Source organism: Streptomyces sp. NPDC044063 (assembly GCF_056434285.1).
In genome coordinates, this window is record NZ_JBWKFM010000022.1 from 58,316 (window position 1) to 115,167 (window position 56,852).

Here is a 56,852-nt window from a genome sequence, read left to right on the forward strand (position 1 = left end):
CCCTCCCCACCACCCCCCCCCCCCCCCCCCCCCCCCCCCCCCCCCCCCCCCCCCCCCCCCCCCCCCCTCCACCCCCCCCCCCCCCCCCCCCCCCCCCCCCCCACCGGCGTCCGCGCCCCCACGCGTCCCGTCCTCCCCCGCACGGGAACCGAACAGCCATCCCACGCGTGAACACAGGCGAAGGCCGACACGGACACACCAGGAAGATCGCGGTCCGCACAAGATCGGTGCACGACCGGTGTGTTCGCCCGTCCCTGCGGCCATACTGCTGGCCGGGCACCCGTCCCCCACCGCTCACCGGGAGACGGGCGCCGACCGGCGACCGAGGGGGAGGTCACGTGTCACCACCGCAGCCCGATCCGGGCGGCGCCCGGCGCACCGCGTGGCGCGAGGGTCTGGACAGCCTGAAGGCCGCGGCCACGACGGAGCCCGGCAGACTCCGCATCATCGGCGCGGCGCTGGCGGCACTGCTGGTGGCCTTCGGCGCCGTCGCCTCCTGGCAGATCGCCGACCGGGTCGCGGCCGCGGACGCCGTCATCGGCCACAGCCAGCCGCTGAGCGCCGACGCCGCCGACATCTACCGCTCCCTGGCCGACGCCGACACCGCGGCGGCCGGCGGCTTCCTCGCCGGCGGCCGGGAGCCGCGCGCCGTCCGCGAGCGGTACGAGAAGGACATCGCGCTCGCCTCCGCGCTGCTGGTGAAGGCCGCCGCCAACACCGAGGCGTCGGACGACGCGGGCCGCCGGATCGCCCGCCTCAACGCCCAACTGCCGGTCTACACCGGCCTCGTCGAGTCGGCCCGCGCCAACAACCGCCAGGGACTGCCGCTCGGCGGCGCCTATCTGCGCCTCGCCGGCGACCGGATGCGCGAGGACCTGCTGCCCGCCGCCCGGGCGCTGTACGAGACCGAGACCGGCCGGCTCGGCGCGGACTACGACGACGCCGAGGACTGGCCCTGGGCGGCGCTGGCCACCGGGGTGGTCGCCCTGGGCGCCCTCGGCTGGGCGCAGCGCCGCGACTACCGGCGCACCCACCGCGTCTTCAACCGCGGCCTGGTCGCCGCGACCGCCGCCTGCGCGGTGGCGCTGCTGTGGCTGGTGACCGGGCACGCCCTGGCGCGGTCCGGCATGACGACCTCCTACGAGCACGGCGCCCGGTCCCTGCGCGTGCTCAACGAGGCCCGGATCGCCTCGCTCCAGGCCCGGGGCGACGAGAGCCTGACCCTCGTGGCGCGCGGCGCCGTGCTCACGCCCGAGGGCGGCGACGCCTACGAGGCCGGCTACCGCGCGGACATGGGCCGGCTCGTCGGGGCCGACGCCAAGGACACGCCCACCTCGGGCGACCCGGTGGCGGACAGCCTGCTGGGCCGGGCGCGCTCGCTCGCCGGCGGGGAGGGGGGCCGGGCCCCGGTCGACCGGGCGATCGAGGAGGTGCGCCGGTGGCAGCAGCGGCACCGCGACGCCCGCGCCGCCGACGAGGGCGGCTACTACGACCGGGCACTGCCGAAGGTCATCGGCGAGAAGGACAGCACGGGCGAATCGTTCGACCGGGTGGACCGGGAACTGGGCCGGGCGCTGGCCCACGAGCAGGGACGGTTCCGCACGGCGGCGGACGACGGCCGCGGGGCGCTGACGGGACTGACGGCCGGCGCGGCCGTGCTGGCCGTCCTGGGCGCCACGGCGGCCGTGCTCGGCGTCGGACGCAGGCTCTCGGAGTACCGGTGACAGGGGGAGGCCGGATCATGGGTGAGGGAGTCCGGGCGCGTGGGACGGGCCCTGGGGCCGGCCGGTGGTGGGCGGCCGTGACGGCGGCGGTCTGCGCGCTGGCGGCGACGGCCGCCGTGCCGCCGCGGCCCGCGGACCGGGACGCCGGTGGGGCGGGGCCGCCGCCGGTGGCCGGCGCGGACCGGCGGGCGGCCGCGCGGGCGCCCGCCACGTGCACCGACCCGGAGGCCGGCCTACGGCCCTCGACGGCCGACGGGCCGGCGGTGCGGCGCATCAGGGACCGCGGCCGGCTCATCGCCGGCGTGGACCAGAACAGCTACCGCTGGGGCTACCGCGACCCGGCCACGGGTGAGCTCAGCGGCTTCGACATCGACCTCGTACGGGCCGTGGCCAAGGCCATCCTCGGCGACCCCGACAAGGTCACCTTTCTGGCGATCCCCACCAACCAGCGCATACCCGCTCTGGAAAAGGGCAAGGTGGACATCATCGCGCGCACGATGACCATCAACTGCGAACGGATCCGGCAAGTCGCCTTCTCCACGGCCTACTTCGAGGCCGGCCAGCAGGTGCTGGCCCCCAAGGGGTCGCCGGTGACGGCGTTCGACGACAGCCTGAGGGGGCGGAAGGTCTGTACGGCCAAGGGATCCACGGGCGAGAGCGAGCTGCGGCACGAGTCCCACGGCGCCACGGTGCTCACCGTCCCCAACCAGCTCGACTGCCTGGTGCGGCTCCAGCTCGGTCAGGTCGACGCGGTGATCACCGACAGCGCGCTGGCCGCCGGACAGGCGGCCCAGGACCCGTCCGTGCGACTCGTCGGCAAACCGTTCACCACCGAGTCCTACGGCGTGGCGATGAACCTGAAGGACCAGGACCTGGTACGCCGGGTCAACGCGGTTCTGGAGGACTACCGCCGGGGCGGCGACGCGAGCCCGTGGATGGTCGCCTACCGACGGTGGCTGGCGGCCGACCTCAAGGGGATCACCGCCCCTCCGGAACCGAAGTACAAGGACTGACGGTCCGGCGGACCGCCGGACCGGCGGCCTGAAGGACACGGCCGGCGGACGGGACCGGCGGGCAGGACTCGGCGTTCGAGCGCGGCGCGGGCCGCGGACAGGAGAGGGGATCGATGGCGGTCGCGGGGCCCACCGGGCCGGCCTTGAGCCGCGAGGAGGTGGACCGTGCGCTGACGAGGCTCGGCGCGGAGCACGAGGCCGTCGAGTCCTCGCTGCTGGCCCTCCAGGACCATGCCGGACGCCGCCTGCTGGAAGGCGCGGAGCTGACGGGGGTGACCAAGGACCGCTGGGAGGTCACCGACGCGCTCGTCACCCAGCTGTGGGTGTACTTCGACGCCTACACCGACGCGCTGGAGGCGGCCCGCGAGCTGCGGGACCGCCGCCGCTGGCCCACCCAGGGCGAGCTGTCGGAGCTGACCGACCTGCTGTGCGGCAGCGGCATCACGCTGCCGGCCGGGCCGCCCGCGGCCACGGCCGTGCTGCTGGGCGCCGCCGCCAGACTCAGCGAGCGGCTCAGCCTCACCGAGCTGGTCGACCGGATGAACAGCTGGTACGCGCGCGCCCTGGACGTGGTCGTGGCCGCCGACGCCGTCTGGTCCGCGCTGCCGGCGCGCATCGACCTGCTCGCCGCGGAGCTGGAGCGCGTCCGCGCCCTGGCCCACTCGGTGGGCGTACGGCCCGGTGACCACCCGGCCGGCGACGACCTGGAGCGGATCGACGCGGAACTGGCCGCGCTGCGGGCCGCGGTGATATCGGATCCGCTCGCCTTCTGGACCGCGGCCCCGGCGGGGACCGCGCCCGGCGGGGGCCGCCCCGACACCGCGCGCTACGACCGCGCGGCGCTGGCGCTGGAGGAGGTGCGCCGGGAGATCGAGGCCGTCCTGGACGTCCGGCAGGACGCCGACCGGCGGCTGATGCGGGTGCGGGACGTCCTCTCGCGCGCCGACCGCACCCTGGGCGAGGCCCGCCGGGCCCGCGCCGAGGTGCTGTCGAAGATCGCCGCGTTCGAGGTGCCCGCCGTCTCCGGGCCGCCGACCGCCCTCTACGAGCGGCTGGAGGCCGCCGGCGAGCACCGCAGACACGCCCGCTGGCACCTCCTGTCGCCGCTCCTGGAGAACCTGGAGCGGCGCGCCGAGGAGGAGCTGCTGCGCGCCCGCGAGTCGCTGACGGAGGTGACCGCCCCGCTGGCCGTACGGGCGGAGCTGCGCGGGCGGCTGGACGCGTACCGGGCGAAGGCCGCCCGGCTGGGGCTGGCGGAGGACCGGATCGTCCTGGAGCGGTACGACGTCGCGCGACGCATGCTGTGGAGCGCGCCGTGCGACCTGCTCGCCGCCGAGGGGGCGGTGCTGCGCTTCCAGCAGGCCGTGGCGGAGGCGGCGGCCCCGCCCGCCCGGCCGGTCGTCGGCGGGGCCGCCGAGGCCAGGGGGGAATCATGACGGGCACCAGCTGCCAGCGACCGGACTGCGCGGGCGTCTACGAGGACGTCGGCGGCGGCGAGCTGTACTGCGGCGAGTGCGGGCTGGCGCCCGTGGTGTCGCCCAGCGGGCGGATCGCCTCGCCGCCGACGGGGGTCACCCGGGCGGGCGGCCGCGGGTCGGCGTCGTCCGGTTCGGCGGGGTCATCCGGTTCGGCGGGGTCCGGAGGGTCGGCCGGGTCGCCGGGGTCCGGCGGGTCCTCGTCGGGCTCCTCCTCCCGGTCCTCGTCGCGGTCATCGTCACGGTCCTCGTCCTCGCCCCGCTCGGTGCCCGGCCGGCTCTCGCGCTCGCTGTCCGGGGGGTCCGGCGGGTCCGGCGGGTCGGAGGGCCGGTCGGTCCCCTCGGTCTCGGTGCGCACGCGGCGGACGGGGGCTCCGGGCAGCGGGCGCAACCGGCTCGGCGCCGGCCTGGTCACCATGCCGGCCCTGCCGCGCCCCGATCCGCCCGCGGCCGTGCTGGAGCGGCCGGAGGTGCCCGAGCGCAAGCGCTTCTGCAGCCGGAGCGACTGCGGGGTCCCCGTGGGGCGTTCGCGCGGCGGGCGCCCCGGGCGCACGGAGGGCTTCTGCACCAAGTGCGGCCACCCGTACTCCTTCGTGCCGAAGCTGCGCCCGGGGGACGTCGTCCGCGGCCAGTACGAGGTCGCCGGGTGCCTGGCGCACGGCGGGCTGGGGTGGATCTACCTGGCCATCGACCGCGCGGTCTCCGACCGCTGGGTGGTCCTCAAGGGCCTGCTCGACACCGGCGACGAGGACGCGCTGGCCGCCGCGGTCTCCGAGCGGCGCTTCCTCGCGGAGATCGAGCACCCCAACATCGTCCGCATCTACAACTTCGTCGAACACCTCGACCAGCGCACCGGCAGCCTCGACGGCTACATCGTCATGGAGTACGTCGGCGGCACGTCCCTCAAGGAGATCGCCAACGAGCGGCGCCACCCCGACGGGCGGCGCGATCCACTGCCGGTGGAGCAGGCGTGCGCGTACGGCATCGAGGCGCTGGAGGCCCTGGCCCATCTCCACAGCCGCAATCTGCTCTACTGCGACTTCAAGGTCGACAACGCCATCCAGCAGCAGGACCGGCTCAAGCTGATCGACATGGGCGCGGTCCGCCGGATGGACGACCACGACAGCCCGATCTACGGCACGGTCGGCTACCAGGCCCCGGAGGTGGCCGAGCTGGGCGCCTCGGTGGCCTCCGACCTGTACACCGTGGCCCGTACGCTCGCCGTGCTCACCTTCGACTTCCAGGGCTACACCAACGTCTTCGCCGACCGCCTGCCCGAGCCCGGGAACATCGACGTCTTCACCCGCTACGAGTCCTTCTACCGGCTGCTCGTACGGGCCACCGACCCCGACCCGGCGCGGCGGTTCGCCTCCGCCGACGAGATGGCCGAACAGCTGACGGGCGTCCTGCGGGAGATCGTGGCCCTCCAGACGGGCCGGCCGCGGCCGGCGGTCTCCACGCTGTTCGGGCCGGAGCCGCGCGTGGTGGACACCCGGCTGTTCGTGCCGTGGACCGGGGCCGTCTCGGCGCTGGGCGAGCGCTCCCCGGAACGCCGGCGGGCCCCCGCGGCCGCCCCCGCCACGGTCACCGCCCCCGCCGGGCCCCCGGTGCCCGCCGTCGAGCCGGTGGACGCGCGGGCCACCGCCCTCGCCCTGCCGCTGCCCGTGGTCGACGGCTCCGACCCCAACGCGGGCTTCCTGGCCGGCCTGATCGCCTCCCAGCCCGCCGAGGTGTACGCGGCCCTGCGCGCGGCGCCGGGCGACTCGCCGGAGCTGCGGCTGCGCCGGGTACGGGCCCATCTGGAGCTCGGCGAGGACGGCCCGGCCGACCAGGCGCTCGCCGCCCTGGAGGCCGCGCACCCCGACGACTGGCGCACCGTCTGGTACCGCGGCGTGCACGCCCTGGCCACCGGTGACCACGGGAGGGCGGCGCTCTCCTTCGACGCCGTCTACGACGCCTTCCCCGGCGAACCCGCCCCCAAGCTGGCGCTGGGCGTGTGCGCCGAACTCCTCGGTCAGCTCGACAACGCCGCCGAGTACTACCGTTCGGTGTGGGTCACCGATCCGGGGTTCGTCGGCGCCGCCTTCGCGCTCGCCCGGGTGCGGCTGGCCGCCGGGGACCGGGCGGGCGCGGTGAGCGCCCTGGAATCGGTGCCGGAGGCCTCCGTCCACTCCACGGCGGCGCGGGTCGCCGCGGTCCGGGCGCGGCTGCGGCAGCGTCCGCCGCGGGACGCGCTGCTGGCGGACCTCGGCGCGGCCGCCGGCCAGGTCGAACGGCTGACGGACGCCGGGCTGGACGCGGTGCGGCGCGAGCGGCTGGTCACCGAGGTGCTGGGCACCGCGCTGGACTGGGTGCTGGCGGGCCGTCAGGGCGCCGCTCCCGCCGGTGGCGCGCCGCCGGGGCCGGAGCGGCTGCTCGGCGGCGGCCTCGACGAGGAGGGGCTGCGGTTCGGGCTGGAACGCTCGTACCGCGTGCTCGCCCGGCTGGCCCAGCGCGGTGAGGAACGGATCGAACTGGTGGAACGGGCCAACCGTTACCGCCCCAGGACATGGGTGTGATCGATGTCGCAACTGCCCCCACAGCTGACGGCGTGTCCCGTCTGCCACGAGCCGCTGGAGCCGGCCGACAACTTCTGCGGAGGATGCGGAGCCGACCTCTCCGCGGTGCCGCCCGCGACGGCCGAGACGCGCTCCGGCGTACGGCGGCGGCCGGGCGCGCCCGTGCTGCGGGGGGCCGACGACCACCTCCTCGCCCCGCCGCCCGGCGGGGTCCCCGCCCAGCCGGCGCACGGCGCGGGCCCCGGCGGGGCCTGTCCGGCCTGCCGGTCGGGCATGATCGACGAAGACGGGTACTGCGAACACTGCGGGCACGCACAACCGCGCGAACGGAATCACATGGAGCACGAGTCGGCAGGCGTCGCGGCGGTCACCGACCGCGGCCTGCGCCACCACCGCAACGAGGACGCGTACGCCGTGTCCACCACCGAGCTGGCCGGCGGCCCGACCGTCGTCGCGGTCGTCAGCGACGGCGTGTCGTCCGCCGCCCGCCCCGACGAGGCGTCGGCCACCGCCTGTGCCGCGGCGCACGTCGCCCTGGTGGAGGAGCTGGACCGGGGCGCGCCCCCCAAGGAGGCCACCCACCGGGCCGTCCTCGTGGCCGCCGAGGCCGTCGCCGCCCTGGCCGGCCCCGCCCACCGGCCGCGCGAGCACGAGCACTACCGCCAGGAGAACGCCCCCGCCTGCACCATCGTCAGCGCCGTCGTCACCGGCGACCTGCTGACCGTCGGCTGGGTCGGCGACAGCCGCGCCTACTGGGTCCCCGACGACCGCGCCACCCAGCCCGCCCGGCTGACCGAGGACGACTCCTGGGCGGCCCAGATGGTGTCGGCGGGCCTGATGTCGGAGGCCGAGGCGTACGCGGACGAGCGCGCCCACGCGATCACCGGCTGGCTGGGCGCCGACGCCTACGAGGTCGAGCCGCACACCGCCTCGTACCACCCCGACCGGCCGGGCGTGGTGATCGTCTGCACCGACGGCCTGTGGAACTACGCCGAGTCCGCCGAGCACATGGCGGCCGTGGTGCCGCCGGACGCCCGCACCCGGCCGCTGGAGTGCGCACGCCGTCTGCTGGCGCACGCCCTGGACGGAGGGGGCCACGACAACGTAACAGTGGCCGTCGTGCCGTTCCCGTCCCCCGGCGAGGGGGCAGGATCGGCCTGACGGCCCGCACGACCACGGGGGGATCGACACACGCGGCGCCGGTGCCCGGCGCCGCGCGGCTGTCCGCCCGCCGCACGTCCCATGTGACCACGTGGAGTACGAAGGAGCGGATCAGATGGCCAACCCGTCCCTGCCGAGCGTGCCGCGGTTCTCGGCCGAGGTGTACCAGAACGTCAACCTCCCCGAGGGGGGTCGCGAGGTCAACGCGATCGTCACCGTCACCGCCGTCGCGGAGGAGGGTCCACCACCCCGGGCCGGTCTGGCGCCCGGCTCGGTCGCGCTCGGCGGGGGCGCTCCCGACGCGGCGGTCGTCGTCATGGTCGACTGCTCGGGCTCGATGGACTATCCGCCCGCGAAGATGCGCAACGCCCGCGACGCCACGGCCGCCGCCGTCGACGCGCTGCGCGACGGCGTCGCCTTCGCCGTCGTCGCCGGCACCCACCAGGCGCGCGAGGTGTATCCCGGCGGCGGGCGGCTGGCGGTGGCCGACGCCACCACCCGCGGGCAGGCCAAGGAGGCGCTGCGCAAGCTGGGTCCGGGCGGCGGCACGGCCATCGGCACCTGGCTGCGTCTGGCCGACCGGCTGCTGTCCTCCTCGGACGCCTCCATACGCCACGGCATCCTGCTCACCGACGGCCGCAACGAGCACGAGGAGCCGGACGCGCTGCGGGCCTCGCTCGACGCCTGCGCGGGCCGGTTCACCTGCGACGCGCGCGGCGTGGGCACGGACTGGGAGGTCAAGGAGGTCACCGGCATCGCCTCCGCCCTGCTGGGCAGCGCCGACATCGTCGCGGACCCGGCAGCGCTGGCCGACGACTTCACGCGGATGATGGAGGCGGTCATGGGCAAGGAGGTCGGCGACGTCTCCCTGCGGCTGTGGACCCCCCAGGGCGCCGAGGTCGTCTTCGTGAAGCAGGTGGCGCCCACGGTCGAGGAGCTGACGGACCGCCGGGCCCCGGCCGGGCCGCGCGCGGGCGACTACCCCACCGGCTCCTGGGGCGACGAGTCGCGGGACTACCACGTGTGCGTGCGGGTGCCGAGCGCCCATGTGGGCCAGGAGATGCTGGCGGCCCGGGTCTCCCTGGTGCTGCCCACCCCGGACGGCGCCTCGCCGCACGTCCTCGCGCAGGGGCTGGTGCGGGCGGTGTGGACCGACGACCTGGCGGCGTCGACGTCCCTCAACCCCCAGGTCGCCCACTACACCGGCCAGGCGGAGCTCGCCCAGGCCATCCAGCAGGGCCTGGACCTGCGCAAGGCCGGGGACATCGACGGCGCGACGGCCCGGCTGGGCCGCGCGGTGCAACTGGCCAGCCGCTCCGGCCACGAGGACACCGCCAAACTGCTCGCCAAGGTGGTGGACGTCGTGGACGCGGCGAACGGTACTGTGCGGCTGAAGACGAAGGTCTCGGAGGAAGCGGAGATGACGCTGGAGACGCGCTCCACCAAGACCGTTCGCGTCAAGAAGTGACGAGGGGGAATCCACCGCCATGCCGACCTGCCCGAACGGCCACCCTTCGGGGGCCGACGACTGGTGCGAGGTGTGCGGCCACCGGATGCCGGAGGCCGGCGCGCCCGCACCCGTCGTTCCTCCGCCCCCGCCCGGCCCGCCGCCCGGTCCGCCGCCCGGCCCCGGCGGCTTCGGCTACGGGGGCGACGCCACCGTCCAGGCCGAGCTGTGCCCGCAGTGCCGTACGCCCCGCGAGGCGCAGGCGCCGTTCTGCGAGGAGTGCCGCTACAACTTCGCGACCCGCACGGCCAATCCCTACGCGTCGCCGCCCCCGCCCGTGCAGGGCTTCCAGTCGGCGCCGCCGCCCCCTCCGCAGCACGCCCCGCCGCCGCAGAGCTTCGAGTACCACGGTTCCCGCCCGTCCCGGGTGAACCGCCCGGCCGAACCGCTGGGGCCGCCGGAGCCGGCCGCTTTCGGGGAGCCCTTCCCGGCCGACGACGACTGGATGCTGTCCCCGCCGACCGCCGCGCCGGTCGCCGCGCCGCCCGCGCAGGGGGGCGGCTGGGTGGCCCTCGTGGCGCCCGACCGCGAGTACTTCCTGTCGATGATGCACCGCAGCGGGCCGGAGGCGGCGGGGCTGAACCTGCCCGCGTACGCGCCCGAGCTGCGGTTCCCGCTCGGCGGCCACCAGGTCACCATCGGGCGCCGCCGGCACAGCACGGGCGAGTCGCCGGACATCGACCTGTCCCGCCCGCCGGAGGACCCGGGCGTCTCCCACCAGCACGCCATGCTGGTGCAGCAGCCGGACGGCGGCTGGGCGGTCGTCGACCAGGACTCCACCAACGGCACCACGGTCAACGGCTCCGAGGAGCCGATCCAGCCCTACGTGCCGGTGCCCCTCGGCGACGGCGACCGGGTGCACGTGGGGGCGTGGACGACGATCACGGTCCGGCGGAGCTGAGCGCCCGGCCGGTCGCGGGGGACCGGGCGGGTCCGGGCGGGGCGGGGACGGGGCGGGTCCGGGCGGGGCGGGGGACGGGGCGGGTCCTGAGGCCCCGGTCCTCGGCCGGGTGGTCTGAGACCATGGAGGGGTGAATGAGATTCCGCGCGGCACGCTTCAGGAGCAGACCTTCTACGAGCAGGTCGGCGGCGAGGAGACCTTCCGGCGCCTGGTCCACCGCTTCTACCAGGGCGTGGCCGGGGATCCCCTGCTGCGGCCGATGTACCCGGAGGAGGACCTCGGCCCGGCCGAGGAGCGCCTGGTGCTCTTCCTGATGCAGTACTGGGGCGGCCCGCGCACCTACAGCGAGAACCGCGGTCACCCGCGGCTGCGGATGCGCCACGCGCCGTTCACGGTCGACCGCGCCGCCCACGACGCCTGGCTGCGGCACATGCGCGACGCGGTGGACGAGCTTCAGCTCGCGCCCGAGCTGGAACGGCAGCTGTGGGGCTATATGACCTACGCGGCCGCCTCCATGGTCAACACCCAGGGCTGACGCACGCCGGCCGCCGCCTGACGACGCCGTCGTCAGGCGGGCGTGACCGTCAGATCGCGCAGACCGCCGCCGGTGCGTACGGCGACGGAGCCGTAGGGCGTGCGCAGCCGCAGCCAGCCGCGCGCGGCGAAGAGGGCGAGCGGCTCGGGTGCCACGGCCGTCGCGCCGCCGGCCCGGGCCGCGGGAGCCGCCGCGCCGGCGCCGTTGGCCACGGCGTGCCCTGCCGGGGTCCGCTCCTCGCGGACAGGGCGCAGGAAGCCCAGCGACTGGGCGGCGTGCACGGCGCGCAGGGGCAGACCGGTGTCGCCCAGGGTGCGCGACCAGATCTCCCGGCCGATGCGGTCCCGCTCGGCGCGGGTGCGGCGCTGCTCGGGCAGCGCCTCGTCCCGGGCCCGGAACTCCGCGACGGCGGCCGCGACCGCGCCCCGGACGTCCGCGCCGGCGGGGAAGGGCTCGACACGCCGCCAGCCGCCGCGGGGCGGCAGGACGCCGGCCCAGGGCGGGCCGGTGACGGCCTCGGGGACGACGACCTCCAGGCCGCCGTCCGCCACCGGGACACCCGCGTCGAGGGCGTCCGCGAGCTGTCCGGCCGAGACGGTCGCGTCCAGCTCGGCGCCGGCCGCGAGGCGGGCCGTGCGGATGGCGAGGACCTCGAAGGACGGCGGGCGCCCGAAAACGCCGAGCACGCCGCCGCCGGCCTGGAGCCGGACGGCGGCGGCCCGGTCGTAGTGGATCAGCCGGGCCAGGAAGGCGGCCAGATCGGCCGCCTCCCCGGCGTCGGCGAAGCACAGCCGGTGCATCAGCCCCGGGTCAGCTTCTTGTAGGTGGCGCGGTGCGGACGGGCCGCGTCCGGGCCGAGCCGCTCGATCTTGTTCTTCTCGTACGACTCGAAGTTGCCCTCGAACCAGAACCACTTCGAGTTGCCCTCGTACGCCAGGATGTGCGTGGCCACTCGGTCCAGGAACCAGCGGTCGTGGGAGACGACCACCGCGGCGCCGGGGAAGTCCAGCAGCGCGTTCTCCAGGGAGGACAGGGTCTCGACGTCGAGGTCGTTGGTCGGCTCGTCGAGGAGCAGCAGGTTGCCGCCCTGCTTGAGGGTCAGCGCCAGGTTGAGGCGGTTGCGCTCACCACCGGAGAGCACACCGGCCGGCTTCTGCTGGTCCGGGCCCTTGAAGCCGAACGCGGACACATAGGCGCGCGAGGGCATCTCGACCTGGCCGACGTTGATGTAGTCCAGCTCGTCGGAGACGACGGCCCACAGCGTCTTCTTGGGGTCGATGTTGGCGCGGCTCTGGTCGACGTAGGAGATCTTGACGGTCTCGCCGACCTTGATGGTGCCGGAGTCCGGCTTCTCCAGGCCCTGGATCATCTTGAACAGCGTCGTCTTGCCGGCGCCGTTCGGGCCGATGACGCCGACGATGCCGTTGCGCGGCAGGGTGAAGGACAGGTCGTCGATGAGGACCTTGTCACCGAACGCCTTGGAGAGGTTGTTGACCTCGACGACGACGCTGCCCAGACGCGGGCCCGGCGGGATCTGGATCTCCTCGAAGTCCAGCTTCCGCATCTTGTCGGCCTCGGCCGCCATCTCCTCGTAGCGGGCGAGACGCGCCTTGGACTTGGCCTGCCGGCCCTTGGCGTTGGAGCGGACCCACTCCAGCTCTTCCTTGAGGCGCTTCTGGCGCTTGGCGTCCTTCTGGCCCTCGACCTTCAGACGGGCGGCCTTGTTCTCCAGGTAGGTGGAGTAGTTGCCCTCGTAGGGGATGGCGCGGCCGCGGTCCAGCTCCAGGATCCACTCGGCGACGTTGTCGAGGAAGTAGCGGTCGTGGGTGATCGCCACGACGGTGCCCGCGTACTTGGCCAGGTGCTGCTCCAGCCAGTTCACGGACTCGGCGTCGAGGTGGTTGGTGGGCTCGTCGAGGAGCAGCAGGTCGGGGGCCTCCAGCAGCAGCTTGCAGAGGGCGACGCGGCGCTTCTCACCACCGGAGAGGTTGACGACCGGCCAGTCGGCGGGCGGGCAGCCCAGCGCGTCCATGGCCTGCTCCAGCTGGGCGTCGAGGTCCCAGGCGTTGGAGTGGTCCAGCTCCTCCTGGAGCTTGCCCATCTCCTCCAGCAGCGCGTCGGAGTAGTCGGTCGCCATGAGCTCGGCGATCTCGTTGAACCGGTCGAGCTTGCCCTTGACCTCGGCGACGCCGTCCTGGACGTTCTCGAGCACCGTCTTGTTCTCGTCGAGCTCCGGCTCCTGCATGAGGATGCCGACGCTGTAGCCCGGGGAGAGGAAGGCGTCGCCGTTCGACGGCTGCTCCAGACCGGCCATGATCTTGAGGACGGTGGACTTACCGGCGCCGTTGGGGCCGACCACACCGATCTTCGCACCGGGCAGGAAGCTCAGCGTCACGTCATCGAGGATGACCTTGTCGCCGTGCGCCTTGCGCGTCTTGCGCATGGTGTAGATGTACTCAGCCAAGAGAAACCGTCCGGCAATCGAGAAGGGCCAATGTGCGGCTCCGCCGCGTGAGGGCAGATACACCCCATCTTGCCGTACCGGAAGCCCTGGACGGAAACGCGTTGCGGCGACGTGCCGGTGACCGTGGGAACTCCCCCGGTCACCGACCGTGCGCGAGGCCGCGGGCGGGCGTCGCCTCCCCGCCTCTCCCCCGTCGAGGCGCGCTCGCGGCGCAGCAGGAAGACGGCGGTGCCGCCGACCACGATGAGCGCGATGGCCACGCCCGCGATGACCGGGGTGGTGCCGCTGCCACCGGTGGTGGCGAGGTCGCCGCTGGTGGCGGACCCGGCGCCGCCCGTTCCGCCGGTGGTGGCCGGGGCGGCCTTCCCGGACACCGGGGTGGCGGCGGTCGCGGGGGTGCCGGCGCCGCCGGCGGAGCCGCCGGTGGAGCCGGTCTCGGCGGTCTTGCAGTCCAGGATTCCGGAGAACGTCTTGGTCAGACCGTTCGGCCCGGTGATCGTGAACTTGTACGCCCGGTCCTCGTCGACCTTCATCAGGACGGTCTCGGAGCCGCCCGGCGCCACGGTGTGCCGCCGTCCGTCGAGGGTGAAGGTGAAGGGCTGGTCGCCCGTGTTGCCGGCGGTGATCTCCACGCCGCCCTTCGCGCAGTCCTTGCGGGCGTCGAGGGCGGGTATCGCGCCCTTGCCCGCCCAGTTCGCGGTGGCGGTGGCGGAGACCGTGCTCTCGCTGGAGCCGGCCAGGATCATCGTCTGGGTGCGGGTGTGGTCACCGATGAAGGCCCGGCCGACCGGGACCTTGGTGGCGGCCGTGACCTTGAAGGCGGCGGACCCGTCCGGGGCGCCGGCCGGGACGTCGAACCAGAGCTCGCCGCCGTCGCCGGTCGAGGTGAGGGGCTTGCCCGCCTTGTCGACGACCTTCACGCCCTTGCCCGCCGCCTCGCCGGTGGGGGCGACGGTGGCGGTGCCCGCGTCGGTGCGGACGGTGACCGGGCCGACGCGCCGGCCGGGACGGCCCGAGACGGCGGGCGGGTCGAGCGTCAGGGAGGCCTTGGGCTCCCCGGTGCTCTCGGCGCTCTTCTGGAGGTAGTCCGCGAGCTTCTCGGCGGCCGGGTCGCGGGCCTCGACGTCGACGTGGTCGGAGTAGCGCCAGATGGCGACCTGGGTGCCGGCGGCGGCGGTGTTGGCGTCGAGGGTGCCGGCGCCGGAGTCCTTGGCGAGCGCGGCGAGGTCGTTGATCTGGGGATAGGAGTGCTGGAGTATCCAGCGGATCTTCCCCGCGTCGCGGTTGGCGTGCAGCGAGGACTCGCCCCAGCCGGTCTCCTTGTACTTCGCCCCGTCGACCGTGTTGGTGAGGATGTCGACGCAGTAGGTCTGGAGCGTGCCGCCGCCGTCGACCTTCATCTCGAACAGGCCCGCCATGACGGTCCCGGTCTTGCGCCGGTCGTGGACCACGGCCCCGCCGCCGGCCGTGAGACGGCCGAGGGTGGCGGTCACGCCGCCCTGGCTCTTCCGCCCCTCGTCGGCCGCTACCGCCCCGCTCCCGGCGGCCACGGTGCCGACCACCGCCAGACCTGTCGTCAGAATCGCCACGGCGAGACGCCTCACGCCCCGCCCCTTCACAGAGTTCATGGATTTCCTTTCGGGCGGGCGCGGCTCGCACGACGCTCGGTCCGGACCGTCGCGGGCGCGCCCCACCGGGCAACTCAAAACTCAGAAGCCCCCGTTGCTCTGCAGGGGATCTTATGGAGCGCACGGAAGGCACCCTTCCCGCACGCCTGCACAGGGCCGATCCGAATCGGAATCGTTATCGCATAGCCGTACCGGCCCTTGGATTATCGACAAATCGCCGGGACAAACCGCCCGTTTCAATGGGGCGGAGCGGCTGCCCGATGCGTCATCACCGCAGCCCCGGCCGGGTCCGGGGGTTCCGCGAGAGTCTCCGGTGGAGCCCCCGGACCCACGCACGCCATCCGCACCGGATCGACCGGAAGCGGAAGCACCTGCGAGGCCGGTGACGCTCTGCGGAACGCCGACGTACCGCGCGTGAGGTCATGACCGACCGACACGGCGTCGATGTCGGCCGACACCCAGCGCCGGCCCTCCCGCTCCTCGTCCACGACCCTCAACCGCCCGTGGACGACGACCGGTTCCCCCAGGCTCACCGAGCCCACCACGTTCACCGCGAGCGCGCGCCAGGCGCGCACCGTGTAGAAGCTGGTGTACGCGTCGGTCCACTCCTCGCGCTCGCGGTCCCAGCGGCGCACCGTCGCCGCCAGGCGGAAGCGCGAGAGCACCGAGCCGCTCGCCGTCTCCCGCAGATCGGGCTGCGTGGCCACGTTGCCCAGGACCGTCACCAGTGTCTCGTTCATGCGCGCGCCTCCCCCGTCACCGACCCGCGGCATCCGCCCGCGGTGTCGTCCCGGCCCTCATCGTGCCCGGGTCCGCCGGACGCCGCGCGGGCCTGTGGACGGCCGCCCGCATGTGGACAACCGCCTCACCCATGAGGGTGAACGACCTCCGGGGGCCCGCGTCCGGGTGCCTGCCTTCGCGCGCCTGCCTCCGGTTGCCTGCCTCCGGTTGCCTGCCTCCGGGGCCCTGCCTCCGGGGGCCTGCCTCCGGGGGCCTACGCCTCGCCCGCCGCGATCACGTACTGCGCCCGCACCTCCCGGTAGCGCAGGAGCTCGGCCGCCACCGGTTCCAGCACCCTGGCCCGCCCGCACCCCGCCGCCGCGCCGCGCAGCCGGTGCTCCGTCTCCAGCCCGTGGCCCCGCGCGGGCCCCCGCGCCGCGATCCGGCCGCACCACGCCAGGACCGGGCCGCCCAGGCTGCCGCCCGCCAGCAGCTCCGCCGGGAGCCACCACGGCCCGCCGAAGTCGCCGGTGACCGTGCCCACCAGCCAGACCGCGCCCAGCAGTTGCATCGCCAGCAGCACCCCCTGGCCCGCCGCGATCGCCGCCCACCAGCGGGGCCGCACCCCGCGCGCCGTGCCGCCCGCGCACGTCGCCGCGGTCTCGGCCGCCACCGCCGCCACCTCGTCCAGCGCCTCCGCCAGCCCCTCGGCGCCCCGGGCCGCGGCCTCGCGCACCGCCTGCGCCCAGGGGTCCGGCAGCCCGGCGGAGGCCTCGTAGGCCAGCGCCCGCACGGCCCGTTCGACCAGCGGCCGGGAGGCGGTCCGGCGCGGCGGCGCGAGGCAGCCGCCGGGCACGGTGTCGTCGTCGGTGCCCCGCGCCCGGGCGCCCAGGAACAGCCGGTCGTGCCAGCCGCGCACCCGCTTGAAGGCCGTGCCGCACGCCCGCTCGGCGTCCCGCCGCCAGGCCCGCTCCGCCGACAGCCCGGCGGCCTGGGCGCCCACCGCCTCCGCCAGGCGGTCCTCGAACTCCTGCCGGGCCCGTTCCGTCAGCCCCGGCCGCCCCTCGGCCACGTAGGCCGCGCGCAGCCGCGCCGACACCCCGTCCACGTCGGCGGTCAGCCGCAGCTCCGCCGCGCTCCGGCGGCTGGTGAACACGCCCAGGGCCTCGCGGAGTTCGCCGACCCCCTCCCCGGTGAGGGCGGACAGCGCCAGCACGGCGGCGCCGGGCTCGCCGTGCTCGCCCAGCGCGAGCCCGTCCTCGTCGAGCAGCCGCCGCAGGTCGTCCAGGACCTGGTCGGCCGCGTCCGCCGACAGCCGGTCCACCTGATTGAGGACGACGAACATGACCTCCGCGTAGCCGGCCAGAGGCCGTAGATAGCGCTCGTGCAGCACCGCGTCGGCGTACTTCTCCGGGTCCACCACCCAGATCACCGCGTCGACCAGCCCCAGCAGCCGCTCGACCTGCTCGCGGTGGCCGGGCGCCGCCGAGTCGTGGTCGGGGAGGTCCAGCAGCACCAGCCCGCCCAGCGCCGGGTCGTACGGCCGGACCGGCTGCCGGCGGGCCCGGGCGGGGATGCCGAGACGGTCCAGCAGCCCGTCCGCGCGGTCGGTCCAGGCGCACGAGACGGGCAGCGCGGTCGTCGGCCGGCGCACCCCGGCCTCCGACAGCTGGGCCCGTGCCAGGGCGTTGAAGAGGGACGACTTGCCGCTGCCGGTGGACCCGGCGATGGCCACCACCGTCAGGTCCAGCGCGTGCCGGTGGCGGGCCGCGGCCTCCTCCAGCACCCGGCCGGCCTCGGCGAGCGTGCGCCGGTCCAGGCGGGCCCGGGAGAGGCCCACCAGTTCGCGCAGCGCGTCCAGCCGGGGCCGCAGGGCCTGCCCGGCGGGCGAGGTGGTCGCCCGCGGGCCGGGGGGCGCCGGGGGGCGCGCGACCGGCACCGGGTGCTCGGCCTCGGCCACCGCCCGCGGGCCGGCGTCCGGCCGGCCGCGGCGTGCGATCAGACCGTCGTTCCAGAAGCGGCCCACCTCGTCTGCTGACGCCACGGCGGTCATCTCTCCTTCTGCAATAGGGACAGCACCGCGATGAGTTCGACCTGGTGATCGGGGGTCAGGTCGAGGGATTCGAGCGGGGCGGTCCTGCGCTCCCGCTCGCTCTCCAGGACCCGTTCGAGACAGTCGGACAGCAGCTCGCCGCCCCGGTCGCGCAGCCGCAGCGCGGCGGCCGCCCCGAGCGTCCGGGCCAGGGTGTCCCCGGCCGTGCTCGCCCGGCCGCCGCCGAGCAGCGCCGCCGCCAGCAGCGCGGCGGTCTTCTCCGCCTCGTTGCCGCGGTCGCGCTCGGCCGCCCGCACCTCCTCCTGGGCGATCTCCTCCAGACAGCGCCGCCACCGGCGCACCGCGACCCCGACCCTGCCTCCCGCCCCGTCCGGGTCGCGGGGCGCGAGGGCGGCGCCGGCCGCCGGGTCGCCGCCGAAGGCCGCCTCGACCTCCTCGTCCGCCGCGTCGGCCGCGCAGGTCAGCAGGGCGATGACGGAACCGGTGAGCGCGTTCAGCAGCTCGTCGGGGGTGCTGTCGTGCGGATGCCCGCGCCAGTGGGTCAGCGCGTCGCCGGCCAGCGCCTCCCCCGCGGCGATCTCGCGCCGGACGCGCTCGACCGCGCGCCCGTACGCCTCCTCCACGCACTGCGCCATCCGGACGGCCGCCGCGTGCTGCACCGCGGCGGCCCCGGCGAGCCCGGGCAACCGCGACCCCAGCGAGGACAGCACGCCCCGCGCGGTGCGCGCGGTCGCCACCGTCCGTGCCGCGGGGTCCTCGGCCCGCTGGGTGAGCCAGGCGCGCAGGCCCGCGACGGCGGTGGCCGGCAGCAGGCCGCTGCTGCCGTCGGCCGACTCCGGCAGCTCGGGGATGGTGAAGCGGGGCACGTCGCCCAGGCCGGCGCTCTCCAGCATGGCGTCGTACTGCCGGGAGACCTCGACCGCCACCTGGTGCGGCACCCGGTCCAGGACGGTGACCAGCGTGACGTCGTACTCCTTGGCCGTGCGCAGCAGGTGCCACGGCACCGCGTCGGCGTACCGGGTCGCGGTGGTGACGAGCACCCAGATGTCGGCGGCGCAGATCAGCGAGGCGGCGAGGTCGCGGTTGTGCTCGACCAGCGAGTCGATGTCCGGCGCGTCCAGCAGGGCCAGCCCGCGCGGCAGGGCGCGGTCGGTCTCGATGCGCAGGGCGAACGGCTCGTGCTCCAGCGCCTCCGCCGCCTCGTCGTCCAGCACCTCCGCCTCGTACGCCGCGGCCGCGCACTCCTGCATGGGCACCCACACGCGCTGGAGCCGGGGCAGCACCCGTGATCCGGCGAACCAGTGATGATCGTCCGGGTGGCAGACGAGGACGGGTGTACGGGTCGTCGGCCGCAGCACCCCCGCCTCGGTGACCCGGCGGCCCACCAGCGAGTTGACCAGGGTGGACTTCCCCGCACCGGTGGATCCCCCCACGACGGCCAGCAGTGGCGCCTCGGGGGCGCACAGGCGGGGCACCAGGTAGTCGTCGAGCTGCGCCAGGAGCTCGGCCCGGTTCCGGCGGGCGCGAGCCGCGCCGGGGAGGGGGAGCGGAAAGCGTGCGGCGTCCACGCGGTCACGCAGTGCGGACAGCGCGTCAAGCAGTCGGGGCCGTACGTCCAAGGTCGCCACACGTGCAGAATGCCCAATTCTGGTGTGTTTTTGAAGCGTATAACCCCTGGCGCGCGAGGCGTGGCGCAAGAGGCCCAGGCATAACGAGTGCACAACACCCGGCACCGAACGCGTCAAAAACGATGCGAAATTCGCACCTGCCTGCGATTATCAGGACCGCTTCACCGAACCTCCACATCGTGTCACGGAGGTGAAGCAACCGGGACGAGGTACGCGGAGCCCTATCCTTGTCCCCGGCAAGGTCACGGCACCACCGAGCCCGGGGCTTCAGCCGTCCGCGACCGCCACACACCGGCCCCCGTAGCTCAGTGGATAGAGCAGGCGCCTTCTAAGCGCTTGGCCGCAGGTTCGAGTCCTGCCGGGGGCGCTCGCGCACCACACCACGCCTCTCCCCTCCGGGAGGGGCGTTCCGTCTTTCCGGCGTCCTTACGGCCTCTTTCAGGTGCCCCGCGCGCCCGGCGCGACCGAGCCCAGCCAGAGGGTGTCCCTGGCACGGGTCATCGCCACGAACAGCTGGGTGCGGGCGAGTTCCGCGCGTTCGAGGGCGATGTCGTCGTCCGCCGCCGACGCGGGCGGGGGGAGCTCGTGGACCGGCAGATAGACGTGCTTGAACTCCAGCCCCTTCGCCCGCCGGTAGCTGCCCAGTTTCACGCCGGCGACCGGTCGGCCGTCGTAGCGTTCGAGGGAGCACAGGGGGATGCCCGCCCGGCCCAGGAGCCGCTGGTAGTGGAGCGTCTCGCGGCGGCAGCGGCAGAGCACGGCGGAGTCGGGCCAGGACGCCTCGCCACGGGTGCGCAGGGCCGCCAGCAGGGCCTCGTCGTGCTCGGCGGGCGTACCGGAGACGGAGCGGGTGACCTGGCCGCCGGGGCAGGTGGGGTCGACGTCGCGGCGGCCGGCGAGACGGGAGCCGTCGATGTCGTCGAAGGCGTCGTCGGCCACCACCGCGAGGGCGGCGCCGAGGATGCGCGCGCCGTTGCGGTAGTTCGTGCGCAGCACCTGCCCGCGGTCCCCGCGGACGTCGATGCCGGCGTCCGAGAGCCGGAACCCGCCCGGGTAGACGGCCTGCTGGCCGTCGCCCACCAGCAGCAGGCCGTTGGGGGCGTCCCCGACGAGCGCGTGCAGCAGCCGCACCCCGACGAGCGTGAGGTCCTGCACCTCGTCGGCGATCACCGCCGCGTAGGGGGAACGGCCCGGCCGGGCGAGGGCCTCGGCGAGGGCGAGGCCCAGGATGTCGTTGAAATCGTGCACCCCGCGCTCGGTGCGGACCCGCTCGTACTCCTCGTACAGCGCCCAGACCGCCTCGCGGTGCCAGCGGCGCAGCGCGGCCCGGCGCCGCTGGCGCCGCAGCGTCGCGTACTCCTCGAAGCCCGTGATGCCGCGCCCCTTTATGACGCAGTCGATCTCCTCGTGCCAGTAGCGCGGGCACGGGTCGAGGGTCGCCAGGACGCTGGGCCGGCCGCGCCGGACCCAGGCCCTGCTGAAGGCGTCCTCCGCCCGTCCGCCGTGCAGCCGGTGCGGAATACCGCGCTCCGAGAGGAACTTGCGCGCCCACGAGTGCAGGCTGCGGAACTCCACCCGGTCGGCGACCGCCGGGGACATCGTCCGCAGGAACGTGCTCTGCACGCGCGGCAGGTTGCTGGCGAAGGTGACGTACAGGATCCGCCCGTCGGTGCGCTGGGCGAGGTGGGCGGCGCGGTGCAGCGCCACGACCGTCTTGCCGGTGCCCGCCGGACCGCTGACCCGCGCCGGGCCCGACCAGTTGCGCCGTACGAGGGCCACCTGTTCGGGGTGCAGGAAGGTCATCCACCGCTCGATCGGCGCCCGGCGCGCGGACTCCAGGGCCGCGTCGCGCAGGCGCGCGATGTCGAAGAGCGCGTCACTGTCGCCGGAGGGCGCGTCCTCAAGGGACGTCTCCGTGGTGGCCGCCTCCGCGGCCGCGGGCCGGGCCTCCGGCACCCTCGACCCCTCGTACGCCGGGAACACCACTTCCAGGTGATCGGCGACCTTCCGCACCATGGCCGCCTCCAGCCGGGTGCGTTCCGCCAGGAGTGCCGGGCCGACCTCCCGCTCGCCCAGCAGTCGTACGCGGTCGAGCGAGCCGTCGAACGAGCGGCCCGCGAAGACCATCACCGGCCGGACCGCCACCGGCGACAGTCCGATCGACGCCAGCGCGGCCTCCGCCACCCGCGTCACCGCCAGGAGCTTGCCGATCTCGCCGTCCCGCCGCTGGCGGCCGGCCGTCAGATGGCCGTCGTCGGCTCCGGGCGCCGCCCGCCAGTTCTTGACGTCGATGACGAAGACCCCGCCGGGTCCCACCAGCAGCATGTCGACGTTGGCCGCGCGCGTGCCCGGCCACCGCCGGTCCACCAGCAGCCGCCAGCCGCGCCGGGTGAGCATCAGCAGCTGGGCCGCCACCTTGCGCTCGCCCTCGCTCGCCGCCTCCCACCGCCGGGCCTCGCGCTGCGCGGCCAGCAGCTGCTCGCGCAGCTCGCGCTCGTGCCGCCGGGCTTCCTGAGCCCTCTCCGATGCAGAACCACCAGCCCCCATGTCCGCCCCCCTCGCCTACACACCTCCCCATGAAATTGCATATATACACAAAGTAATGATCAGCAAGGGGGGCGAAACGGCGTATGGCGCCCGCCGACTCGGTGTCGGGGGCGCCATACACATGGGCGCCTGGGTCAGCTGTTGACGCAGACGTTCCCGGAGGCGGCGTTCAGCAGACCGACGATGTCGATCGTGTTGCCGCAGAGGTTGATCGGCAGGTGGATCGGGACCTGGATGACGTTGCCCGAGATGACACCGGGGGAACCTGCCGCCACACCCTTGGCTCCGGAGTCGGCGACCGCGCCGCCGGCCACACCGGCGAGAGTGGCGCCCACGGCGGCGGTGATGACTGCTGCCTTGGCGATACGTGACATGGGGAGACACCTTTGCTTGGTCGTACGGGACGAGCACCCGGTCGGTGACGGCCGGGAGCCCGGATCAACGTTTGGACGTCGCAAAGGTTTCGTCCGTGAAGCGTCCGGGTGACGCCCCCTCACATCGCCCCAGTGGCGCCCCTTTCGCACCGGTGCGCGGAGATAGGGGTTTCCGGGCCGCCCCGGGGCTGGCAGGGTTCCTTCCGTGCATCAGGCTGAGACGACCGAGACCGGCCCGCGGCCGGCCGAGACGGCCGGGGCGCGGCCCGCGGAGATGATCGGCGCGCTGCTGCCCCCGGCGGTCGCGTACGAGGAGTCCTTCCGCGACCCGGACCACCCTCCGGCGCTCTTCCCCGAGGAGGAGGCGCTGCTGACCAAGGTGGTGGACAAGCGGCGCAGGGAGTTCACGACGGTACGGGCCTGCGCCCGCACCGCGCTGGGCCGGCTGGGCATCGCCCCGGCGCCCATCCTGCCCGGGCAGCGCGGCGCGCCAGGGTGGCCCGAGGGGGTCATCGGCAGCATGACGCACTGCGAGGGCTACCGCGCCGCGGCCGTCGCGCACGCCCGCGACATGCTGACCGTGGGGCTGGACGCCGAGCCCAACCTGCCGCTGCCGAACGCCGGGGTGCGCGACCTCGTCACGCGCCCCGAGGAGCGGGGCCCCCTGGCGCGGCTGGCCGCCGAGCGGCCCGGCGTGTGCTGGGACCGGCTGCTGTTCAGCGCCAAGGAGAGCGTCTACAAGGCGTGGTTCCCGCTCACCGGGCTCTGGCTGGACTTCGAGGACGCCGTGCTCGACGTGGACCCCGGGACGGCGGCCTCCGGGCCCTCGGGGCCGGCAGGGCTCTCGGGGCCGTCGGCGCTCTCGGGGACCTTCACGGCACGGCTGCTCACGCCCGAGCCGCTGCGCGCGGCCACCGGGAACCGGCTGTCCGGCTTCAGCGGCCGCTGGCTGGTGCGCGACGGCCTGATCGTGACGGCCATCGCCGTGACGGCCTGAGGGCGACGGGCGACCGGGCGGACGGGGCGCACCGACCGCCGGTGGGCGGTCGGCGGCCGGCGGTCGCTCACCCCTGCTGTGACGCCACCCGGTCGGCGAAGGCGGCCAGTTCCTCGCCCCAGCCGGCGGCCAGGGTGAGCGACTCCGCCGTGCGGCAGGCGCGCTCGACGAGCTCCTGGATGAGCTCCTCGGCCACGTCCCGCTCCTCCGGCTCCAGCAGGAGGTCCCGCAGCAGCTGCGCGTCCCACGCGTACTCCGGGCCGCCGTCGAGGAACCCCCGCAGCCGCCAGGCGGCGTGCAGCGGACGGGCGTACGCCTCGTAGGGGCCGTCGAGGTCCGGCCGCCCGGCGAGCGCCGCGCCCAGCCGCAGCGGGTGGCGCAGGGCGTACCACCCGGCGGTACAGCCCAGGTCGCAGCCGGTCACACAGCGGCCCGGCCAGGGGTCCTCCAGGTATTCGGCGGCCATGGCGTGATGGCTGTACGAGCCGATCGCGCGCTCGGTGCGCAGGTCGTCCCAGATCCGGCGCGCCTCGGCGGGCAGCGGGCCCATGAGCCGGTCGGCGTGGGCGAGGGCGAGGTCGCCGGCGAGGGTGGCCGAGGACTCGCCGAAGCGGCGGGCCTCGCCCGCCCAGCCGCCCCTCTCGTGCTCGGCCGCGCGGCTGACGTGGAGGGTGGGCATGCCCCGGCGCAGGGCGGCGTTGTCGCGGACGTCGCTCCGTATGAGGGTGCAGGTGTCGAGGAGTTCGAGCGCGACCGCGGTGTCCACGGCGCGGGGCGCGTCGGGGTCGCCGCCGGCCGCGAGGTAGCCGGTGAGGAAGACGAGGGGGCGGGCGCGGTCGCCGCCGGCGGTCACGAACTCGGCGAGGGCCTCGACCAGCCCGGCGCCGCGCGCGTCCGCGGTGCGCCAGCGGCGGTGCGCGTCGTCGAGGACGGTGCGCAGCCGCTCCTCGACCCGGTCGAGCATTCTCGCCCGCTGGAGCCGGGGCGACACCGTGCGAGGAGCCACCGTATGGGGCGGCTGGGGTTGCTGCGTCATCGTGTATCTCCATGGATCGGCTGCGGCCGTCTCCGGCCCCGACGGGCGGGTGGCCGAAGTTCTCGGCGTTCTCCCGCCGCTTTCCGGCGTTTCCCGGCGTGTCCCGCCGGTTCGAGGCAGCGGAGCGCGGCTGTGGGTGACCGGCCTGACGACTACCCCGGCCCGGCGCGCCGAAAGCGCCGGTTTCCTGCCATCCCCTCGTCGTCCTCCCTTCGTCCTCCCGTCGTCCTCCCGTCGCCCCTGAGGCCGTACCCGGGCCGTCGCCGGAGCCCGGGTGACCGCCGGCGCGCCACTCGCGTGCCGTCTGTACAGCGTGCGCCGTGGAGGGTTACATCGGGGACGAGCCACGGAACCCGGTTTCTCGGAGGCAACCATGCGCAGGATCGCGATCGTCGGCGCGGGCCAGGCGGGGCTGCAACTGGCCCTGGGACTGCAGGCGGCCGGCGGCTACGAGGTGACCGTGGTCTCCGCGCGCACCCCCGAGGGCGTGCGGGGCGGCCGCGTGATGTCCACCCAGCTGATGTACGGGCCGGCGCTGGCCCTGGAGCGCGCGGCGGGTCTGAACCTCTGGGACGACGCGGCGCCCCGCGTCGACGGCCTGCGGATCGGCCCGGTCGACCCGCCCGGCGTCCCCGTCCCGGAGCGGGCCATCACCGCTCCCCTCGACGAGCCCGCGCAGTCCGTCGACCAGCGGGTGAAGACCGCGCACTGGCTGGAGCTGTTCGAGCGGCGCGGCGGGCGGGTGGAGTACCGGGAGATCGCCCCCGAGGACCTGGCGGCGCTGGCCACCGGGCACGAGCTGACCGTGGTGGCCGCCGGGCACGGCCCGCTCGGGCAGGTCTTCGGCCGCGACGACCGGCACAGCCCGTACGCCGGCCCCAAGCGCGTCCTCGCCTGCGTCTATGTGCACGGTGCCGCCCCGGACCCCGGGTTGCCGCCCTCCTATCTGCGGATGTGGGGCTTCCCCGAGGCGGGCGAGTTCTTCGTGATGCCGGCGCTGACCGGCTCCGGTCCCTGCTCGATCCTGCTGTGGGAGGGGCACCCGGGCGGACCCTTCGACTGCTGGGGCGACGTCGCGGGGCCGGACGCGGCCCTACTGCGCTCGCGGGAGCTGCTGCGGACGTACGCCCCGTGGGAGCACGACCTGCTCGCCGGTGCCGAGCCGACGGACCCGGGGGCGTGGCTGACCGGCGGACTGACGCCGGTGGTGCGGCATCCGGTCGCGGAGGTCGCCCCGGGCACGCACGTCCTCGGCATGGCGGACGCGGTCGTCCTCAACGACCCGATCACCGGCCAGGGGTCGAACAACGCCGCCCGCTGCGCCGGGCGCTATCTGGCGTCGGTGCTGGAGCGCGGGGACCGGCCCTTCGACCGGGCGTGGATGCAGGGGACGTTCGCCGGCTGGTGGGAGCACGCCCGGCACACCACGGCCTTCACCAACATGGTGCTGGACGCGCCGCTCCCCGAGCACGTCCAGCACGTCCTGTCGGCGGCCGCGCGCCATCCCCAGCTGGCCCACCGCTACGTCAACGGCTTCGCGGACCCGGCCGGCTACCAGGACTGGCTGATGGACGCCGACCGCGCGGAGGCGTGCCTGGCCACCGTGGCCGGACCGGTGGCCTGAGGGCCGCCGGAGCGGGGCTAGCCTGAACGGATGGGCACGACGCCGATGGGTACGACGCCGATGGGTACGACACAGCCGGGCGCGGTGGCCCGGACCGGCGGGCCGGGCACGCCCGTGCGACGGCGCGGGACGCCGGGTCAGGGGCCGGTCGTCTGCGCCGTGTCGCTCGGCGGGGCGATCGGGGCCGTCGCCCGCTACGCCGCCGGGCTGCTCCTGCCGACGCCGGACGGCGCCTTCCCCTGGACGACGCTGCTGGTCAACGCGGTGGGCTGTGCGCTGATCGGGGTGCTGCTGGTGACCATCGCGGAGGCCGGCACCCCGCACCGGCTGGCCCGGCCGTTCCTGGGGACGGGCGTGCTCGGCGGCTTCACCACGTTCTCCACCTACGCGGTGGACATCGAGGAGCTGGTGCGCCACGGCCGCGCCGGGACGGCGGCGGCGTACGCGGTCGCGACGCTCGCCGCCGCGATGGCGGCGGTGTGGGCGGCGGCCGCGGCGACCCGCCGGCTGACGGCCCGGAGGGCGCGATGAGCGCCGCGGGTCCCGAGCCCGGCGGCGTCGGCGAGGACAACGACGCCGACGCCGACACCGACACCGACACCGGCACCGGCACCGGCACGTACGACGGCCTCGGCACGCACGAGGGGCTGCGGCTGACGGTCCTGGTCGGCGAGTCCGACACGGTGGCGGGGCCGGCGGGACGGGGTCGCCGCCCCCTCTACTCCGAGATCGTCCATCGCGCGCACGCGGCCGGGCTGGCGGGCGCGAGCGTCTTCCGCGGCATCGAGGGGTTCGGCGCGTCGTCGCGGATCCACACCTCCCGGCTGCTCTCCCTGAGCGAGGACCTGCCGGTGGCCGTGGTGATCGTGGACACGGCCGAGCGTGTGCGGGCCTTCCTTCCGGTGCTGCGCGAGCTGACCGGGGAGGGCGCGGGGCCGGTCGTCCTGGACCGGGTGGAGATCGCCGGGCCGGGGAGCACCGGGCCCGGGAGCGCGGGGTCCGGAAGCACGGGGGCCGGGAACACGGGCGCCGGGAACACGGGCGCCGGGAACCCGCCGGGGGCGGCGTCCTCGTGAACTGGTTCCTCGTCGTCGCCGGCGCCATGGCCGGCGCTCCGCTGCGCTACCTCACCGACCGCTTCGTCCAGTCCCGGCACGACTCCGTCTTCCCATGGGGGACGTTCGCGGTGAACGTGGTGGGCTCCTTCGTCCTGGGCCTGCTGACCGGCGGCCTGGCGCCGGACGAGCATGTGCGGCTGCTCCTCGGCACGGGGCTGTGCGGCGCGCTGACCACGTACTCCACCTTCTCCTACGAGACCCTGCGCCTGGCCGAGGACGGGGCGCGGGGGTACGCCGTCCTCAACGCCGCCGCGAGCGTGGTGTGCGGGGTGGGGGCGGCGCTCGCGGGGGTGGGGATCGCCCTCCCCGGATAGTCTTCCACGGTTTTCCACAGCGGAAACTCTACGGTTGCCATGACGGAAACAGCGTGGTTCACTTTCCGTCATGGCAACCGAGAACCCGCGGCCCGCAGGCCCGTCCATGCCCACCCCCGAGAGCGCCGCCCAGGCCCTGGCACTGGCCGAGGAGGCCCAGGCCGCCGTCGGCGCGATCCCCCCTCCGCGCTGGTATCAGCCCTCGCTGTCCGCGTTCGTGATGGCGATATTCCTCACCAATCTGGTGCCCGACCCCTTCGACCTCGTCGCCGTCGGCGTCGTGTTCGCGGGCATGATGGTCTTCCTGGTGCTCAGCGTGCGCCGGATGGGCGTGATGCACCGTATGACGCCGGTGACGAAGCGCCAGATGGCCACGGGAGCGGCGCTGGGCCTCGGCGTCTACGTCGCCGCGCTCGTCATCGAGCGACAGGCCGGGATGCCCTGGGTCTGGGTGCCCGCCGCCCTGCTGGTCGCCATCGGAACGGGCATCCTGGGACAGGACAAGACCTCCCGCACGAAGGGCATAGCCGCAGAGTGACCGCTCCCGAGGACGGCTTCAACGAGACGATCCACGCGCCGAACCGGCTGCGCATCTGCGCCGCGCTGGACGCCGTCGAGGAGATCGAGTTCGCCGTGATCCGCGACACGCTGGGCGTGAGCCCGTCCGTGCTGAGCAAGCACGTCACGGTCCTGTCCGACGCCGGCTACGTCGAGCAGCGCCGGGCCGTACGCGACACCCGGCAGCGGGTGTGGCTGCGCCTGACCAAGGAGGGACGCGCCGCCTACCACGCCCATCTCGCCGCGCTCCGCGCGATCGTCAACGCCGATCTGTCCCAGGACACCGGCCCGTCCCAGGGCTGAGACGCTCCGCCTCCAGGTGCTCCAGCAGCACCCGCCGCAGCTCGCGCGCCGCGCGTGGCGGTGCGGCGTCCTTGCGGTGCGCGACGGCCACGGTCCGGCGCATCCGCTCCCCCTCGAACGGGGTGACGCGCAGTCCGGAACGGGCCGCGACCATCCCGGGCACGACGGCCACTCCGAGCCCTGCCCGTACGAACCCCAGGACGGCGTCCATCTCGCCGCCCTCGACCACGAACGACGGGTCGAAGCCCGCCTCCCGGCAGGCGGCGGTGGTGATCTCCCGGAGGTCGTAGCCGCGCCGGAACATCACCATCGGCAGGTCCCGCAGCTCATCCACCCGAATAACGCTCCCGGAAACGGGCGCCGGGACGGAGGGGGACGAGACCACCACCAGGTCCTCCCTCAGCAGCTCCGTCGTCTCCAGCGCCGGGGCGCCGGGGCCGAGCGGGGTGATGATCAACGCCAGGTCCAGCCCGCCGTCCGCCAGGGCCCGGACCAGGTCCCGTGAACCGCCCTCGTCGACATGCAGCTCGATGCCGGGGTAGCGCGCGTGGTACGCGCGCAGCACGTCCGGCACCAGGCTCGCGCACAGGCTGGGCGGGGCGCCGAGCCGGACCCGGCCGCGCCGCAGCCGGGCGACCTCCTGCACCTCGCGGTGCGCGGTCTCGGTGTCGGCCAGGATGCGCCGGGCGAGCGGCAGCAGGGCCTCGCCGGCGTCGGTGAGGGTGATGTTGCCCCGGGCCCGGTGGAAGAGCTCGGCGCCCAGCTCCCGCTCCAGCGCCCGGATCTGCTGGGACAGCGAGGGCTGCGCGACGTGCAGCGCCTCGGCGGCCCGGGTGAAGTGCCGGACCTCGGCGACCGTGGCGAAGTAGCGGAGCTGCTGGAGTTGCACCCGGCCACGATAGCCACGCGGAAGGGAGCCTGGATAGGAGATGCCTATGGAAACGAGCTCGTTCATGTCTTGGACGCATCGAGGGCCGCCGCCCTAGCGTCGGCGGCATGGCACTGGCGACCCGGACGGGCCCACCTCCGTCCCTCATCCGCTCCGTGTGGCGCTCGACCGTCGGCAAGAAGGCGGTCATGGCCGTCACCGGCCTGATCATGCTGGCGTATCTGGTCGCCCACATGATGGGCAACCTCAAGGTCTTCTTCGGGGCCGGGGAGTTCAACCACTACGGGCACTGGATCCGCACGATCGGCGAGCCGTTCCTGCACCGCGAGTGGTTCCTGTGGCTCGCCCGGGTGGTGCTGGGCACCTCGGTGGTCCTCCACGGCGTCGCCGCGTACCAGCTCAGCCGCCGCGACCGGGCCGCGCGCCCCGCGCAGTACGCGCACCGGCCGCCGCGCCGGGCGAGCTACGCCACCCGCACGATGCGCTGGGGCGGGGTGATCCTCGCGCTGTTCGTCGTCTGGCACATCCTCGACTTCACCACCCTCGACGTGAACCCCAACGCACAGGAGGGCCGTCCCTACGAGAACCTCGTCGCGTCCTTCGACCGCTGGTACGTCTCCGCCTTCTACATCGCCGCGATGCTCGCGCTCGGAGCGCACATCCGGCACGGCTTCTGGAGCGCGGCGCAGACGCTGGGCGCCGCCTCCGCCCGTCGCGACCGGGCGCTGAAGATCGTGGCCAATGCCCTGGCCGCCCTGCTGACCTGCGGCTTCATCGCCGTACCCCTCGGAGTCCTGACGGGAGTCGTGAGCTGAGATGAGCGAGTACCTCCACTACGCCACCGGTGAGCCGCTCACCGACACCGCGGTCCCCGGCGGCCCGATCGCCGAGCGCTGGGACCGCCGCCGCTTCGAGGCGAAGCTGGTCAACCCCGCCAACCGCCGCAAGCACACCGTCATCGTCGTCGGCACCGGCCTCGCGGGCGGCGCGGCGGGCGCGACCCTGGCCGAACAGGGCTACCGCGTCGTGCAGTTCTGTTACCAGGACTCGCCGCGCAGGGCCCACTCCATCGCCGCGCAGGGCGGCATCAACGCGGCCAAGAACTACCGCAACGACGGCGACTCGGTCCACCGCCTCTTCTACGACACCGTCAAGGGCGGCGACTTCCGCGCCCGCGAGTCCAACGTCCACCGCCTGGCGCAGATATCCGTGGAGATCATCGACCAGTGCGTGGCCCAGGGCGTGCCCTTCGCCCGGGAGTACGGCGGGCTGCTGGACACGCGCTCGTTCGGCGGCGTGCAGGTGTCCAGGACGTTCTACGCCCGCGGGCAGACCGGGCAGCAGCTGCTGCTCGGCGCCTACCAGGCGCTCAGCCGCCAGATCGACGCCGGGAACGTCGAGATGCACCCGCGCACCGAGATGCTCGACCTGATCGTCGTCGACGGCCGGGCCCGCGGCATCGTCGCGCGCGACCTGGTCACCGGCCACGTCGGCGTCCACCTCGCCGACGCCGTCATCCTGGCCACCGGCGGCTACGGCAACGTCTTCCACCTCTCGACCAACGCCAAGAACTCCAACGCCACCGCCGTCTGGCGGGCCCACCGCCGCGGCGCGTACTTCGCCAACCCCTGCTTCACCCAGATCCACCCCACCTGCGTCCCGCGCTCCGGCGACCATCAGTCCAAGCTGACGCTGATGAGCGAGTCGCTGCGCAACGACGGCCGCATCTGGGTGCCCCGGGCGAAGGGCGACACCCGTCCGCCCGCGTCGATCCCCGAGGACGAGCGCGACTACTACCTGGAGCGCGTCTACCCCTCCTTCGGCAATCTCGTCCCGCGCGACATCGCCTCCCGCGCCGCCAAGAACGTCTGCGACGAGGGGCGCGGCGTCGGCCCCGGCGGCCAGGGCGTCTACCTGGACTTCGCCGACGCGATCGCCCGCATGGGCCGCGCTGCCGTCGAGGCCCGGTACGGCAACCTCTTCGAGATGTACGAGCGGATCACGGCGGAGAACCCGTACGAGACGCCCATGCGCATCTACCCGGCCATCCACTACACGATGGGCGGCCTGTGGGTGGACTACGACCTGCGGACGACGGTGCCCGGTCTCTTCGCGATCGGTGAGGCCAACTTCTCCGACCACGGCGCCAACCGCCTCGGCGCCTCCGCCCTGATGCAGGGCCTGGCCGACGGCTATTTCGTACTGCCCGCCACGCTCAACGACTACCTCGCCCGCCACCCCCACGACGAGGTGCAGCCGGACCACCCCGCGGTGACCGGGGCGGTCGCGGAGGTGACGGACCGTCTGCGCCGGCTGCTGGAGGCCCGCGGCGACCGCACCCCCGAGTCCTTCCACCGCGAGCTGGGCGAGCTGCTGTGGGACGAGTGCGGCATGTCCCGCACGGAGAGCGGTCTGCGCAAGGCGCTGGACCGGATTCCGCGGCTGCGCGAGGAGTTCTGGCGGCGGATCAGGGTGCCCGGCTCCGGCGAGGAGCTCAACCAGTCGCTGGAGAAGGCCAACCGCGTCGCCGACCACCTCGAACTGGCCGAGCTGATGTGCCTCGACGCGCTGCACCGCGACGAGTCCTGCGGCGGCCACTTCCGCGAGGAGAGCCGGACGGCCGAGGGGGAGGCGGCGCGGCGGGACGACGCGTTCGCGTACGTGGCCGCCTGGGAGTTCACCGCCCCCGGGGCCGCGCCCGTGCTGCACAAGGAAGACCTGCGTTTCGAGTACGTCCACCCCACCCAGCGGAGCTACGCGTGAACCTCACCCTGCGCATCTGGCGCCAGCGCGACGCGGCCGACGCCGGCGCCATGACCACCTACGAGGTCTCGGGCATCAGCGAGGACATGTCCTTCCTGGAGATGCTCGACCAGCTCAACGAGGAGCTGATCCTCGCCGGCGACGATCCCGTCGCCTTCGACCACGACTGCCGCGAGGGCATCTGCGGCGCCTGCGGCATGGTCGTCAACGGCCGTGCGCACGGCCCCGAGCGCACCACCACCTGCCAGCTCCACATGCGCCACTTCCGTGACGGCGACACCATCGACGTCGAGCCGTGGCGCGCCGCCGCCTTCCCCGTGATCAAGGACCTGGTGGTCGACCGCTCGGCCTTCGACCGCGTCATCGGCTCGGGCGGCTACGTCACCGCGCCCACCGGCTCGGCCCCCGAGGCCCATGCCACGCCGGTGCCCAAGCCGGTGGCGGACCTGGCGTTCGAGCACGCCGAGTGCATCGGCTGCGGTGCCTGCGTGGCCGCCTGCCCGAACGGCTCGGCCATGCTCTTCACCGCGGCCAAGGTGGTCCATCTCAACGCGCTGCCGCAGGGCGCCCCGGAGCGGGAGTCGCGCGTGCTGGGCATGGTCGACGCCATGGACGCCCAGGGCTTCGGCGGCTGCACCAACACCGGCGAGTGCGCCACCGCCTGCCCCAAGGGCATACCCCTCACCGCGATCGGCACGATGAACCGCGAATACCTCCGCGCCACCCTCAAGGGCGGCGCCCGGCGCGGGCGGTGAGGCCGGGCGGGGCGGGGGCGCCGCCCGGTCCGTCCGATCGGGCGGTTTACCGGAGGGCCGCGCATGACGTCCCGTCACCGTGCCGACGCTTCCCGGCGTGGCACGCGACGCGTACGCGATGGACAAGGACCGGCTGCTGGCGTTCGCCGACGCGGTGACGGCGATCGCGATCACGCTGCTCGCCCTGGAGATCCAGGTGCCGGAGGGACTCGACGCGGCACGGCTGGGCCACGCGCTGGGCGAGGCGCTGGTGAAGGTCTACGCCTATCTCCTCAGCTTCGCCGTCGTCGGGCTGCTGTGGCTCGCCCACCACCGGCTGTTCAGCCTGATCGGGGCGCTGGACCGGACGACGGTCCGGCTGGAGCTCCTGCTGCTGGCCGTCCTGGCCGCGCTGCCGTTCCCCACCCGGCTGCTCAGCGCGTACGGGCAGACGGCGGAGGCCACCGTCGTCTACGCCGCCGCCATCGCCCTGACGGGGGCGCTGATGACCGTCATGACCCTGCGGCTGCGCGCCCCCGGGCCGCTGCGGGCGCCGGATGCCTCCGCGGGGCAGGTCGCGGAGCTGCTGTCCGCCAACCTCCGGCTCACCGCCGTCTTCGCCACGTCCGTCCCGGTGGCCCTGGTCAGCCCCACCGCGGGGAAGTACTGGTGGCTGCTGCTCGTACCGGCCGGCCTGCTGTCCCGCCGACTGCCCCGCCGGCTGCCCCGCCGGCCGTGGCGACGGCCGGCGGACGGGAGCGGCGAACAGCGCGGGAACGGCGGGCCGGCGGCTTAGCGCGCCCCGAAGACCTGGGTCCACCTCGGGCCGCCGGGGGCGTTGTTGATGCCGATCCCGATCTCCTTGAAGGAGCAGTTGAGGATGTTCTTGCGGTGGCCCGAGCTGTTCATCCACGAGTCCATGACGGAGGCGGCGCCCTGCTGGCCGTAGGCGATGTTCTCGCCGTACGTGCTCCAGCGGTAGCCGGCGGCGGTGATGCGCTCGCCGGGGCCCTTGCCGTCGGGGTTGGTGTGGTCGAAGAAGCCGCGGGCGGCCATGTCGTCGGAGTGACCCTGGGCGGCGGCGTCGAGGAGGCTGTTCTCGGTCACGGGCGAGCAGCCGGCCTTCGCCCGCTCGGCGTTGACGAGGTTGATGACCTGCTGGGCGAGCGGGCCGCCGCCACCGCCGGACGGGGCCTTGGTCTTGCGCGGGGTGGCCCGGGTCGCGGCGGGCTCGGGGGAGTCGTCCGACGCGCTGGGCGAGGCGGACGACGGCTTCGCGGAGGGCGACGAGGCGCTGGGCGAGGGCTTCGCCGAGGCCGAGGCGCTGGGCTTGGCGGACTGCGAGGGGGTGGGCGACAGGGGCGACGGGTCGGCGGCGTTGAGCTGCTTCAGGTCGGTCGTGGCGGCGTCCGCCTCGGTCTTCACGGTCGCGTCGGAGGGGCTGGTGAAGAGCTGGGCGCCGCCGAGGACGGCGCCGGTGATGAGCGCCAGCACGCCCGCGCCGATCGCCACGCGCCGGGTCGTCCGGTTCGGGCGGGCCGCGCCGCGCCCGTGGCCCCCGCCGGCGCGGCGGCCGTGGCCTCCCGCGCGGCGGGCGTGCGCCCGGCCGCCGGCCGGCATCGCGTGCGCCACCGGCTGGGCGGACAGCGCGGCGCCGGAGCGCCCGCTCCACCAGGCCAGCAGCGCACCGCCGACCGGCACCAGGCCGAGGCCGACGAGCAGCCCCTCGGCCGGGACCAGCACGGCCAGGGCGCCGGTGCAGCGGCCGCAGCCGCGCACGTGGCGGGCGACGCGCTTGCGCCACAGCGCGGAGGGGACGCCGTCCCAGGTGGCGGTGGTCTCGGCGAGCTGCGGGCAGCGGGGGTGGGCGGCGAGGGCCTGGACCACGCCCCGGGCGATGTCGAGCTGGGCCTTGGTCCGCTGGATGCGGACGGCGGTGTGCTGGGGGGTGAGCTCCAGCGCGGTGGCGACCTCGGCGCGGGACAGCTCGCCGGCGGCCTCCAACCACCACAGCGACAGGACCTCCTGCTCGCCCTCGTCGAGCCAGCGCGTGGCCTCGGCGGCCTCCTTGCGCTGCCCCTGCAGGCCCAGTCGCACGATGGTGAGGTCGACGAAGTCGGCCTCGGGGTCGGCGACCTCGCCGACCACGTCCTGAAGACCACTGACGGGCGCCTCGGGGCGGGCGTCCCGGCAGTGGCTGCGTATCTGGTTCATGGTGATCGCCACGAGCCAGGAGCGGAAGCTCCCCGGATCGCGCAGCCCGTCCAGGCCGTTGATCACGCGGAGCATGGTCTCCTGGACGACGTCGTCGACGTCCGCGTGGCCGTTGAGCGCCCGGCCGACGATGTTGTAGACCAACGGCAGGTGGGTGGAGACGAGTTCGTCCTGTGCCGCCGTGTCCCCGGCCCGCGCCGCCTCGATCACGGCCACGCTCACACTCTTCACGCCCGCACCTCTTTCCGCACGCGCCGCGTTGGCGCTCGATCCGACACCTGGGAGACCGGGCGGCGGCCCGCAGATAACAAAAAGTTGGGTGCGAATGTACGACAGACTTTTCAGGCGTTTGTCTGGATCAAGAACTCTCGGACGATTCCTGGAGCCGCGAATTCCGCGAACTCGGCCGCTTCCACGGCTGACATGTCCCGTATGCGGTATCCGTCCTCCCCCGCGGGCACCGCGGCAGTGAGAGTCACCACACCTGCCCGCCGCGCACGGGGCGAATCGGTAAATATCCACGCCTGTACGGCATGCCGGTCGAGCGTCACCGTCTCCCGGGCGAACACTCCGGACCGCACGACGAGATACCGCCCGCGCACCGCGTGCCCCAGCGCCCGGTACGCGTCCCGCGCGAGCAGCGCGGCCACCGGGGAGGCCACCAGCGCCCACCCCGCCGCGCAGTACAGCAGCACGGGCAGCGAGAGCAGCGCGCCCAGCACCGTGAGCACCACGACCACCGGCAGCACCCACCACCCCAGCGCGGCCACCACCCGCCTCCGCAGCCCCACCCGGGGGTGCGGCCGCAGCCCGGTCACGTCGACCGCCTCGCCCAGCACCTCCGCGCACATCCGCTCGGCCTCCGCCACCGGCGAGGGCGGCAGGACCACGCTGCGGGAGCGGTTCTGGTCGCGATCGCCCAGGCCGCCCGCCACGGCCCGTACGGACGCGCCGCCGCCGGCGCGCAGCAGCAGGGGCTCGCACAGGGCGACCCCGTGGAGCAGGGTGGGATCGATGGTGACGGACGCCTTGCCGGACGGGCCTCGGTGGACGGTCAGGCCGCCGCCGTCGTCCCGCTCCAGCCGGTACCGCGACCAGGTCAGCAGGTGGACCACCAGGGCGCCCGCGACGCCCAGCAGGGTCAGGACGAGCAGGGCGAGCGGGATCGTCACCCATGACGCGCCGCCCCAGAGCGCCTCCGCCGGGCGGCGCACGAAGCCCAGCCGCCAGGGGTCGGTGCGGGTGACCGCCTTGAGGATCTTCCAGATCGTGCCGGCGGCGATGAGGACGCCTCCCCAGACCCAGAAGGTGAGGGGGGCGTAGCGGAGCCGGCGGCGGTCCGCCGTGGCGAGGGTCCTCACGCCGGCACCTCCCGCCGGATGCGCTCGGCCAGCGCCCGCGCCTCGGCCTCGGGCACGCCGGTGATGCGCAGGCCGGCCGCGGCCGACCCGGTGGTGACGGTGACGGTGGCGAGCCCGTAGCGCCGCTGGAGCGGCCCGCGCCGGACGGCGACCTCGCGCACCCGGTCCAGCGCCACGATCCGGCGGCGGCGCAGGTACCAGCCGTCCACCGCGTAGACGGCCGACCGCCCCACCTCCCAGCCGTGGACGCGGGCGCGCCCGGCGGGCATGGCCAGGGCGTAGCCGAGGGCGGGCAGCACCAGGACGGCGGTGGCGAGCGGGGCGAGCCAGGGCAGGGCGCCGGGGAAGAAGAGGGCGGAGTTCGCCAGGAGGGCCGCGGCGACGAGGAGCGCCGGGGCGCCGACGGTGAGCCAGGCCTGGGCCGTCCACCAGCCGCGGGCGCGGCGGCCCGCACGGCGGTCCGGCGGCCGGAGCCTCGCGACGCGTGTGAGGTGCGGCTGTCCGGTCACCCGGTCCCCCGTTCTTCATTCTTTCCAAGTCAGTTGTACTGCCAAGCGGCAGCGTATGACAATACAATCGACCTGCAAAACTGAGCACCAGATCTGAGCCACAGACCCCGGAGGAAGCGACCGTGCCCAAGCGCGTCGATCACGAGGAACGCCGTCGCCGCATCGCCGAGGCCCTCTGGCGGATCGCGTCCACCCGTGGTCTGGAGGGCGCGAGCCTGCGCGACGTGGCCGCCGAGGCGGGGATCTCCCTGGGCCAGTTGCAGCACTACTTCCGCAGCCGGGGCGACATGCTCGTGTTCGCGCTCGGCCACATCAACGAGCTCGCCGCGCGCCGCATCACCGCGCGGATCGGGGCGCCGGACACCGCCCCCTCCGCCCGCGCGGTCCTGCGGGAGACGGTCGCCGAGATGCTGCCGCTGGACGACAAGAGCCGCAGCGGGAATCTGGTGCAGATCGCGTACTTCACCCAGGCCGTGCACGACGAGCGGCTGCGGGGCCATGTGAAGGAGGGAGTCCCGCTGCTGCGCGGGCTGTTCGCGGACCAGATCCGGCGGGGCGTGGCGGCCGGCGAGATCGCGCCGGACCGCGACCCGGACACCGAGGCGACGCTGCTGATCTGCCTGGTCGACGGGCTGACCAGCTACACCCTGCTGGACGTCCACACCCCGGACGAGGCGATGGCGCTGGCGGACGCCCACCTCGACCGGCTGTTCACGCCGTAGGCCGGGCGCCGGGCCCGAACGGTCACACCGCGGGCCCCCCGGGCGGCCGCCTCCTGCCCGGGGCCACCGCCTCCGCCAGCTCGTCCAGCGCGTCCAGCAGGAGTTCCGTGGCCCGGAACGCCACGCTCTCCTCCCCCTCCGCCTCCCGCCACGCGGCGTGCGCCCGATGGGGGCCCGACCAGTCGGGGCGGCGCCGCTCCCGTACGGCCGCCTCGGCGTCGGGCAGGGCCGCGCGCAGCGCGTCGGCGAAGTGCCCGGCCCCCGGGGACGGCCGGCCGTCGCGGTCCGGGATGTGGGCCTCCATCAGCAGCGTGGCGCGGCCCGTCGTCACCAGGGCCGACTCCGCCGCGCGTTCCGCCCGGCGGGAGATGCCGCGGTGGCGCACCGGCTCCTTCTCGGCGCGGGCCACCGCCTCCTCCCACTCCAGGCGGGCCGCGCGCGAGTCCAGCAGGGCCTCGCGCACCTGGCGCGGCCTGCGCAGGCCCGGCACGGCGTGGAGGGCGAGGACCGCCAGCGCGTAACGGCCGTTGGCCTCCAGCCAGTCGGCCAGCCGGTCGCGCAGCCGGAGCGTCTCCCAGGCCGGGAAGACGGCGTACGCGACGAGCGCCAGCACCCCGCCCAGCAGGGTCAGCGCCAGCCGGGCCCACACGGTCTGGCTCCAGCCCTCGCCCGCGATGCCCAGCAGGAAGACGACGTAGGCGGCGATGCAGGCGGAGGCGACGCTGTAGCCCGTGCGCATGAGCAGGTACATCAGGCCGATGCACAGCACCGCCAGCGCCGCGCACGGGTACGGGCCGGGGTGGACGAGCGCCATCAGCCCGCCGGCGAGCCAGACTCCGACGACGGTGCCGGCGAAGCGGGCGACGCCGCGCGAGTAGGTCTGCGCGAAGTCGGGCCGCATGACCATCACGGACGTCATGGGCGCCCAGTAGCCGTGCCCGAGGGGCAGCGCGGTCCCCAGGGCGTAGCCCGCCGAGACGACGGCCGTGACCCGGACCGCGTGCCGGCCGATGGCCGAGGACCACCGTGCCTCGCGGCGTACGGCGCGCAGGGCGACGGGCACCAGGGTGGGTACGGAGGGCCGCAGCAGGTGGCGGCGTTCCCCGGGCGCCTCGGGACCGGTGGGCTCGACCCGCTCGTCGGCGGCCTCGACGACGTCGGCGAGCAGCACCATCAGGCGCAGCGCGGACCGCCGGGCGGCGCCGGTGAGGACCAGCCGGTCCTCGTCGGGCAGGTCCAGGACGGCCATGACCTCCGGCGGGACCTTCACCGGCCGCCCCCAGCGCACGGCGTGCGCCACCGCGTCCAGCACGGTGGCGGCGGCGCCCAGCAGTTCGCGGACGCGGTCGCGCTCGGGGCCCTCGGTCGGCGCGCCGAGCACGGGGTCGGCGAGGGCGGCCAGGACGGGCCGCAGCCGCTCGGCCAGGCCGCGCGGGCCGCCGAGCTGGCCGGGCCGGCGCCGGGCCTGACGTGGCGTCATGGCGGCCGCGTCGCGGGCGTCCATCAGCGGCTGCGGGTCGAAGGGGGCCGTGGGGTCGTGGCGCAGCCGGCGCGCGTAGTCGGCCTCGGCGGCGAGCGCGTCCGCGAGGGCGTCGCGCTGCCGCCCCCAGGGCCGGATGGGGAGGAGGACGATGAGCGCGGCCTGGACGAGCCCGCCGAAGGCGATGAGGCCGGCGTGGCGCAGGGCGCCCGGGACGGAGGTGGGCAGGGTGACGGTGAACAGCATGACGGCGACCGTCTGCGAGGCCACCATTCCCGAGACGGGCCCGATCGCCCAGGTCAGGCCCGCCATCAGGGTCCAGACGGCCAGCAGGAGGGCGAACAGGAGGTGACTGCCGACGGTCACGTAGCCGACGAAGGTGCTGACGCCCAGCGCCACCGCCACCGCGAGGGCCAGCACCGGCCGGGGGCGCCAGCTGCGCTGGAAGGTCGCCAGGCCGGCGGCGAAGGCGCCGAACGCCGACGCCACCGCGAGGGCGGGCGTGGCGAGCCAGAGGTTGAGGCCGATCACGACGGCGACGCCGCACGCGCCGCGCAGGGCGACCAGCGGCTCCAGATGGGTCCGCTCGATCGTCAGTCCGGCGCGTGCGGTGGCCTTCAGCGCGCTCGACCAGGTCATGCCCCGAGCTTACGGTTCATATCGCGACATTCCGGGCAGCCCGGGGCGCTGCCCGGGGCTGCCCGGGGCGCTGCCCGGGGCTGCCCGCCCGTGGCCTACTTGTGGCTGGGGAAGCCCAGGTCCACCCCGCCGTCCTCCGGGTCCGGCCAGCGGGTGGTGACGACCTTGCCGCGCGTGTAGAAGCGCGCCCCGTCGGTGCCGTAGACGTGGTGGTCGCCGAAGAGGGAGTGCTTCCAGCCGCCGAAGGAGTGGTAGCCGACCGGCACCGGGATGGGCACGTTGACGCCCACCATGCCCGCCTCGACCTCCAGCTGGAAGCGCCGGGCCGCGCCGCCGTCACGGGTGAAGATCGCGGTGCCGTTGCCCCACGGGGAGGCGTTGATCAGGGCCAGGCCCTCCTCGTACGACTCCGCGCGCAGCACGCACAGCACCGGGCCGAAGATCTCGTCGCGGTACGCGTCCGCCTCGACCGGCACCCTGTCCAGCAGGGACAGCCCGATCCAGTGGCCCTCCTCGTAACCGGCCACCGTGAAGCCCGTCCCGTCGAGCACCACCTCGGCGCCCTGGGCGGCGGCGCCCCGGACGTAGGACGCGACCTTGTCGCGGTGCTCCTTGGTGATCAGCGGGCCCATCTCGGAGGCGGGGTCGTCGCCCGGGCCGATCCTGATCTTCTCGGCGCGCTCGCGGATCTTCGCCACCAGTTCGTCGCCGGTGTCGCCGACCGCGACGACCGCCGAGATCGCCATGCAGCGCTCGCCCGCCGAACCGTAGGCCGCGGACACCGCGGCGTCCGCGGCCGCGTCGAGGTCGGCGTCGGGCAGCACCAGCATGTGGTTCTTGGCCCCGCCCAGCGCCTGGACGCGCTTGCCGTGGGCGGAGGCGGTGGTGTGGATGTGCCGGGCGATCGGCGTGGAGCCCACGAACGACACGGCGGCGACGTCCGGGTGCTCCAGCAGCCGGTCGACGGCCGTGCGGTCGCCGTTGACGACGTTCAGCACGCCGTCCGGCAGGCCGGCCTCGGCGGCGAGCTCCGCGAGGCGGATCGCGGGCGAGGGGTCCTTCTCGCTCGGCTTGAGCACGAAGGTGTTGCCGCAGGCCACGGCCAGCGGGAACATCCACATCGGCACCATGGCCGGGAAGTTGAAGGGCGTGATGCCGGCGACCACGCCCAGCGGCTGCCGGATCGAGGCGACGTCCACCCGGTTGGAGACCTCGGTGGAGAGCTCCCCCTTGAGCTGGGTGGTGATCCCGCAGGCCAGCTCGACGATCTCCAGGCCGCGGGCGACCTCGCCCAGCGCGTCGGAGTGCACCTTGCCGTGCTCGGCGGTGATCAGCGCGGCGATCTCGTCGCGGTGGGCGTCCAGCAGGGCGCGGTAGCGGAAGAGCACGGTGGTGCGGGTGGCCAGCGAGGAGCGGCTCCACGTCGCGTACGCGGCCCGGGCCGACGCGACGGCCGCGTCGACCTCCTCGACCGAGGCGAACGCGACCCGGGTGGTCACGGCACCGGTCGCCGGGTCGGTCACCGGCCCGTAGGTGCCGGAGCCGCCCTCGACGGACTTGCCGTCGATCCAGTGGTTGACGGTCTTCATCTGCTGCGGCCTTCCTTACGGTCAAAGATAGCGACGACGGGCGGCGGCGTTGCGGTCGTACTCCGCCCGGGCCGTCACGGCCGCCGGGCGGGTCGCGGTCTCGGCGACAGGCACATCCCACCACGCCTGGGCGGGCGGCGCCCCGGACACTGTGTCGGCTGTTTCGGTCTCCACGTAGACACATGTGGGCCGGTCCGCCGCGCGCGCCTCGGCCAGCGCCGCGCGCAGCTCACTGGTGGTGCGGGCGCGCAGCACGGTCATGCCGAGCGAGGCGGCGTTGGCGGCGAGGTCGACCGGCAGCGGACCGCCGGTGTACGTGCCGTCGGGGGTCCGGAAGCGGTAGGCGGTGCCGAACCGCTCGCCGCCGACGGCCTGCGACAGCCCGCCGATCGAGGCGTAGCCGTGGTTCTGCACGAGGACCACCTTGATGGCGATCCCCTCCTGCACGGCCGTGACGATCTCGGTCGGCATCATCAGGTACGTGCCGTCGCCGACCAGCGCCCACACCGGCCGCGCCGGATCGGCCAGGCGGACGCCGATGGCGGCCGGGATCTCGTAGCCCATGCAGGAGTAGCCGTACTCCAGGTGGTACTGGCGGCGGGAGCGGGTCCGCCAGAGCTTGTGGAGGTCGCCGGGGAGCGAGCCGGCGGCGTTGACGATCACGTCCTCGTCGCCCACGACGGCGTCCAGCGCCCCGAGCACCTGGGCCTGGGTGGGCCGGGCCCCGTCGCCCCGGCCGTCCCGGGGTGAGTAGGCGCGCGCGACCGCCGTCTCCCACTCGGCCTTCCCCGCCGTGTACGCGCTGGCGTACGCGTCCGGGACGCGGTGGCCGGCGAGGGCCGCCGTCAGCGCCTCCAGGCCGCTGCGGGCGTCGGCGACGAGCGGCAGGCCGGCCATCTTGTGGGCGTCGTACGGGGCGATGTTGAGGTTGACGAAGCGGACGTCCGGGGCGGCGAAGAGGGTGGCCGACGCGGTGGTGAAGTCGCTGTAGCGGGTGCCGACGCCGATGACGACGTCGGCGGTGCGGGCGAGCGCGTCGGCGACGGCGGTGCCGGTGTGGCCGATGCCGCCGACGTCGCAGGGGTGGTCGTGGCGCAGCGAGCCCTTGCCGGCCTGGGTGGAGGCGACGGGGATGCCGGTGGCGTCGGCGAGGGCGCGCAGGGCGTCCTCGGCCTCGCTGTGGTGGATCCCGCCGCCGGCGATCAGCAGGGGCCGCCGGGCGCCGCGGACGGCGGCGGCCGCCGCCGCGAGCTCGGCCGGGTCGGGGGCGGGCCGGCGGACGTTCCAGACGCGGTCGGCGAAGAACTCCTCCGGCCAGTCGTGGGCCTCCGCCTGGACGTCCTGGGGCAGCGCGAGGGTGACGGCCCCGGTCTCGACGGGGTCGGCGAGGACGCGCGCCGCCTGGAGGGCGGCGGGGATCAGCGCCTCGGGCCGGGTGATCCGGTCGAACCAGCGGGAGACGGGGCGCAGGCAGTCGTTGACGGAGACGTCGCCCGCGCCGGGGTGTTCGAGCTGCTGGAGGACGGGGTCGGCGGGGCGGGTGGCGAAGGTGTCGCCGGGCAGCAGCAGGACCGGCAGCCGGTTGATCGTGGCGAGCGCGGCGCCGGTGACGAGGTTGGTGGCGCCGGGGCCGATGGAGGTGGTGACGGCGTGGGCGGAGAGCCGGTCGTTGTGCCGGGCGTAGCCGACGGCCGCGTGCACCATGGCCTGTTCGTTGCGGCCCTGGAGGAAGGGCAGGGCGTCGCCGGTCTCCAGGAGCGCCTGCCCGATCCCGGCGACGTTGCCGTGGCCGAAGATGCCCCAGCAGGCGGCGATCAGGCGGTGCCGGCGGCCGTCGCGCTCGGTGTACTGGTGGGAGAGGAACTCCACCAGCGCCTGGGCGACGGTGAGCCGACGGGTCGTCATCGGGGGCCTCCGGAGGGGGCGTCGTAGAACGGCAGGCGGGCGTCGGGGCTCTGCCGCGGCCAGGTGGCGCGGATCCAGGCGTGGTCCGGGTGGTCGCGGATGAGCCACTCCCGGCCGGGGCCCGGTCCCGCCATGACGTTGAGGTAGTACATGTCGTGGCCGGGGGCCGCGGCGGAGGGGCCGTGCCAGCCGTCGGGGATGAGCACGGCGTCGCCGGTGCGCACCTCGGCCAGCACGTCCGTGCCCTTCTCCCGGGAGGGCGACACGCGCTGGTAGCCGAGGCCCGGTTCGCCGCCGGGACCGGGGGCGATCTCGAAGTAGTAGATCTCCTCCAGCTCCGACTCCTCGCCGGGGTGGTGCTCGTCGTGCTTGTGGGGCGGGTACGAGGACCAGTTGCCGCCGGGGGTGAGGACCTCGACCGCGATGAGCCGGTCGCACGCGAGGACGTCCGCCGCGGCGAAGTTGTTGACCTGGCGCGAGCACGTCCCGGTGCCGCGCAGCTCGACGGGGACGGCGGAGGCGGGCACGTGACGGGCCGGCAGGACGCGGTCGCAGCGCGCCCCGGCGAGGGCGAAGCGCCCCCCGCCCGGCGAGACGAGGGTGGTGCGGGCGTCGCGCGGGACGTACGCGAAGTCGGTGACCGCGCCGAAGACGCTCGCGCGGCCCTCCAGGGTGAACTCCGTACCGTCGCCGGAGCCCGGGCCCGTGGTGACGGAGCAGCCGCCGGCGAGGGGCAGCACGATCCACTCGCTGTCGCCGGAGGCGAAGGTGTGGCTCCCGCCGGGCGCGAGGGTCAGCACGCGCAGGGAGGAGTAGCCCCAGCCGGCCCGTTCGGGCGCGATGTCCAGGTCGTAGGCGCCGCGCGCGGCACCGCCGGCCGGCAGGTGGCGTTCCGCATCGGTCATGTGGGTCTCCGTGAGTCCGTTCCCGCCGGTCGCCCCGCCTCCCGGCCACCGGTCACTCCTACCCCGCGGGCGCCGTTCACAACAGCCCCACGGCCGTGTCGACCGCCGCGGCCACGTCGCCGTCCGCGGGGTAGAGCAGGGCGCGCCCGACCACCAGGCCCTGCACGGACGGCAGCCGCAGGGCGCCGCGCCACCGTTCGTAGACGGCGTCCTGGTCGTCCCCCACGTCGCCGCCGAGCAGCACGGCGGGCAGCGTCGAGGCCTGGAGCACCCGCTCCATGTCCCGGGCGTCCTCGGTGACCGGCACCTTCAGCCAGGTGTAGGCGGACGTCCCGCCCAGGCCGGACGCGATGGCGAGGGACGTGGTGACCGCCTCCGCTCCCAGGTCGTTGCGGACCCGGCCGCCGACCCGCCGGGAGAGGAAGGGCTCGACGAAGACGGGCAGCCGGCGGGCCGCCATCTCGTCGATGGCGCGCGCGGCGGACTCCATCGTGGTGAGCGATCCGGGGTCGTCGTAGTCGATGCGCAGCAGGAGCTTGCCGGCGTCGAAGCCGCGCCGGACGATGTCGTCCGCGCGGGGCCCGGTGAACCGGTCGTCCATCTCGAAGGAGGCCCCCAGGAGGCCGCCGCGGTTCATGGAGGCCATGACGACCTTGTGCTCCAGCGCACCGAGCAGCAGCAGGTCGTCCAGGATGTCGGCGGTGGCGAGCACGCCGTCCACGCCGGGCCGGGAGAGGGCGAGGCACAGCCGCTCCAGCAGGTCGGCCCGGTTGGCCATGGCCAGGTGCCGGTCGCCGACGCCGAGCGCGCCGCGTGCCGTGTGGTCGGCGGCGACGATCATCAGCCGGCCGCTGTCGCCGACGAGCGGGCGGCGCCCCCGGCGGGCCGCCGCCTCGGCCACGGCCTCGGGGTGGCGGCTGCGTACGCGCGGCAGGTCCGCGATGCGGATGCTCACCGCGGGCCCCCACCCGTGGCGGAACGGTCCAGCAGCTCCGCGACCTCGTCCCGCGTCGGCATCGCGGAGGAGCAGGCCAGCCGGGCGGCCACATGGGCCCCGGCGGCGTTGGCGAAGCGCATGACGCGCTCCAGTGCCCAGCCCTCCAGCAGGCCGTGGCACAGGGCGCCGCCGAACGCGTCGCCCGCGCCGAGCCCGTTGACGACGTCCACCGGCACCGGCGGGACCTCGGCGGTGGTGCCGTCCCGGTGGACGGCCAGCACGCCCTCGGGTCCCCGCTTGACGACCGCGAGCTCCACCCCGGCGGCCAGCAGCGCCCGGGCCGCGGCGTGCGGGTCGCGCTCGCCGGTGGCGACCTCGCACTCGTCGACGTTGCCGACGGCCACGGTGGCGTGGGCGAGGGCTGCCGCGTACAGCGGGCGGGCGGCCGCGGCCCCGTCGTCGCCCCAGAACACCGGCCGCCAGTCCAGGTCGAGGACGGTGACCGCGCGCCGGGAGCGCGCCTGGAGGGCGGCCAGGGTGGCGGCGCGGCTGGGCTCCTCGCACAGGCCGGTCCCGGTCGCCCAGAAGACCCGGGCGGCCCGGACGGCGTCCAGGTCCAGCTCGCCGGGGTGGATCTCCAGGTCGGGGGCCTTGGGGCGGCGGTAGAAGTAGAGCGGGAAGTGGTCCGGCGGGTGGACCTCGCAGAAGGTGAGCGGCGTGGGACAGGCGGCCACGGGGGTCACCCAGCGGTCGTCCACGCCGAAGTCGCGGAGCGCGTCGTGGAGGTAGCGGCCGAAGGGGTCGTCGCCGGTGCGGCTGATGAGCGCGGTCCGGCGGCCCAGCCGGGCGGCGGCGACGGCGACGTTGGCCGCCGAGCCGCCGAGGAACTTCCCGAACGTCTCGACGCGTTCCAGCGGCACACCTGTCTGGAGCGGATAGAGGTCGACCCCGAGCCGGCCCATGGTGATGAGTTCGTACGGACCGGTCATGACCTTCCCTTCCACCGTCCCCTTCCACCGTCCCGGCAGCGCGAGCCCCGGGTTCGCGCGCTCCAGGTCTAGCGGTGGGCGGACGAGCGTGTCAAGGAATTGTCCTGACATACGGACGTCACAGGGACGGTATTGACGTTACGTCCGTATGTCCGGACGAAATCTTGACACTCCTCCGCACGGCCGGGAAGCTACGGGCAACCCCAGCCTTCCCCGGTCGACGACGACCGGCGAGAGGAGAGCCGCCGCATGGACCCCGCCGCCGCGCCCTCGCCCCCACTCCCCTCCCTGGACCGCATCCGTGTCGGCTCCGCGCCCGACTCCTGGGGCGTCTGGTTCGCCGACGACCCGGCCCAGGTGCCGTGGCGGCGCTTCCTGGACGAGGTCGCCGAGGCCGGTTACGCGTGGATCGAGCTGGGCCCGTACGGCTATCTGCCGACCGACCCGCGCGTCCTGCTGGAGGAGACCGGCGCCCGGGGGCTGAACGTCTCGGCCGGCACCGTCTTCACCGCCCTCCACCGCGGCCCCGCCGTCTGGGACGAGACCTGGGAACAGGTCGCCCGCGTCGCCGCCCTCGCCCGCGCCACCGGCGCCGGCCACCTCGTCGTCATCCCCTCCTTCTGGCGCGACGACCGGACCGCGGAGGTGCTGGAGGACCGGGAGCTCACCGCCGAGCAGTGGCACCACCTCGTGTCCGGGACGGAACGCCTCGCGCGCGAGGTCCGCGACACCTACGGGCTGTCCATCGCCGTCCACCCCCACACCGACACCCACATCGCCACCGAGGCGGACGTCGAGCGCTTCCTCGACGCCACCGACCCGTCGCTGGTCTCCCTGTGCCTGGACACCGGGCACTACGCCTACTCCGGCGGCGACAGCGTCAAGCTCATCGAGACCTACGGCGAACGGATCGGCTACCTCCACCTCAAGCAGGTCGACCCGGCCGTCCTCGCGGACGTGGTGGCGCGGGGCACGCCGTTCGGCCCGGCCGTCCGGCAGGGCGTGATGTGCGAACCGCCGCGCGGCGTCCCCGCGCTGGAGCCCGTCCTGACGGCGGCCCAGGGCCTGGGCGTGGACCTCTTCGCCATCGTCGAGCAGGACATGTACCCCTGCCCGCCCGATCGGCCACTGCCCATCGCCCGGCGCACCCGCGCCTTCCTGCGCTCCTGCGGCGCGTGACCCCCACCGGCCCCATCTTCATCAGCACTTCCAGCACAGAGGAACCCGCGATGACGCGAGACGGAACACTCGGCGTGGCCGTGATCGGCACCGGCAGGATGGGCGCGGACCACGTCCGGCGCCTCGACCGGGTCGTCAGCGGCGCCCGGGTGGCCGCCGTCGTCGACATCGACGCCGAGCGCGCCGAGGCCGTGGCCGCCGGCATCGAGGGATGCTCCGCCCACACCGACCCGGTGGCCGCGATGACCGCCGACGGCGTGGACGCCGTCCTCGTCGCCTCCCCCGGCCCGGCCCACGAGGCGGCCCTGCTGGCGGCGCTCGACCGCGACCTCCCGGTGCTGTGCGAGAAGCCGCTGACCCCGGACGCGGCCGCCGCGCTGCGGGTGATGGAGGCGGAGGTCCGGCTGGGCCGGCGGCGGGTGCAGGTCGGGTTCATGCGGCGCTACGACGCCGAGTTCCAGCGGCTGAAGGCGCTGCTGGACGGGGAGGCGTTCGGGCGCACGCTGATGCTGCGCTGCGTCCACCGCAACGCCGCCACCCCACCCGGCTTCACCAGCCGGATGACGATCGAGGACTCGGTGGTCCACGAGGTCGACGTCACGCGCTGGCTGCTGGACCAGGAGATCACCTCCGTCACCGTACGGCGCCCCACCCCCTCCGCCGGGGCGCCCGAGGGGCTGACCGACCCCCAGCTCGTCCTGTTCGAGACCTCGGGGGGCGCGCTCGTCGACGTCGAGGTCTTCCTCAACTGCGGCTTCGGCTACCAGGTCCGCTGCGAGGCGGTCGGCGAGCGGGGCACGGCACGGGCCGGCGACGCCCACGGGCTCTACGTCAACGCCGCCGGCCGGTGGGGCGGGGAGATCGCCCCCGACTACGTGGAACGGTTCCGCGACGCCTACGACCGCGAGGTCCAGGCCTGGGTGGACGCCACGCGCGCCGGCCGGACCACGGGCCCGGGCGTCTGGGACGGCTACGCGGCCGCCGCCGTCTGCGAGGCGGGCGTCCGCGCCCAGGCCACCGGCGAACGCGTCCCGGTCGCGCTCGTCCCCCGCCCGGCCCTCTACGGCGGGTGACCGGCGTGACGGGCGGCGGCGGACTGCGGATCGGGCTGCTGGGCGCCGGCCGCATCGGCACCTTCCACGCCACGGCACTGGCGGCGACGGACGGCGTGGCCGACCTGGTCGTCGCGGACGCCGAACCGGACCGCGCGGCGGCGCTCGCGCGGGCCGTCGGCGCCCGGCCCGCCCGGACGGTCGGCGAGGTCCTCAACCGCTGCGGCGTGGACGCGGTGGTCATCGCCGCCGCGACGACCGCGCACGCGGACCTCATCACCCGGGCGGCCCGGGCCGGGCTGCCCGCGTTCTGCGAGAAGCCGGTCGCGCTCGGCCTCGCCGGCACGGTCGCGGCGCTGCGCGAGGTGGAGGCGGCGGGCACCCTGCTGCAGATCGGCTTCCAGCGCCGCTTCGACCCCGGCTTCCTGGCCGCCCGCGAGGCCCTGCGGTCGGGCGCGCTGGGGCGGGTGCACACCATCCGCTGCGTCACCTCGGACGCCGTGCCGCCCCCACCGGAGTTCCTGCCGCACTCCGGCGGACTGATCCGCGACTGCCTGGTCCACGACTTCGACGCGGTGCGCTGGCTGACCGGGCGCGAGGTGGTGGAGGTGTACGCGCGGGGCGCGGACGCGGGCCCCGCCTACTTCCGGGAGGCGGGCGACATGGACACAGCGGCGGCGCTGCTCACCCTGGACGACGGCACCCTGGTCACGGCGACCGCCACCCGCTGCAACGGCGCCGGGTACGACGTACGGACGGAGCTCGCCGGGGAGCGCGACCAGTGGGTGGTGGGGCTGTCCGGCCGCGCCCCGCTGACCTCGGCCGAGCCGGACGGCCCCGGGGCACCCGTACGGCCCTGGCGGGGCTTCCTGGAGCGGTTCGCGGGGGCGTACCGGGCCGAGCTGGCGGCGTTCGTCCGGGCGGTGCGGGAGGGCGGACCGAGCCCCTGTCCCGGCGCCGAGGGGCTGCGCGCGCTGCACATCGCCGAGGCCTGCGAGGTCTCGCGGCGCGAGCGGCGTCCGGTGCGGCTGGCGGACGTGGGCTGAGGCGGCGGGTCCTCTCCATCACCTTCGTTACTGAGTCATCTTCCTGTAACGAGCGTCACATCCGCGCGAGCCTTCCGTCACAGGAGGCCGACAGCCCCACCCGCTTGATCACCGTGCGTCGTTGGCCGGGGACAGGCTGACGATCAGCAAGGCGCGCCCCGGCTCCCCCAACGGACCCCCCTCCGTGGCCGTGGCGCGGCGGAGAGGCGCGAGAGATGACCGACCGTCGACTCTGGTCCTACAGAGAGATCGCGGCGCACATCGGCGTGCAGACCGACACGGTGCGCTCGTACCGGAAGCACGGGATGCTGCCCGCCCCCGACCTCCACGAGAACGGGAAGCCGTACTGGTTCGCGGACACCATCCGGCACTGGGTCGCCGCCCGGCCCGGCAACCGCAACCGCCGCCCGCGCGCCTGAGGCCCGCGGCGTATTTCCCCTCACCCTCACCCCCCGGAGATACCCCCGGGGGGTAGTCTTCTCCCTGTCGCCACCACGGCACGCGAACGTCTTCCCTACCGAGGAGTGCACCATGACCACCACCGTCTACAAGGTGACCGGCATGACCTGCGGCCACTGCGAGTCCGCCGTGACCGAGGAGGTCTCCGCGATCGCCGGCGTCACCTCGGTCCAGGCCGTGGCGGCCACGGGCCTGGTCACCGTCACCGCCGGCGCCGACCTCGACGACGAGGCCGTCCGCGCCGCCGTGGACGAGGCCGGCTACGAGCTCGTCGGCCGCGCCTGAACCACCCCGCCGGACACCCCACCCCGGGAGACCTAGATCACAGCGATTGGCAGGTAACCATCACGGGGGGACATTGGTCTAACCGGGCAGTGCTGGATCGTCTTGGGGGACGGACCGGCTACGCGTGGCCGGGACACGTACCCGGGGAGCTTTGAGCGGCCCTCCCGTACGTACGCGTCCCGGCAGATCGCGTCCGTCGGCTCCCGGCCGGATCCCGTGGGGGGAATCCGCGCCGGGGCAGGAAAGCGCCTCGCTCCGACCCGTGGGGGGATCGGAGGCGGGGCGCTTTTCACATATTCCTGGGCATCCTTCACCGGGACCGTGTACGGCGAGGCGCCCCGCACCATGTGGTGCGGGGCGCCTCGGACGTGCTGCGGGTGCGGCGGGTCAGCGCTGCTCGACCGGCACGAAGTCGCGCTCGACGATGCCCGTGTAGATCTGGCGCGGACGGCCGATGCGGGAACCCGGCTCCTTGATCATCTCGTGCCACTGGGCGATCCAGCCGGGCAGCCGGCCGAGCGCGAAGAGCACGGTGAACATCTCGGACGGGAAGCCCATGGCCCGGTAGATCAGACCGGTGTAGAAGTCCACGTTCGGGTAGAGGTTGCGCGAGACGAAGTACTCGTCGCTGAGGGCGTGCTCCTCGAGCTTGAGCGCGATGTCGAGCAGCTCGTCGCTCTTGCCCAGCGCGGAGAGGACGTCGTGCGCCGCGGCCTTGATGATCTTCGCGCGGGGGTCGAAGCTCTTGTAGACCCGGTGCCCGAAGCCCATCAGGCGGACGCCGTCCTCCTTGTTCTTCACCTTGCGGATGAAGGCGTCGACGTCGCCGCCGGAGGCCTGGATGGACTCCAGCATCTCCAGCACCGCCTGGTTGGCGCCACCGTGGAGGGGGCCCCACAGGGCGTTGATGCCGGCGGAGATCGACGCGAAGAGGTTGGCCTGCGAGGAGCCGACCAGGCGCACGGTCGAGGTGGAGCAGTTCTGCTCGTGGTCGGCGTGGAGGATCAGCAGCTTGTCCAGGGCGCTGACGACGACCGGGTCCAGCTCGAACTCCGCGGCGGGCACCGAGAAGGTCATGCGCAGGAAGTTCTCGACGTAGCCGAGGTCGTTGCGCGGGTAGACGATCGGGTGGCCGATCGACTTCTTGAACGCGTAGGCCGCGATCGTCGGCAGCTTGGCCAGCAGCCGGATCGTGGACAGGTGACGCTGCTGCTCGTCGAACGGGTTGTGGCTGTCCTGGTAGAACGTCGACAGCGCGCTGACCACGGAGGACAGCATGGCCATCGGGTGGGCGTCGCGCGGGAAGCCGTCGAAGAACCGCTTGACGTCCTCGTGCAGCAGGGTGTGCTGGGTGATCTCACCCTTGAAGGTCGCCAGCTCGTCGACGGTGGGCAGCTCGCCGTTGATCAGCAGGAACGCGGTCTCGAGGAACGAGCTGCGCTCGGCCAGCTGCTCGATCGGGTACCCGCGGTAGCGCAGGATGCCCTGCTCACCGTCGAGGTAGGTGATCGCGGATTTATAGGCGGCGGTGTTGCCATAGCCGGAGTCCAGGGTCACCAGACCGGTCTGGGCACGCAGCTTGCCGATGTCGAAGCCCTTGTCGCCGACAGTGCTGTCGACCACCGGGTAGCTGTACTCGCCGTCCCCGTACCGCACTACTACAGAGTTGTCGCTCACGTCATCCCTCACCGACGTTGTGCCTCTTCTTCGAGGTGCCCTGACTACCCCTACCTTCCCCCATTTGGACGATGTACGTGCACTCGGGGTCGGCCATAGGGCCTATGTGCGGCACTCAGTGCCGCCCAGCCTGCCCATCCTGCCCCCTTCGCCCGCATTGGTAAACCGTTCAGAGACGAAGACCACCTCCGGCACCCCTTCCAGGATCCCTCGCGAGCCGGTGATCGAGCGCGGTGAAGCGTCTGCCCGCGGACACCGTGCGGACCGCCTGGCCCAGGGCCCTTCGGGACCCCACCAGCACCACGAGCCGCTTGGCCCTGGTGACCGCCGTGTACAGCAGGTTGCGCTGCAGCATCATCCAGGCCCCCGTGGTGACAGGGATCACCACGGCCGGATACTCGCTGCCCTGGGAGCGGTGGATGGTGACCGCGTAGGCGTGGGCGAGTTCGTCGAGCTCGTCGAAGTCGTACCCGACCTCCTCGTCCTCGTCCGTGCGCACGGTCAGCCGCTGTTCGACGAGGTCCAGCGCGGTGACCACCCCGACCGTGCCGTTGAAGACGCCGTTCTGTCCCTTTTCATAGTTGTTGCGAATCTGGGTGACCTTGTCGCCCACCCGGAACACCCGGCCACCGAAGCGCCGCTCGGGCAGATCGGGCCGGGCGGGCGTGATGGCCTGCTGGAGCAGGCCGTTGAGCGTGCCGGCGCCCGCCGGGCCGCGGTGCATCGGGGCCAGCACCTGGACGTCCCGGCGCGGGTCCAGCCCGAACCGGGCGGGGATGCGCCGGGCGGCCACGTCCACGGTGAGCCGGCCGGCCTCCTCGGTGTCCTCCTCGGCGAAGAGGAAGAAATCGGTCATGCCCTGGGTGAGCGGGGGCGTACCGGAGTTGATGCGGTGTGCATTGGTCACCACGCCGGACTGCTGCGCCTGCCGGAAGATCCGGGTGAGCCGGACCGCCGGGACCGGGCCGCCCGCCGCCAGCAGATCGCGCAGCACCTCGCCGGCGCCCACCGACGGCAGCTGGTCCACGTCCCCGACGAGGAGCAGATGGGCGCCCGGGGCCACGGCCTTGACCAGCTTGTTGGCCAGCAGGAGGTCCAGCATGGAGGCCTCGTCGACCACGACGAGGTCGGCGTCCAGGGGGCGGTCCCGGTCGTAGGCCGCGTCGCCGCCGGGCTTGAGCTCCAGCAGCCGGTGGACGGTGGAGGCCTCCGCGCCCGTGAGCTCGGAGAGCCGCTTGGCCGCCCGCCCGGTGGGCGCGGCCAGCACCACCTTGGCCTTCTTGGCCCGGGCGAGCTCCACCACGGAGCGGACCGTGAAGGACTTGCCGCAGCCGGGACCGCCGGTGAGGACCGCGACCCGGCTGGTGAGCGCGAGCCGGACCGCCTGCCGCTGTTCCTCGGCCAGCTCGGCCCCCGTCCGCGTCGCGAGCCAGGTCAGGGCCTTGTCCCAGTCGACGTCGCGGAAGGCGGCCAGGCGGTCCTCCCCGGTGCGCAGCAGCCGCGTCAGCTGCCCGGCCAGGGAGAGCTCGGCGCGGTGGAAGGGCACCAGATAGACGGCGGTGACCGGCTCTCCCCCGTCGGGCCCCGGCACGCTCTCGCGCACCACGCCCTCCTCGTCCGCGGCCAGTTCGGCGAGGCAGTCGATGACGAGACCGGTGTCCACCTGGAGCAGCTTCACCGCGTCCGCGATGAGCCGCTCCTCCGGCAGGAAGCAGTGCCCCTGGTCGGTGGACTGCGACAGGGCGTACTGGAGCCCCGCCTTGACCCGGTCGGGGCTGTCGTGCGGGATGCCCACGGACCGCGCGATGCGGTCCGCGGTGAGGAAGCCGATGCCCCAGACGTCGGCGGCGAGGCGGTAGGGCTGGTTGCGGACGACGGAGATCGAGGCGTCGCCGTACTGCTTGTAGATGCGCACGGCGATGGAGGTGGAGACGCCGACGCCCTGGAGGAAGACCATGACCTCCTTGATGGCCTTCTGCTCCTCCCAGGCGTCGCCGATCGACCGGGTGCGCTTGGGGCCCAGCCCCGGCACCTCGATCAGGCGCCGGGGATCGCCCTCGATGACGTCGAGCGTGTCGGTGCCGAAGTGGCTGACGATGCGGTCGGCGATGCGCGGCCCGACGCCCTTGATGAGGCCCGAGCCCAGATAGCGGCGGATGCCCTGGATCGTGGCGGGCAGGACGGTCGTGTAGTTCTCGACGGTGAACTGCTTGCCGTACTGCGGGTGGGAGCCCCAGCGGCCCTCCATGCGCAGCGATTCGCCCGGCTGGGCGCCGAGCAGCGAGCCGACCACCGTGAGGAGATCGCCCCCGCCGCGCCCGGTGTCGACGCGGGCGACGGTGTAGCCGTTCTCCTCGTTGGCGTAGGTGATCCGCTCGAGAACCCCTTCGACCACAGCCAGTTGCGCCATGACCCGACAGTACCGTCGCGGTCCGACAGGCGTTCGGGCCTGTGGACAACCCTTCTCCCGGAGGTGAACGGCGAGGCGGGCGGCAAAGATTCGAGGGGCCCGGTCCGACGACCGGGCCCCTCGGGTTCCCCCCGGAACCGGCTTCCCCTGAATCCCCCCGGATCCCTCCCCGGGAAGCCTGATGTTCATAACGACCCTCCGGAGCCGCGAAGGGTTGCACCGATTCCGAGGCGTTATGATTCCGTTACCCAGAGTCCCGAACCCCAGGTCACAGCACATGCGTGCGATATCGCCCCAGGATCTCGGCCAGCACCTCCGCGCCGTCGCGGGCCCAGAGCGCGGGGCTGAAGATCTCCGTCTCGGCGGGTCCGGCGTAGCCCGCCGCCTCCACCCGCTCGCGGAACCACCGCAGGTCCACGCACCCGTCGCCCAGCTGCCCCCGGCCGAGCAGCGCGCCCTCCGGCAGCGGCGTGACCCAGTCGGCGAGCTGGAAGGCGGCGATCCGGCCGCCCTCCCCCGCCCGGACGAGCTGCCGCCCCACCGTGTCGTCCCACCACAGGTGGTACGTGTCCACGACCACGCCCACCTGGCCGGACGGGAAGCGCTCGGCGAGGTCGAGGGCCTGCCCGAGGGTGGAGACCACGCACCGGTCGGAGGCGAACATCGGGTGCAGCGGCTCGATCGCGAGCCGCACTCCGCGACCGGCCGCGTACGGCCCCAGTTCGGCCAGGGCGTCGGCCAGCCGTTCCCGCGCGCCGGCCAGGTCCCGGTCGCCCGCCGGCAGTCCGCCCGCCACCAGCACCAGGACGCCGGCGCCGACCTCCGCCGCCTCCTCGACGGCGGCCCGGTTGTCCCGCAGCGCGCGGGCCCGCCCGGCGGGGCCGGCCGCCGTGAGGAAGCCCCCTCGGCACAGGGTGCTGACGGTCAGTCCGGCGCCGCGCACCAGCCGGGCCGCGGCCGCGACGCCGTACTCCCGCACCGGTTCCCGCCACAGTCCGACGGCCCGCACCCCGGCCGCCGCGCAGCCCGCCACCAGCTCGGGCAGCGACCACTGCCGGATCGTCCGCTGGTTGAGGCTGAACCGCGCGATATCGGAATCCAGCATTCCGCTCACTCCCTCACCCCCTGGGCCGCCAGCCAGCGGGCCATCCGGTCCCGCGCGCGGCCGGGGTCGGGGAAGAGACCGAGCCCGTCGGCCAGTTCGTACGCCCGGGCCAGGTGGGGCACCGTCCGCGCGGTGTGCAGCCCGCCGGGCATCACGAAGTGCCGCTGGTGGCCGGAGAGCCACGCCAGGAAGACGATGCCCGTCTTGTAGAAGCGCGTGGGCGGCGCGAAGAGGTGCCGGGCCAGCGGGACCGTCGCATCCAGCGCCGCCCGGAAACCGCCCCGGTCGCCGGCGTCGAGGAGACGCGCGGCGTGCGCGGCCCACGGCCCCAGCGGGTCGAGGACGCCCAGCAGGGCGTCGCTGTGCCGGCCGTCCTCGCCCTCGATCAGCGCGGGGTAGTGGAGGTCGTCGCCGGTGAAGCAGCGCACCCCCGGCGGCAGCCGCCGCCGCAGCGCCCGCTCGCGGCCGGCGTCCAGGAGCGAGACCTTCACTCCGGCGACCTTGCCGGGGCGGGCGCGGACGATCCGCAGCAGGGTCTCCGTGGCGGCGTCGAGGTCGTCGGCGCCCCAGTAGCCCGCCAGGGCCGGATCGAACATCGGGCCGAGCCAATGGAGGATCACCGGCCGTTCCGTCTGGCGCGTCAGCCGCCCGTAGACCCGCTCGTAGTCGTCGGGCCCGCGGGCGACGGCGGCCAGGGCGCGGGAGGCCATGACGACGGCCGGCGCGCCCGCCGCCTCCACGGCCTCCAGCTGCCGCTCGTAGGCGGCCACGACGTCCGCGAGCGTGCCGTACGGCGGCACGAGGTGGTCGGTGCCCGCGCCGCAGACGATCCGGCCGCCGACGGCCGCGGCCTCGGCCGCCGAGCGCCGGATCAGTTCGGCCGCGGTGTCCCAGTCCAGGCCCATGCCGCGCTGGGCGGTGTCCATGGCCTCGGCGACGCCCAGCCCGTGGGCCCACAGATGACGGCGGAAGGCGAGCATGGCGTCCCAGTCCAGGGCGGCGGCGCCACCGGCCGGGTCGGCCACGACGTGGGCGGCGGCCAGCAGGAGCCGGTCGCGCGGCGGCGGGCCGGGCGGCACCGGCCGCGCGGGCCCGGGGACGTACGGGCGCAGCCGCCCGGAGGCGTCCGGCAGCCGGATCACGGGGCCGGCTCCGGCACGGCCAGCCGCCGGCCCTCGCGGGAGGACCGGCCGGCGAGCTCGGCGAGGTGGACGCCGCGCGCGCCGGCGAACAGGTCGTGGGACCACGGGGTGCCCAGCGCGACGTGCCGCAGGAAGAGTTCCCACTGCGCCCTGAAGGCGTTGGCGTCGTCCCCGGGGGCGTCCGGCACCTCGTACCAGCGGGCGCGGAAGTCCTCGCCGGACGGCACGTCGGGGTCCCACACGGCCCGGGGCGTGGCCGACCGCGGCTGGATCCGGCAGCGCCGCAGCCCGGCCACCGCCGAGCCGTCCGTCCCGTCGACCTGGAGCTCCAGCAGCTCGTCCCGGTGCACCCGGACCGCCCAGGAGGAGGCGAACTGCGCGACGATGCCGCCCTCCAGCTCCAGGACGGCGTAGGCGGCGTCGTCGGCGGTGGCCTCGTAGGGCCGGCCCCGCTCGTCCCAGCGGCGGCCGATGTGGGTCGCCAGGCGCGCCTGCACGGTCCGCACCGGGCCGAAGAGCTCGCGCAGCAGGTACTCCCAGTGGGGGAACATGTCGGCGGCCATGCCGCCGCCGTCCTGGGCGCGGTAGTTCCACGAGGGCCGCTGGGCGGGCTCCCCATCACC

49 protein-coding genes and 1 tRNA gene (1 of these 50 cut by a window edge) are annotated in these 56,852 nt (G+C 74.6%); 26 read left to right on the plus strand and 24 right to left on the minus strand.

Translation table 11 applies throughout. The features are described from left to right. Window positions 1-338 precede the first annotated feature (338 nt). From AC07BS_RS24690 to AC07BS_RS24725, 8 genes are all read left to right on the plus strand, one after another. Window positions 339-1,724 (plus strand): hypothetical protein, encoded by a 1,386-nt coding sequence (locus AC07BS_RS24690; protein WP_478934514.1) that lies wholly within the window; start codon window positions 339-341, stop codon window positions 1,722-1,724. A gap of 17 nt (window positions 1,725-1,741) precedes the next feature. Next, window positions 1,742-2,737 carry a glutamate ABC transporter substrate-binding protein gene (locus AC07BS_RS24695; protein WP_478934516.1) on the plus strand — a complete coding sequence of 332 codons (996 nt, stop codon included), beginning with the start codon at window positions 1,742-1,744 and terminating at the stop codon, window positions 2,735-2,737. A 113-nt stretch (window positions 2,738-2,850) separates the two neighbouring features. After that, entirely contained in the window at window positions 2,851-4,173 is a 1,323-nt protein-coding gene (locus tag AC07BS_RS24700; protein ID WP_478641702.1) for a hypothetical protein, read from the plus strand. Further along, on the plus strand, window positions 4,170-6,770 hold the full coding sequence (locus AC07BS_RS24705) for a serine/threonine-protein kinase (protein WP_478934518.1): 2,601 nt from the start codon (window positions 4,170-4,172) through the stop codon (window positions 6,768-6,770). The genes AC07BS_RS24700 and AC07BS_RS24705 overlap by 4 nt, the downstream gene beginning before the upstream one ends. Window positions 6,771-6,773: 3 nt before the next feature. Continuing rightward, window positions 6,774-7,931, plus strand: a complete 1,158-nt coding sequence (locus AC07BS_RS24710; protein ID WP_478934520.1) for a protein phosphatase 2C domain-containing protein — start codon at window positions 6,774-6,776, stop codon at window positions 7,929-7,931. Window positions 7,932-8,046: 115 nt separating this feature from the next. Further along, complete coding sequence (locus AC07BS_RS24715) at window positions 8,047-9,399, plus strand: vWA domain-containing protein (RefSeq protein ID WP_478641705.1); 1,353 nt, start codon at window positions 8,047-8,049, stop codon at window positions 9,397-9,399. 19 nt (window positions 9,400-9,418) lie between these two features. After that, window positions 9,419-10,339, plus strand: a complete 921-nt coding sequence (locus tag AC07BS_RS24720) for an FHA domain-containing protein (RefSeq protein ID WP_478934522.1) — start codon at window positions 9,419-9,421, stop codon at window positions 10,337-10,339. A 130-nt stretch (window positions 10,340-10,469) separates the two neighbouring features. Next, on the plus strand, window positions 10,470-10,874 hold the full coding sequence (locus tag AC07BS_RS24725; protein ID WP_478641707.1) for a globin: 405 nt from the start codon (window positions 10,470-10,472) through the stop codon (window positions 10,872-10,874). A gap of 32 nt (window positions 10,875-10,906) precedes the next feature. On the opposite strand, the gene AC07BS_RS24730 is transcribed toward AC07BS_RS24725, so the two are convergent. From AC07BS_RS24730 to AC07BS_RS24755, 6 genes are all read right to left on the minus strand, one after another. Then, complete coding sequence (locus AC07BS_RS24730; RefSeq protein WP_478641709.1) at window positions 10,907-11,674, minus strand: DUF8010 domain-containing protein; 768 nt, start codon at window positions 11,672-11,674, stop codon at window positions 10,907-10,909. Next, entirely contained in the window at window positions 11,674-13,338 is a 1,665-nt protein-coding gene (ettA, locus tag AC07BS_RS24735; protein ID WP_478641711.1) for an energy-dependent translational throttle protein EttA, read from the minus strand. The genes AC07BS_RS24730 and ettA overlap by 1 nt, the downstream gene beginning before the upstream one ends. After that, a complete protein-coding gene (locus AC07BS_RS24740) occupies window positions 13,266-14,966 on the minus strand; it encodes a Cys-Gln thioester bond-forming surface protein (protein WP_478934525.1) in 1,701 nt (566 codons plus the stop codon). Before AC07BS_RS24740 ends, ettA begins: the two co-directional genes overlap by 73 nt. A 236-nt stretch (window positions 14,967-15,202) precedes the next feature. After that, entirely contained in the window at window positions 15,203-15,706 is a 504-nt protein-coding gene (locus AC07BS_RS24745; protein ID WP_478934527.1) for a single-stranded DNA-binding protein, read from the minus strand. A gap of 254 nt (window positions 15,707-15,960) precedes the next feature. Then, a complete protein-coding gene (locus AC07BS_RS24750) occupies window positions 15,961-17,739 on the minus strand; it encodes a GTPase (RefSeq protein WP_478934529.1) in 1,779 nt (592 codons plus the stop codon). Then, entirely contained in the window at window positions 17,736-19,358 is a 1,623-nt protein-coding gene (locus AC07BS_RS24755) for a dynamin family protein (RefSeq protein ID WP_478642134.1), read from the minus strand. The genes AC07BS_RS24750 and AC07BS_RS24755 overlap by 4 nt, the downstream gene beginning before the upstream one ends. 303 nt (window positions 19,359-19,661) lie before the next feature. Between AC07BS_RS24755 and AC07BS_RS24760 the strand changes: the two genes are divergently transcribed. After that, a tRNA-Arg gene (locus AC07BS_RS24760) sits at window positions 19,662-19,734 on the plus strand. 71 nt (window positions 19,735-19,805) lie between these two features. On the opposite strand, the gene AC07BS_RS24765 is transcribed toward AC07BS_RS24760, so the two are convergent. Both AC07BS_RS24765 and AC07BS_RS24770 read right to left on the minus strand, forming a co-directional pair. Further along, window positions 19,806-21,914, minus strand: a complete 2,109-nt coding sequence (locus tag AC07BS_RS24765) for a nuclease-related domain-containing DEAD/DEAH box helicase (protein ID WP_478641717.1) — start codon at window positions 21,912-21,914, stop codon at window positions 19,806-19,808. A 134-nt stretch (window positions 21,915-22,048) separates the two neighbouring features. Beyond that, window positions 22,049-22,288, minus strand: coding sequence for a chaplin (locus AC07BS_RS24770; protein ID WP_478641719.1), 240 nt, complete (start codon window positions 22,286-22,288; stop codon window positions 22,049-22,051). A gap of 274 nt (window positions 22,289-22,562) precedes the next feature. Here AC07BS_RS24770 and AC07BS_RS24775 point away from each other — a divergent pair, with 274 nt between their 5' ends. After that, window positions 22,563-23,285, plus strand: coding sequence for a 4'-phosphopantetheinyl transferase family protein (locus tag AC07BS_RS24775; RefSeq protein WP_478934563.1), 723 nt, complete (start codon window positions 22,563-22,565; stop codon window positions 23,283-23,285). A 67-nt stretch (window positions 23,286-23,352) separates the two neighbouring features. On the opposite strand, the gene AC07BS_RS24780 is transcribed toward AC07BS_RS24775, so the two are convergent. Beyond that, the gene (locus AC07BS_RS24780; RefSeq protein WP_478934531.1) at window positions 23,353-24,321 is read right to left on the minus strand and encodes a polyprenyl synthetase family protein; all 969 of its coding nucleotides are present in this window, start codon (window positions 24,319-24,321) and stop codon (window positions 23,353-23,355) included. A gap of 373 nt (window positions 24,322-24,694) precedes the next feature. On the opposite strand from AC07BS_RS24780, the gene AC07BS_RS24785 reads away from it, so the two are divergent. The 6 genes from AC07BS_RS24785 to AC07BS_RS24810 all read left to right on the plus strand — a co-directional run bounded on the left by AC07BS_RS24785 (window position 24,695) and on the right by AC07BS_RS24810 (window position 28,238). Continuing rightward, window positions 24,695-25,945 (plus strand): styrene monooxygenase/indole monooxygenase family protein, encoded by a 1,251-nt coding sequence (locus tag AC07BS_RS24785; RefSeq protein ID WP_478934533.1) that lies wholly within the window; start codon window positions 24,695-24,697, stop codon window positions 25,943-25,945. Window positions 25,946-25,975: 30 nt separating this feature from the next. Beyond that, window positions 25,976-26,476: a fluoride efflux transporter CrcB gene (gene crcB / locus AC07BS_RS24790; RefSeq protein ID WP_478641723.1), complete on the plus strand. Its 501-nt coding sequence runs from the start codon at window positions 25,976-25,978 to the stop codon at window positions 26,474-26,476. 116 nt (window positions 26,477-26,592) lie between these two features. After that, window positions 26,593-27,021, plus strand: coding sequence for a DUF190 domain-containing protein (locus AC07BS_RS24795; protein ID WP_478934564.1), 429 nt, complete (start codon window positions 26,593-26,595; stop codon window positions 27,019-27,021). After that, window positions 27,018-27,377: a fluoride efflux transporter CrcB gene (crcB, locus tag AC07BS_RS24800; RefSeq protein WP_478641724.1), complete on the plus strand. Its 360-nt coding sequence runs from the start codon at window positions 27,018-27,020 to the stop codon at window positions 27,375-27,377. Before AC07BS_RS24795 ends, crcB (AC07BS_RS24800) begins: the two co-directional genes overlap by 4 nt. Before the next feature lie 70 nt (window positions 27,378-27,447). Then, on the plus strand, window positions 27,448-27,915 hold the full coding sequence (locus AC07BS_RS24805; RefSeq protein ID WP_478641726.1) for a hypothetical protein: 468 nt from the start codon (window positions 27,448-27,450) through the stop codon (window positions 27,913-27,915). Continuing rightward, a complete protein-coding gene (locus AC07BS_RS24810) occupies window positions 27,912-28,238 on the plus strand; it encodes a transcriptional regulator (protein WP_478641728.1) in 327 nt (108 codons plus the stop codon). Before AC07BS_RS24805 ends, AC07BS_RS24810 begins: the two co-directional genes overlap by 4 nt. Here the strand turns inward: AC07BS_RS24810 and AC07BS_RS24815 are convergent. Then, on the minus strand, window positions 28,195-29,127 hold the full coding sequence (locus AC07BS_RS24815; RefSeq protein ID WP_478934536.1) for a LysR family transcriptional regulator: 933 nt from the start codon (window positions 29,125-29,127) through the stop codon (window positions 28,195-28,197). The two genes, AC07BS_RS24810 and AC07BS_RS24815, sit on opposite strands and share 44 nt — an antisense overlap. A gap of 107 nt (window positions 29,128-29,234) precedes the next feature. Here AC07BS_RS24815 and AC07BS_RS24820 point away from each other — a divergent pair, with 107 nt between their 5' ends. The 4 genes from AC07BS_RS24820 (at window position 29,235) to AC07BS_RS24835 (ending at window position 33,420) form a co-directional block, all read left to right on the plus strand. Beyond that, window positions 29,235-29,942 carry a succinate dehydrogenase cytochrome b subunit gene (locus AC07BS_RS24820; RefSeq protein WP_478641730.1) on the plus strand — a complete coding sequence of 236 codons (708 nt, stop codon included), beginning with the start codon at window positions 29,235-29,237 and terminating at the stop codon, window positions 29,940-29,942. Between the two features lies 1 nt (window position 29,943). Next, the gene (locus AC07BS_RS24825) at window positions 29,944-31,890 is read left to right on the plus strand and encodes a fumarate reductase/succinate dehydrogenase flavoprotein subunit (RefSeq protein ID WP_478934538.1); all 1,947 of its coding nucleotides are present in this window, start codon (window positions 29,944-29,946) and stop codon (window positions 31,888-31,890) included. Next, complete coding sequence (locus AC07BS_RS24830; protein WP_478641733.1) at window positions 31,887-32,645, plus strand: succinate dehydrogenase/fumarate reductase iron-sulfur subunit; 759 nt, start codon at window positions 31,887-31,889, stop codon at window positions 32,643-32,645. Before AC07BS_RS24825 ends, AC07BS_RS24830 begins: the two co-directional genes overlap by 4 nt. Before the next feature lie 97 nt (window positions 32,646-32,742). Then, entirely contained in the window at window positions 32,743-33,420 is a 678-nt protein-coding gene (locus tag AC07BS_RS24835) for a TMEM175 family protein (protein ID WP_478934540.1), read from the plus strand. Here the strand turns inward: AC07BS_RS24835 and AC07BS_RS24840 are convergent. The 3 genes from AC07BS_RS24840 to AC07BS_RS24850 all read right to left on the minus strand — a co-directional run bounded on the left by AC07BS_RS24840 (window position 33,417) and on the right by AC07BS_RS24850 (window position 36,708). Then, window positions 33,417-35,069: a sigma-70 family RNA polymerase sigma factor gene (locus AC07BS_RS24840; RefSeq protein ID WP_478934542.1), complete on the minus strand. Its 1,653-nt coding sequence runs from the start codon at window positions 35,067-35,069 to the stop codon at window positions 33,417-33,419. The two genes, AC07BS_RS24835 and AC07BS_RS24840, sit on opposite strands and share 4 nt — an antisense overlap. Before the next feature lie 110 nt (window positions 35,070-35,179). After that, window positions 35,180-36,199, minus strand: a complete 1,020-nt coding sequence (locus AC07BS_RS24845; RefSeq protein ID WP_478934544.1) for a PH domain-containing protein — start codon at window positions 36,197-36,199, stop codon at window positions 35,180-35,182. Continuing rightward, complete coding sequence (locus tag AC07BS_RS24850; RefSeq protein WP_478641737.1) at window positions 36,196-36,708, minus strand: PH domain-containing protein; 513 nt, start codon at window positions 36,706-36,708, stop codon at window positions 36,196-36,198. The genes AC07BS_RS24845 and AC07BS_RS24850 overlap by 4 nt, the downstream gene beginning before the upstream one ends. A 122-nt stretch (window positions 36,709-36,830) precedes the next feature. Between AC07BS_RS24850 and AC07BS_RS24855 the strand changes: the two genes are divergently transcribed. Beyond that, the gene (locus tag AC07BS_RS24855; protein ID WP_478641738.1) at window positions 36,831-37,430 is read left to right on the plus strand and encodes a TetR/AcrR family transcriptional regulator; all 600 of its coding nucleotides are present in this window, start codon (window positions 36,831-36,833) and stop codon (window positions 37,428-37,430) included. 22 nt (window positions 37,431-37,452) lie between these two features. Here the strand turns inward: AC07BS_RS24855 and AC07BS_RS24860 are convergent, their stop codons facing one another. The 6 genes from AC07BS_RS24860 to iolC all read right to left on the minus strand — a co-directional run bounded on the left by AC07BS_RS24860 (window position 37,453) and on the right by iolC (window position 45,874). Next, window positions 37,453-39,549: an FUSC family protein gene (locus tag AC07BS_RS24860; protein ID WP_478934547.1), complete on the minus strand. Its 2,097-nt coding sequence runs from the start codon at window positions 39,547-39,549 to the stop codon at window positions 37,453-37,455. 95 nt (window positions 39,550-39,644) lie between these two features. Then, complete coding sequence (locus tag AC07BS_RS24865) at window positions 39,645-41,138, minus strand: CoA-acylating methylmalonate-semialdehyde dehydrogenase (protein ID WP_478934549.1); 1,494 nt, start codon at window positions 41,136-41,138, stop codon at window positions 39,645-39,647. 21 nt (window positions 41,139-41,159) lie between these two features. Further along, window positions 41,160-43,043 carry a 3D-(3,5/4)-trihydroxycyclohexane-1,2-dione acylhydrolase (decyclizing) gene (gene iolD, locus AC07BS_RS24870; protein WP_478934551.1) on the minus strand — a complete coding sequence of 628 codons (1,884 nt, stop codon included), beginning with the start codon at window positions 43,041-43,043 and terminating at the stop codon, window positions 41,160-41,162. Then, the gene (iolB, locus tag AC07BS_RS24875; RefSeq protein WP_478641744.1) at window positions 43,040-43,948 is read right to left on the minus strand and encodes a 5-deoxy-glucuronate isomerase; all 909 of its coding nucleotides are present in this window, start codon (window positions 43,946-43,948) and stop codon (window positions 43,040-43,042) included. The genes iolD and iolB overlap by 4 nt, the downstream gene beginning before the upstream one ends. 76 nt (window positions 43,949-44,024) lie before the next feature. After that, window positions 44,025-44,903, minus strand: coding sequence for a Cgl0159 family (beta/alpha)8-fold protein (locus AC07BS_RS24880; protein ID WP_478641746.1), 879 nt, complete (start codon window positions 44,901-44,903; stop codon window positions 44,025-44,027). Then, window positions 44,900-45,874, minus strand: coding sequence for a 5-dehydro-2-deoxygluconokinase (gene iolC / locus AC07BS_RS24885; RefSeq protein WP_478641748.1), 975 nt, complete (start codon window positions 45,872-45,874; stop codon window positions 44,900-44,902). The genes AC07BS_RS24880 and iolC overlap by 4 nt, the downstream gene beginning before the upstream one ends. Window positions 45,875-46,123: 249 nt before the next feature. Between iolC and AC07BS_RS24890 the strand changes: the two genes are divergently transcribed. The 5 genes from AC07BS_RS24890 to AC07BS_RS24910 all read left to right on the plus strand — a co-directional run bounded on the left by AC07BS_RS24890 (window position 46,124) and on the right by AC07BS_RS24910 (window position 49,895). Further along, on the plus strand, window positions 46,124-47,053 hold the full coding sequence (locus tag AC07BS_RS24890) for a sugar phosphate isomerase/epimerase family protein (protein WP_478934553.1): 930 nt from the start codon (window positions 46,124-46,126) through the stop codon (window positions 47,051-47,053). A 50-nt stretch (window positions 47,054-47,103) separates the two neighbouring features. Next, the gene (locus AC07BS_RS24895) at window positions 47,104-48,126 is read left to right on the plus strand and encodes a Gfo/Idh/MocA family protein (RefSeq protein ID WP_478641751.1); all 1,023 of its coding nucleotides are present in this window, start codon (window positions 47,104-47,106) and stop codon (window positions 48,124-48,126) included. Between the two features lie 23 nt (window positions 48,127-48,149). Next, window positions 48,150-49,151 carry a Gfo/Idh/MocA family protein gene (locus AC07BS_RS24900; RefSeq protein ID WP_478642143.1) on the plus strand — a complete coding sequence of 334 codons (1,002 nt, stop codon included), beginning with the start codon at window positions 48,150-48,152 and terminating at the stop codon, window positions 49,149-49,151. A gap of 215 nt (window positions 49,152-49,366) precedes the next feature. Then, the gene (locus AC07BS_RS24905; protein WP_478641753.1) at window positions 49,367-49,570 is read left to right on the plus strand and encodes a MarR family transcriptional regulator; all 204 of its coding nucleotides are present in this window, start codon (window positions 49,367-49,369) and stop codon (window positions 49,568-49,570) included. Window positions 49,571-49,634: 64 nt separating this feature from the next. Then, window positions 49,635-49,895: a heavy-metal-associated domain-containing protein gene (locus tag AC07BS_RS24910; protein WP_478934565.1), complete on the plus strand. Its 261-nt coding sequence runs from the start codon at window positions 49,635-49,637 to the stop codon at window positions 49,893-49,895. A gap of 387 nt (window positions 49,896-50,282) precedes the next feature. Here the strand turns inward: AC07BS_RS24910 and AC07BS_RS24915 are convergent, their stop codons facing one another. The 5 genes from AC07BS_RS24915 to AC07BS_RS24935 form a co-directional block, all read right to left on the minus strand. Then, on the minus strand, window positions 50,283-51,572 hold the full coding sequence (locus AC07BS_RS24915; protein WP_478641756.1) for a citrate synthase: 1,290 nt from the start codon (window positions 51,570-51,572) through the stop codon (window positions 50,283-50,285). Between the two features lie 169 nt (window positions 51,573-51,741). After that, window positions 51,742-53,982 (minus strand): SF1B family DNA helicase RecD2, encoded by a 2,241-nt coding sequence (gene recD2 / locus AC07BS_RS24920; RefSeq protein WP_478934554.1) that lies wholly within the window; start codon window positions 53,980-53,982, stop codon window positions 51,742-51,744. Window positions 53,983-54,250: 268 nt separating this feature from the next. Beyond that, window positions 54,251-55,087 (minus strand): sugar phosphate isomerase/epimerase family protein, encoded by an 837-nt coding sequence (locus AC07BS_RS24925; RefSeq protein ID WP_478641761.1) that lies wholly within the window; start codon window positions 55,085-55,087, stop codon window positions 54,251-54,253. 5 nt (window positions 55,088-55,092) lie between these two features. Next, a complete protein-coding gene (locus tag AC07BS_RS24930) occupies window positions 55,093-56,229 on the minus strand; it encodes a dihydrodipicolinate synthase family protein (RefSeq protein ID WP_478641763.1) in 1,137 nt (378 codons plus the stop codon). After that, window positions 56,226-56,852: the 3' portion of a Gfo/Idh/MocA family protein gene (locus AC07BS_RS24935; RefSeq protein ID WP_478641765.1), read on the minus strand. It continues 558 nt past the right edge of the window; 627 of the gene's 1,185 nt are visible here — the last part of the coding sequence; its start codon lies off the right edge, out of view; its stop codon occupies window positions 56,226-56,228. The genes AC07BS_RS24930 and AC07BS_RS24935 overlap by 4 nt, the downstream gene beginning before the upstream one ends.

Coding starts and splice junctions, on each gene's coding strand:
- AC07BS_RS24780 (WP_478934531.1), bottom strand. CDS start 24,321: ATGACGCAGCAACCCCAGCCGCCCCATACGGTGGCTCCTCGCACGGTG.
- iolD (WP_478934551.1), bottom strand. CDS start 43,043: ATGACGACCCGTCGGCTCACCGTCGCCCAGGCGCTGGTGGAGTTCCTC.
- AC07BS_RS24705 (WP_478934518.1), top strand. CDS start 4,170: ATGACGGGCACCAGCTGCCAGCGACCGGACTGCGCGGGCGTCTACGAG.
- AC07BS_RS24740 (WP_478934525.1), bottom strand. CDS start 14,966: ATGAACTCTGTGAAGGGGCGGGGCGTGAGGCGTCTCGCCGTGGCGATT.
- AC07BS_RS24745 (WP_478934527.1), bottom strand. CDS start 15,706: ATGAACGAGACACTGGTGACGGTCCTGGGCAACGTGGCCACGCAGCCC.
- AC07BS_RS24715 (WP_478641705.1), top strand. CDS start 8,047: ATGGCCAACCCGTCCCTGCCGAGCGTGCCGCGGTTCTCGGCCGAGGTG.
- AC07BS_RS24765 (WP_478641717.1), bottom strand. CDS start 21,914: ATGGGGGCTGGTGGTTCTGCATCGGAGAGGGCTCAGGAAGCCCGGCGG.
- AC07BS_RS24820 (WP_478641730.1), top strand. CDS start 29,235: ATGGCACTGGCGACCCGGACGGGCCCACCTCCGTCCCTCATCCGCTCC.
- AC07BS_RS24925 (WP_478641761.1), bottom strand. CDS start 55,087: ATGCTGGATTCCGATATCGCGCGGTTCAGCCTCAACCAGCGGACGATC.
- AC07BS_RS24770 (WP_478641719.1), bottom strand. CDS start 22,288: ATGTCACGTATCGCCAAGGCAGCAGTCATCACCGCCGCCGTGGGCGCC.
- iolC (WP_478641748.1), bottom strand. CDS start 45,874: ATGACCGGTCCGTACGAACTCATCACCATGGGCCGGCTCGGGGTCGAC.
- recD2 (WP_478934554.1), bottom strand. CDS start 53,982: ATGGCGCAACTGGCTGTGGTCGAAGGGGTTCTCGAGCGGATCACCTAC.
- AC07BS_RS24905 (WP_478641753.1), top strand. CDS start 49,367: ATGACCGACCGTCGACTCTGGTCCTACAGAGAGATCGCGGCGCACATC.
- AC07BS_RS24860 (WP_478934547.1), bottom strand. CDS start 39,549: ATGACCTGGTCGAGCGCGCTGAAGGCCACCGCACGCGCCGGACTGACG.
- AC07BS_RS24895 (WP_478641751.1), top strand. CDS start 47,104: ATGACGCGAGACGGAACACTCGGCGTGGCCGTGATCGGCACCGGCAGG.
- AC07BS_RS24785 (WP_478934533.1), top strand. CDS start 24,695: ATGCGCAGGATCGCGATCGTCGGCGCGGGCCAGGCGGGGCTGCAACTG.
- AC07BS_RS24695 (WP_478934516.1), top strand. CDS start 1,742: ATGGGTGAGGGAGTCCGGGCGCGTGGGACGGGCCCTGGGGCCGGCCGG.
- iolB (WP_478641744.1), bottom strand. CDS start 43,948: ATGACCGATGCGGAACGCCACCTGCCGGCCGGCGGTGCCGCGCGCGGC.
- AC07BS_RS24720 (WP_478934522.1), top strand. CDS start 9,419: ATGCCGACCTGCCCGAACGGCCACCCTTCGGGGGCCGACGACTGGTGC.
- AC07BS_RS24750 (WP_478934529.1), bottom strand. CDS start 17,739: ATGACCGCCGTGGCGTCAGCAGACGAGGTGGGCCGCTTCTGGAACGAC.
- AC07BS_RS24890 (WP_478934553.1), top strand. CDS start 46,124: ATGGACCCCGCCGCCGCGCCCTCGCCCCCACTCCCCTCCCTGGACCGC.
- AC07BS_RS24865 (WP_478934549.1), bottom strand. CDS start 41,138: ATGAAGACCGTCAACCACTGGATCGACGGCAAGTCCGTCGAGGGCGGC.
- AC07BS_RS24805 (WP_478641726.1), top strand. CDS start 27,448: ATGGCAACCGAGAACCCGCGGCCCGCAGGCCCGTCCATGCCCACCCCC.
- AC07BS_RS24710 (WP_478934520.1), top strand. CDS start 6,774: ATGTCGCAACTGCCCCCACAGCTGACGGCGTGTCCCGTCTGCCACGAG.
- crcB (WP_478641723.1), top strand. CDS start 25,976: ATGGGCACGACGCCGATGGGTACGACGCCGATGGGTACGACACAGCCG.
- AC07BS_RS24730 (WP_478641709.1), bottom strand. CDS start 11,674: ATGCACCGGCTGTGCTTCGCCGACGCCGGGGAGGCGGCCGATCTGGCC.
- AC07BS_RS24775 (WP_478934563.1), top strand. CDS start 22,563: ATGATCGGCGCGCTGCTGCCCCCGGCGGTCGCGTACGAGGAGTCCTTC.
- AC07BS_RS24700 (WP_478641702.1), top strand. CDS start 2,851: ATGGCGGTCGCGGGGCCCACCGGGCCGGCCTTGAGCCGCGAGGAGGTG.
- AC07BS_RS24825 (WP_478934538.1), top strand. CDS start 29,944: ATGAGCGAGTACCTCCACTACGCCACCGGTGAGCCGCTCACCGACACC.